47 protein-coding genes, 3 pseudogenes and 2 riboswitches (2 of these 52 cut by a window edge) are annotated in these 57,671 nt (G+C 34.3%); of the genes and pseudogenes, 9 read left to right on the top strand and 41 right to left on the bottom strand.

Annotated elements, in window-relative coordinates; translation table 11 throughout:
• Window positions 1-38 carry the 5' end (the start) of an iron-containing alcohol dehydrogenase gene (locus tag OTJ99_RS02390; RefSeq protein WP_045165385.1) on the bottom strand. The gene continues 1,150 nt to the left of window position 1, outside the view, so 38 of the gene's 1,188 nt are visible here — the first part of the coding sequence; it begins with the start codon at window positions 36-38; the stop codon falls past the left edge of the window.
• Window positions 39-182: 144 nt separating this feature from the next.
• Here OTJ99_RS02390 and OTJ99_RS02385 point away from each other — a divergent pair, with 144 nt between their 5' ends.
• On the top strand, window positions 183-575 hold the full coding sequence (locus OTJ99_RS02385) for a winged helix-turn-helix transcriptional regulator (RefSeq protein ID WP_045165386.1): 393 nt from the start codon (window positions 183-185) through the stop codon (window positions 573-575).
• Between the two features lie 57 nt (window positions 576-632).
• Window positions 633-989, top strand: a complete 357-nt coding sequence (locus OTJ99_RS02380; RefSeq protein ID WP_045165387.1) for a gamma-glutamylcyclotransferase family protein — start codon at window positions 633-635, stop codon at window positions 987-989.
• 36 nt (window positions 990-1,025) lie between these two features.
• Here OTJ99_RS02380 and OTJ99_RS12980 read toward each other — a convergent pair.
• From OTJ99_RS12980 to OTJ99_RS02305, 15 genes and pseudogenes are all read right to left on the bottom strand, one after another.
• Window positions 1,026-1,397, bottom strand: a pseudogene (locus tag OTJ99_RS12980) (PIN domain-containing protein).
• A gap of 1,090 nt (window positions 1,398-2,487) precedes the next feature.
• Window positions 2,488-3,201 (bottom strand): hypothetical protein, encoded by a 714-nt coding sequence (locus tag OTJ99_RS02370; protein ID WP_045165388.1) that lies wholly within the window; start codon window positions 3,199-3,201, stop codon window positions 2,488-2,490.
• Entirely contained in the window at window positions 3,198-4,688 is a 1,491-nt protein-coding gene (locus OTJ99_RS02365) for a TcaA 3rd/4th domain-containing protein (RefSeq protein WP_052671483.1), read from the bottom strand. Before OTJ99_RS02365 ends, OTJ99_RS02370 begins: the two co-directional genes overlap by 4 nt.
• Before the next feature lie 321 nt (window positions 4,689-5,009).
• The gene (locus OTJ99_RS02360) at window positions 5,010-5,771 is read right to left on the bottom strand and encodes a prolipoprotein diacylglyceryl transferase (protein WP_045165390.1); all 762 of its coding nucleotides are present in this window, start codon (window positions 5,769-5,771) and stop codon (window positions 5,010-5,012) included.
• A 164-nt stretch (window positions 5,772-5,935) separates the two neighbouring features.
• Window positions 5,936-6,298: a hypothetical protein gene (locus OTJ99_RS02355; RefSeq protein ID WP_045165391.1), complete on the bottom strand. Its 363-nt coding sequence runs from the start codon at window positions 6,296-6,298 to the stop codon at window positions 5,936-5,938.
• A gap of 278 nt (window positions 6,299-6,576) precedes the next feature.
• Window positions 6,577-6,807, bottom strand: coding sequence for a hypothetical protein (locus OTJ99_RS02350; protein ID WP_045165392.1), 231 nt, complete (start codon window positions 6,805-6,807; stop codon window positions 6,577-6,579).
• Window positions 6,808-8,447: 1,640 nt separating this feature from the next.
• On the bottom strand, window positions 8,448-9,845 hold the full coding sequence (cysS, locus tag OTJ99_RS02345) for a cysteine--tRNA ligase (protein WP_045165393.1): 1,398 nt from the start codon (window positions 9,843-9,845) through the stop codon (window positions 8,448-8,450).
• Complete coding sequence (gene cysE, locus OTJ99_RS02340; protein WP_045165394.1) at window positions 9,802-10,506, bottom strand: serine O-acetyltransferase; 705 nt, start codon at window positions 10,504-10,506, stop codon at window positions 9,802-9,804. Before cysE ends, cysS begins: the two co-directional genes overlap by 44 nt.
• Before the next feature lie 42 nt (window positions 10,507-10,548).
• Entirely contained in the window at window positions 10,549-12,006 is a 1,458-nt protein-coding gene (gene gltX, locus OTJ99_RS02335) for a glutamate--tRNA ligase (protein WP_045165395.1), read from the bottom strand.
• 190 nt (window positions 12,007-12,196) lie between these two features.
• Entirely contained in the window at window positions 12,197-12,817 is a 621-nt protein-coding gene (locus OTJ99_RS02330; protein WP_235374728.1) for a DUF6062 family protein, read from the bottom strand.
• Window positions 12,818-12,898: 81 nt separating this feature from the next.
• Window positions 12,899-12,978, bottom strand: a riboswitch (Fluoride riboswitch).
• A gap of 59 nt (window positions 12,979-13,037) precedes the next feature.
• The gene (locus tag OTJ99_RS02325; protein WP_083943527.1) at window positions 13,038-15,098 is read right to left on the bottom strand and encodes an endo-1,4-beta-xylanase; all 2,061 of its coding nucleotides are present in this window, start codon (window positions 15,096-15,098) and stop codon (window positions 13,038-13,040) included.
• A gap of 26 nt (window positions 15,099-15,124) precedes the next feature.
• Complete coding sequence (locus OTJ99_RS02320; RefSeq protein ID WP_045165397.1) at window positions 15,125-16,324, bottom strand: ROK family transcriptional regulator; 1,200 nt, start codon at window positions 16,322-16,324, stop codon at window positions 15,125-15,127.
• Window positions 16,325-16,409: 85 nt separating this feature from the next.
• Window positions 16,410-17,237, bottom strand: a complete 828-nt coding sequence (locus tag OTJ99_RS02315; RefSeq protein WP_045165398.1) for a carbohydrate ABC transporter permease — start codon at window positions 17,235-17,237, stop codon at window positions 16,410-16,412.
• A 47-nt stretch (window positions 17,238-17,284) separates the two neighbouring features.
• Window positions 17,285-18,196, bottom strand: a complete 912-nt coding sequence (locus OTJ99_RS02310) for a carbohydrate ABC transporter permease (RefSeq protein WP_108720936.1) — start codon at window positions 18,194-18,196, stop codon at window positions 17,285-17,287.
• Between the two features lie 94 nt (window positions 18,197-18,290).
• Complete coding sequence (locus tag OTJ99_RS02305; RefSeq protein WP_045165399.1) at window positions 18,291-19,604, bottom strand: extracellular solute-binding protein; 1,314 nt, start codon at window positions 19,602-19,604, stop codon at window positions 18,291-18,293.
• 301 nt (window positions 19,605-19,905) lie between these two features.
• On the opposite strand from OTJ99_RS02305, the gene OTJ99_RS02300 reads away from it, so the two are divergent.
• Window positions 19,906-20,568 (top strand): hypothetical protein, encoded by a 663-nt coding sequence (locus tag OTJ99_RS02300; protein ID WP_045165400.1) that lies wholly within the window; start codon window positions 19,906-19,908, stop codon window positions 20,566-20,568.
• 10 nt (window positions 20,569-20,578) lie between these two features.
• Complete coding sequence (locus OTJ99_RS02295) at window positions 20,579-21,313, top strand: endonuclease III domain-containing protein (RefSeq protein WP_045165401.1); 735 nt, start codon at window positions 20,579-20,581, stop codon at window positions 21,311-21,313.
• A gap of 38 nt (window positions 21,314-21,351) precedes the next feature.
• Here the strand turns inward: OTJ99_RS02295 and OTJ99_RS02290 are convergent, their stop codons facing one another.
• The 9 genes from OTJ99_RS02290 to OTJ99_RS02250 form a co-directional block, all read right to left on the bottom strand.
• The gene (locus OTJ99_RS02290) at window positions 21,352-21,627 is read right to left on the bottom strand and encodes a hypothetical protein (protein ID WP_045165402.1); all 276 of its coding nucleotides are present in this window, start codon (window positions 21,625-21,627) and stop codon (window positions 21,352-21,354) included.
• Window positions 21,609-21,878, bottom strand: coding sequence for a hypothetical protein (locus OTJ99_RS02285; protein WP_157841355.1), 270 nt, complete (start codon window positions 21,876-21,878; stop codon window positions 21,609-21,611). Before OTJ99_RS02285 ends, OTJ99_RS02290 begins: the two co-directional genes overlap by 19 nt.
• 96 nt (window positions 21,879-21,974) lie before the next feature.
• Entirely contained in the window at window positions 21,975-23,252 is a 1,278-nt protein-coding gene (locus tag OTJ99_RS02280) for a methyl-accepting chemotaxis protein (protein ID WP_162182155.1), read from the bottom strand.
• Window position 23,253: 1 nt separating this feature from the next.
• Complete coding sequence (locus tag OTJ99_RS02275) at window positions 23,254-25,239, bottom strand: hypothetical protein (RefSeq protein ID WP_157841357.1); 1,986 nt, start codon at window positions 25,237-25,239, stop codon at window positions 23,254-23,256.
• Window positions 25,240-25,371: 132 nt separating this feature from the next.
• Complete coding sequence (locus OTJ99_RS02270) at window positions 25,372-25,785, bottom strand: CBM20 domain-containing protein (RefSeq protein ID WP_235374661.1); 414 nt, start codon at window positions 25,783-25,785, stop codon at window positions 25,372-25,374.
• Window positions 25,786-25,788: 3 nt separating this feature from the next.
• A complete protein-coding gene (locus OTJ99_RS02265; RefSeq protein WP_235374662.1) occupies window positions 25,789-26,775 on the bottom strand; it encodes an S-layer homology domain-containing protein in 987 nt (328 codons plus the stop codon).
• The gene (locus OTJ99_RS02260; protein ID WP_235374663.1) at window positions 26,759-28,492 is read right to left on the bottom strand and encodes a carbohydrate-binding module family 20 domain-containing protein; all 1,734 of its coding nucleotides are present in this window, start codon (window positions 28,490-28,492) and stop codon (window positions 26,759-26,761) included. Before OTJ99_RS02260 ends, OTJ99_RS02265 begins: the two co-directional genes overlap by 17 nt.
• Window positions 28,493-28,777: 285 nt before the next feature.
• Window positions 28,778-32,188 carry a type I pullulanase gene (pulA, locus tag OTJ99_RS02255; RefSeq protein WP_045165406.1) on the bottom strand — a complete coding sequence of 1,137 codons (3,411 nt, stop codon included), beginning with the start codon at window positions 32,186-32,188 and terminating at the stop codon, window positions 28,778-28,780.
• Window positions 32,189-32,664: 476 nt separating this feature from the next.
• On the bottom strand, window positions 32,665-32,841 hold the full coding sequence (locus OTJ99_RS02250; protein ID WP_045165407.1) for an HTH domain-containing protein: 177 nt from the start codon (window positions 32,839-32,841) through the stop codon (window positions 32,665-32,667).
• A gap of 321 nt (window positions 32,842-33,162) precedes the next feature.
• Here OTJ99_RS02250 and OTJ99_RS02245 point away from each other — a divergent pair, with 321 nt between their 5' ends.
• The 3 genes and pseudogenes from OTJ99_RS02245 to OTJ99_RS12975 all read left to right on the top strand — a co-directional run.
• Complete coding sequence (locus tag OTJ99_RS02245; protein ID WP_235374664.1) at window positions 33,163-33,726, top strand: arginase family protein; 564 nt, start codon at window positions 33,163-33,165, stop codon at window positions 33,724-33,726.
• Window positions 33,727-33,855: 129 nt separating this feature from the next.
• Window positions 33,856-34,281 carry a helix-turn-helix domain-containing protein gene (locus OTJ99_RS02240; protein ID WP_045165409.1) on the top strand — a complete coding sequence of 142 codons (426 nt, stop codon included), beginning with the start codon at window positions 33,856-33,858 and terminating at the stop codon, window positions 34,279-34,281.
• Window positions 34,274-34,558: pseudogene (locus OTJ99_RS12975) on the top strand (MFS transporter); the annotation flags it as partial. The gene OTJ99_RS02240 and the pseudogene OTJ99_RS12975, both read left to right, overlap by 8 nt.
• 80 nt (window positions 34,559-34,638) lie before the next feature.
• On the opposite strand, the gene OTJ99_RS02230 reads toward OTJ99_RS12975, so the two are convergent.
• A complete protein-coding gene (locus OTJ99_RS02230) occupies window positions 34,639-36,342 on the bottom strand; it encodes an IS1634 family transposase (RefSeq protein WP_045164485.1) in 1,704 nt (567 codons plus the stop codon).
• 270 nt (window positions 36,343-36,612) lie between these two features.
• On the opposite strand from OTJ99_RS02230, the gene OTJ99_RS02225 reads away from it, so the two are divergent.
• Complete coding sequence (locus tag OTJ99_RS02225; RefSeq protein WP_045165411.1) at window positions 36,613-37,833, top strand: MFS transporter; 1,221 nt, start codon at window positions 36,613-36,615, stop codon at window positions 37,831-37,833.
• Window positions 37,834-37,898: 65 nt separating this feature from the next.
• On the opposite strand, the gene OTJ99_RS02220 is transcribed toward OTJ99_RS02225, so the two are convergent.
• The 14 genes and pseudogenes from OTJ99_RS02220 to crcB (OTJ99_RS02145) form a co-directional block, all read right to left on the bottom strand.
• The gene (locus OTJ99_RS02220) at window positions 37,899-39,539 is read right to left on the bottom strand and encodes a response regulator transcription factor (RefSeq protein WP_045165412.1); all 1,641 of its coding nucleotides are present in this window, start codon (window positions 39,537-39,539) and stop codon (window positions 37,899-37,901) included.
• 17 nt (window positions 39,540-39,556) lie between these two features.
• Window positions 39,557-41,389, bottom strand: coding sequence for a sensor histidine kinase (locus OTJ99_RS02215; protein WP_045165413.1), 1,833 nt, complete (start codon window positions 41,387-41,389; stop codon window positions 39,557-39,559).
• A 2-nt stretch (window positions 41,390-41,391) separates the two neighbouring features.
• Window positions 41,392-42,723 (bottom strand): ABC transporter substrate-binding protein, encoded by a 1,332-nt coding sequence (locus tag OTJ99_RS02210; RefSeq protein WP_045165414.1) that lies wholly within the window; start codon window positions 42,721-42,723, stop codon window positions 41,392-41,394.
• Between the two features lie 235 nt (window positions 42,724-42,958).
• A pseudogene (locus OTJ99_RS13125) lies at window positions 42,959-44,148 on the bottom strand (ISL3 family transposase).
• Between the two features lie 227 nt (window positions 44,149-44,375).
• Entirely contained in the window at window positions 44,376-45,884 is a 1,509-nt protein-coding gene (locus OTJ99_RS02190; RefSeq protein WP_045165598.1) for an ABC transporter substrate-binding protein, read from the bottom strand.
• Window positions 45,885-45,972: 88 nt separating this feature from the next.
• Entirely contained in the window at window positions 45,973-46,878 is a 906-nt protein-coding gene (locus tag OTJ99_RS02185; protein WP_045165415.1) for a carbohydrate ABC transporter permease, read from the bottom strand.
• A gap of 29 nt (window positions 46,879-46,907) precedes the next feature.
• Window positions 46,908-47,852, bottom strand: coding sequence for an ABC transporter permease (locus OTJ99_RS02180; protein WP_045165416.1), 945 nt, complete (start codon window positions 47,850-47,852; stop codon window positions 46,908-46,910).
• Window positions 47,853-48,120: 268 nt separating this feature from the next.
• Complete coding sequence (locus OTJ99_RS02175; RefSeq protein ID WP_045165417.1) at window positions 48,121-50,391, bottom strand: cellulase family glycosylhydrolase; 2,271 nt, start codon at window positions 50,389-50,391, stop codon at window positions 48,121-48,123.
• A 441-nt stretch (window positions 50,392-50,832) separates the two neighbouring features.
• Window positions 50,833-52,620: an aspartate--tRNA ligase gene (aspS, locus tag OTJ99_RS02170; protein ID WP_045165418.1), complete on the bottom strand. Its 1,788-nt coding sequence runs from the start codon at window positions 52,618-52,620 to the stop codon at window positions 50,833-50,835.
• 27 nt (window positions 52,621-52,647) lie between these two features.
• On the bottom strand, window positions 52,648-53,907 hold the full coding sequence (gene hisS / locus OTJ99_RS02165; RefSeq protein WP_045165419.1) for a histidine--tRNA ligase: 1,260 nt from the start codon (window positions 53,905-53,907) through the stop codon (window positions 52,648-52,650).
• 210 nt (window positions 53,908-54,117) lie between these two features.
• Window positions 54,118-54,348, bottom strand: a complete 231-nt coding sequence (locus OTJ99_RS02160) for a type II toxin-antitoxin system MqsA family antitoxin (RefSeq protein ID WP_045165420.1) — start codon at window positions 54,346-54,348, stop codon at window positions 54,118-54,120.
• A 3-nt stretch (window positions 54,349-54,351) separates the two neighbouring features.
• Entirely contained in the window at window positions 54,352-54,537 is a 186-nt protein-coding gene (locus OTJ99_RS02155; RefSeq protein ID WP_235374669.1) for a DUF4258 domain-containing protein, read from the bottom strand.
• A 205-nt stretch (window positions 54,538-54,742) separates the two neighbouring features.
• The gene (gene crcB, locus OTJ99_RS02150) at window positions 54,743-55,099 is read right to left on the bottom strand and encodes a fluoride efflux transporter CrcB (protein WP_045165421.1); all 357 of its coding nucleotides are present in this window, start codon (window positions 55,097-55,099) and stop codon (window positions 54,743-54,745) included.
• On the bottom strand, window positions 55,096-55,497 hold the full coding sequence (gene crcB, locus OTJ99_RS02145) for a fluoride efflux transporter CrcB (protein WP_045165599.1): 402 nt from the start codon (window positions 55,495-55,497) through the stop codon (window positions 55,096-55,098). The genes crcB (OTJ99_RS02150) and crcB (OTJ99_RS02145) overlap by 4 nt, the downstream gene beginning before the upstream one ends.
• Before the next feature lie 109 nt (window positions 55,498-55,606).
• Window positions 55,607-55,670, bottom strand: a riboswitch (Fluoride riboswitch).
• 136 nt (window positions 55,671-55,806) lie between these two features.
• Here crcB (OTJ99_RS02145) and OTJ99_RS02140 point away from each other — a divergent pair.
• Window positions 55,807-56,937, top strand: coding sequence for a DUF58 domain-containing protein (locus OTJ99_RS02140; protein WP_045165422.1), 1,131 nt, complete (start codon window positions 55,807-55,809; stop codon window positions 56,935-56,937).
• A 24-nt stretch (window positions 56,938-56,961) separates the two neighbouring features.
• Here the strand turns inward: OTJ99_RS02140 and pulA (OTJ99_RS02135) are convergent, their stop codons facing one another.
• Window positions 56,962-57,671, bottom strand: partial view of a type I pullulanase gene (gene pulA / locus OTJ99_RS02135; protein ID WP_045165423.1) — the 3' portion only. Its footprint extends 1,780 nt past the window's final position; only the last 710 of its 2,490 coding nucleotides appear in the window; the start codon falls outside the window, past its right edge; the stop codon is at window positions 56,962-56,964.

The raw sequence follows: 57,671 nt of genomic DNA, 5'->3' as shown, positions 1-57,671 counted from the left end.
TTTGTTGGTATGAAGTAGTTAAAAACTAAATTTTCCATATTTTTAAACCTCCAAAATTCAATCTAAAACTTTAAAAGCAAAATTCCCTTTAAGTTTAGTATAATATTCTTGTCAACGTTTACAAGAGTGCACTTTTTGGATATAAAGTATCATAGATGATACTAAAGGAAGGTGTTTTTGTCATGGCTCAAAAGCAAAAAGTCAAGGAAGCAACATGTGAGATAGAAGTTGCATTTGAGGTAATAGGCGGGAAATGGAAACCACTTATTTTGTGGTATTTAGGTGAATATGGAACACTTAGATTTGCTCAGCTGCAACACTTAATCCCTGATATTACCCACAGAATTTTAACAAAACAGCTTCGTGAGCTTGAGGAGCATGGACTTGTTGAAAGAAAGGTCTACCCAGAAGTACCTATAAAGGTTGAATATACAATAACCGAGAAAGGAAAAGAAGTAGTTCCTATTTTAGATATGATGTGCGACTGGGCTGATAAGTATAACTATTTTGGATATAAACTAAAATACTGTCTTTGCAATGAAGACTCATGTGAGATTGATCAAGATGATTCCTGAACACAGAAAAAAAGTCGCTGGCAAAATTTGAAAATTAAAAAAGGGGGATATTTGCAAGTGTACCTTTTCGTCTATGGCAGCCTTCTTTCTCATAACAGCCACAACTTTCTGCTCAATGGCTGTAAATTTATAGGAAAAGCCATCTTAGAAGGCTTTGGCCTTTACAAGGTAAGCTGGTACCCAGCAATAGTGCCAAAAGAGAACTCAAAGGTTCTGGGTGAGGTTTACCAAATTGACTCAAGCATATTGAATAAAATAGATGAATTTGAGGATGAGGGGGAGCTTTACAAAAGAAAAGAGGTTGAGGTTGTACTTGAGAAAGGTGACATTTTGAAAGCTTGGACTTATGTGTATTTGTTTGATGTTGATGAGGATAACTACGTTCCTTTTGAGAATCAGCCATGGAGGGGGTGAAGCTTTAAAATCGTTATTACTCTCTCACTTTGTACCCTAATCTGTATTCACAATCTCTGCATTAAGCCCTGAAAAATGCTTTTTATCAAAAGTAAATACCCTGTTGTTTCCTGACTTTGCCATGTGATGAGAAAGATATGCATCAATGAAATCAACATTGCTTTCTTTATAACTTTTGAGTGCAAAAAGAACAACATCCACTTCTTCTACTTCAATACCATCTGAGCATATGAATGCATCAGAATATTAGCTATTTCATCCTTTGGCATTATAAAACAACTCTAGAGTCCATACAACCTCTGCGATTGTAATTGGTACAACAAGCAGTTTTAATTTTCCTTGCTCGGCTTTAAGCATAATCTTCTGAACTTTCTGAAAAAACTCCTCATGGTCATGCAAAAGATAGATATTTCAAAATTAAATTCGCTTCACTCTATACTTTTTTCAATATATTGTATCCCCTTTACTCTTTTGCTTACCCAGATTTCTTTTGTAGCCTCAGCTTCATGTCCCAAATCTGTAAATACGATTGATGACTTTAGAAAACCCCCAGACTCTGATAGTTTTATCCTTTTTATAACTTTAATTACAACTTTGCCATCATCTTGCGCAGTGAAAAGGACACTGTCACCCCCCCTCCCTACTAATCCTTCTTATCTCAACTGGCTACTATACTTGTCCCCTCCCAGTAATTTTCGATGTCGCATGTATCATATGAAACACCTGACTACCAATTGTTCCAAATTTATTATAATTCATGAAACCTAAAATTTAAATGAGTTAATTCATTGTTAACCTCGAAAATAGGTGTAGAGATATTTACCACAGCGAAATAATGTGCGAAAATACTAAGGAGAAGGTTATAAAATAAATTGATGCTACCTCCATATTGATATAATAAAGTAAAGGTGTTAAAAATGAAAGCATATGAATTTAGGAATCACAAAAGGTTTAAGAAGTGAACATTGTATAGTTGCACAAACTAAGAAGATGAGGTATGTGAATATTTGAAAAATACCTTTTCTGTAGGGGATAGAAAAGGTTGACAAGTTTTTGTAATCAAATAGTTATAATTGTTATTTTTGTCATTAAACACATACACGATAAAATTGAAAGGTGGGCATTCAGAATGCCCACCCCAACTCTCGACAATGAGCCCTTTATCTTGATTGAACATAATTTCTATTTACTTATCTGTTGCATCCTTGATTTTACTTTTTTACATGTAGACATTACCGCTTATTATTGTCGTCCAACCATCAACAAAAATTAAAATACATAGTTATATAGGCAACAAATAGGCTTTTCTTGATAAAGGATTGGCAGTTTTTCAAACATAAAACTTTGCCGTATTTATATTCCAAAGTTTTTAATCTGTGTTTTTATTGTTGTTTGAAGAAATAACAAAATCAAAATTAACATCAATACATATGAAATTGTTGTCACATACAACGCTTTTGAATCTTTTCCTGAGCAAATAATTCTTGCAGAACAGTAATTAAAGAAATAGATGAACCAATCCTAAAAAGCTCCATACTATAAATAATAGCCAGAATGAAATAAACTGGAGTATTATTCCTCCTAAAGCAGCAAATCCAATAGGTATAAAGTTTACTCCTACTGCTGCTACGATAGCTTTAAAATCAGTTTTTTCTTTAAATAAGTTCAAAATACCAAAATAAATACCACAAAAGATTATATATAAAAATCCAAATCCAAATAACATTTTGCTAAAAACTTCCCAGCCATTTATTTCAATTCTATATGAAAAACTTGGGATACCAAATATTGATTTATTAAACGCACTTACAAGATCATTTAAAAGATCAATTCCTCTGTTTATAGCTATTATGTTTTGAAAGAAAAGCAGAATAAATGTAATTCCTAGGTAAACTAAGCCAGTTTTGATATCTTGATAAGCTATAATTTTTTCGAGAAACATGGTAGGAGATTTCATAAATTCAACTGCAAATTTAATGATACTAACAATATACTTCATAATTAAGTTCAAGCTTTTGTTAAGCTGCTCACTAATTTGTGAAGTCTTCATATTAGTTGGACTTTCTTCTTTCTTTTCTTCATAATTTGTACCTACAAAATTGGAAATATTTCTGTTTTTTTCTTCATTTTTAATATCATTAGTAATTTCAATTTCACAATTGCAAACCTCATTCTCTGCAAACTCTCTGCCGCACTTCGGACACTTGTTCATTGTATAACACTCCCCTCATCTAACTTATATTCCTCAATTCTGCCATCATCAGGCCAATCATAAAACCATTTTGAGCTAATATCTTTTATTTTGAAACATTTTGAATTATTGTCCCACCACATAGTATAAACATGAGTTTCCTCCTCTTCATCTATATTGTCAAGATTTGGCGGCGATTCATCTTTACTATAAACAGCAAATTTCCAATATTCTTTTATAGTAACATTAAATCCAAAATTTTCGCCATCTTTTAGCAAAGTAAGAGTCCCAAAGTTATATATCATTTTTGTAGGCTTACCAATATACTTTTTACCATTTTGCTTCCACTCATTTATTCTGTTCTCCTGGTAATACTGTTTCAACTCATCACTGCAATAAACAATTCTGTTCACGTCTTCTACACTCATTGCTAACGCCCATGATTTATTAAATTCATTTATGGTATTAGCTATTTTTTCAAAAATGGGCTTGTTTACATCATCATTTGCTACCAAAGTGGGAATAGTAACTTTTCCACTCCATGTATCTACTCTCTTACTCTGAGTTTTTACTGTACCTATTGGAAGAGCAACCATAGCAGCAAATTCATTATTTGAAGACACAGGTCCAAAATTTTTTGCCTCTTTAACCTTTATTCCGGTCTTTTTTCCGTCTACAATAAGCTCGGCATCTTCAAAATCAAATTCTACAGCCACATAAATAGGATTTAAATTTAATTCTACTAAAATTTTATTTTTATTTGAAAAATTATGGCAAAGAGTAACTTGATCAGAATCGCTTAAAGTTACATACTTCCCGCTATATTTTGCTTCTACATTATAATACTTTCCCGGAACAAACGGTCCAAAAGAAAGCAAAGAACTTGTGTCTAAAATTGTGCCCTTTTCCCTCCCATCTAAGTAGATCTTAGCCCCTTTTGTGTCACAACTTACCTCAATAAAGTACTGTTTTGGAACAACACGATATTTAGGAAAGAAAAAAAGTACATTGCCGACAGGTTTTATACTGAAATCATTAAAATTAGAGTCAAAATTTGCAACTGCTTCTGCAACCAAGGTATCAAGAAGTGATGCCCCTTTTTCCCGTGGCTTTTCACCTGTGATTATGTAGACGTCATTTTTTAGCTTTTCTAATACTGTGGTTTTATAAGTACTTTCTTCATCCATCAGTTGTAACAATTTTTCTAAATAGTTCTTATCTATTTTATCTCCATTTTCGAAACAGAGCCATTCTGAGAGTAAATTTACATTTTTTTGCTCTATAGCATTTTTGAAGTTTGTATAAGCTTTCTCAGGAGAGTTTAGTGAAGAAAAAATAATTCCGATAGTTATAAACACTATAATAAAACAGCTCATACAAATAATTGGTATAATCTGTTTTTTATTAAGTTTAAGTTTTTTAAAATTTACATTAATATTAAAAGTCATGTTTTTAAACTCAGATGAATCTTCAAAATACTTATCCAAAAATGTCTTTGATGAATTCATTCCCAGTGAAGTGGACTTATTTAATGTGTATTCTGTATAACCGCAGGCAGGACAAAAAAATGTCTTTTCATCTATTTTTTCACCACATTTTGGACAATAAAATATTGTACACCTTCTTTACCAGTTTATAATATGTTTTTTAGAAACCTTCTTCAATATATTCCAATAAAACTCGAGATAAATTTAAATATTTGACTTTTAATATCAAATTTCTGACAACTTAAATATGACACTAATTGTATTTCTTTTTTGAAAACAACCAAAAACCAATTTTTCTAATATCAATATAAATAGTTACAATTGTTTGATTTAAACTTAATTTCAAACATCCAAATCTGCTCTGTAATATTTCACTCTTTTTATTACCTCCCTGTGTAAAAGATAAATAAAAGCAATTAGAAATAATACTATAGAGATCAATTGACTGGGAGAAAAATAACTAGTAATCAAGACACCTCTGTTGTCTCCTCGTCCAAATTCAATAAAAAATCTAAATATTGGATACGACAGAAAATAGAGCAAAACTCTATTAGATTTGACCTTGTACTTCATTATTAAAAAAAGAACAAAAAGAAATATTGCTTCCACTTCTCTAGTTGGGAATCTTTTGATTTCAAAAATATTGAACAGTTTCCAATCTACTATTTTACCGTAACAACAGCCTGCAAACATACACCCAATTCTACCAAATGAATGAAATATTAATAAAGAAGGTATGACACTATTGTAGATCTCTGCGGATTCTTTTACTTTAAACAATTTTAACAATACGTAAGAAATAACAAAAAAACCTATAACACCAAAGTAAAATGTGAAACCCGCTTTCTGAAATCTTTCACTTAATGGAAGTCTCAATATGCCCGGTTTAATAAACCAATTTCCTACGTTGGCAAGTACCAATCCACAAAGTGCAGAAAATATGTAAAGAAATAAAAAAAATGTCTGCATATTAGGACTAATCTTTTTTTCCCTAAGTTCTTTAATAAATAAATAAACTCCTATTGTAAAACCAATTCCGCCTAATATATTATAAAACGGAATATTAGAATCAATATTTATTGATTTATGCAACTCGACTTCCATTTTTTCACCTTCACTTACTGCACAATTGAAGTTCAATTTCAGTTATTATTGCTCAACATGTTAATTTATTTTTCAATTGGGAACTACCTGGAATATTCCAAGTAGTTCCCTTTAATCCTATTTACTATTAGCGCAGATGATTTTTGTTTTTAAATTTTAATATCTTATACCTTTTGAACAAAACAAATAATGGCAGCAATCACATATAAGATCAGTACTATCCACACAAAAATATTTGAAAATAGCGTAACAAAGAGACCAATTAGTGCAATAATCGAACTTGCTACAAATATTATTCCTGCAACCTTAGTTTTAGACAAACTTAGAACTCCTCCCACAATTCCCCCTATCAGTTGTATAATTCCCATTACCAGAATAACTCCACCAGCAGCATTGGCACTTTTTTCATTAGAAACTGATAATAAAGCGCTTACGCATGATGTACACAAAAAAGATGGCAGGGAAAAAATAGCTCCACATATACCTAAAATTAAAGGAGCAATAGATTTTTGAGACTTCGTCTCCATCTACCTTACACCCCTTCGCATTAGATTTTTTTATTCTATTTCCTTAAAACGCTCACACGTGAGCGTTTTAAGTCACCCTTTATTTATTAACCTTCTGCCAGTTATTAAATTTGCTTAAGTGCATTCTTTGGGCACATATAGCTTCGCAACCTAATTAGTTATCCACTTTTATTTTACATCTCTAGACTGTTTATTTGAGTTTTTAAAATTAAGTTACTAACTAACAGAAGAATTGAAATAATCAATATATATGCAAAGATTATTATGTAAATTGTTCATCAACCTTTGTTTACCGAAATTATTTTCGCTGAACTAAAATTCACTTCCAGATAAAAAGTACTGTGATGATCTAAGATAGCAACACTCTTCGTTTCCAAAATATACTGAAATTCAATCTTTACTAACACAGCCCAACCAAGTGGAATAAAATTTATTACACTTGCTGCAACAACCACTTTTGAAATTAGCTCTTTTTTAACAACTTTAAAATTCCATAATATATTGCACAAAATCCTACGAAAAGTAAAGAAAATACAACTGCCAGTCCTTCAATGAAGTCCCATGCGCTAATATCCTGATGGAACATGCCTTGTTCGTATAACCTTCATTTAACTCTCTAAACAACTTAACTACTCTTTTTAAAGCAATCAGATTTTGAAGAGAGATTAAAAAGAAGGATAAACCAAAATATACTAAATCCTGCCCTTATACCTTGTACTTTACCACTTCCTCTACAAACCTTGCAGGGTTCTCAAAAAGAAAATCACATATTGTTACATATCAAGTATATACTTTGTCATTTATTTATTAACTCAATTTATTAATTTTTTATTGAATTTTATGCTTACTAACCACTTTATGAATTGTCGCTACCCTTTTCTGTGGCTTGTGTTATTAAGACTCATCAAAACTCTCTCATATTGTTTTCGCAGTTGCTCTTCATATCCCGATTATTTTCAGATTTTCAATTATTCATCTTATTTTTTAGACCCTCTTACTTTTTTAATATTTTTCATTTTTACAAGCACAAGACTCATTTCTCACAGATTCTTAACTACACTTTAACCTGTAAATAACACTTTTTTAAACAAAATTAGTAAAATATTTCGTTCTGTTTCTTAAAAGTTCTAACATATTTCAAACAATATTCAATTAAAAACCTAATATGTTGTTTATATTATACTTTTTATCATACCAATTCAAAGAAAAATTTTCAATAAAAATTTTTAAAAATCGAAAAAATATTCATTATTTTGTCGTTTTTTGCACGATACTTAGCATAATTATCTATTGAGAGTAAGGTATAAAAGAGTAAAATTTTTAGGAAAAAGGTATAGATATTTTAGTCCTTATTCCTATTATTGTATAACTCACTAAAAACTTTTTATAAAGATTACAATAAATTGTAAAAGGAGTTTCAGGGCTATGATAAAAAAGTATCAGAAATTTATTGAACAGTATGAATTGTAGAGTCAGTATACGAGTATAAAAAAAATAATTATACAGGGAGATATAAAAAGTAAAATGTGCATTTATAGAGCATAGATACACAAGATTAGTGCATCTTGACTCTATATTATTATGTCTGGTAAGGTAAATATTACTTTTCTTGGAAATTCAATGAACAAGAAAAACCATTAATTATAAGCTCAGCTGTGAATAATGAAAAAAGTATTTTCTTTGTAAATTTACTTGTAGTAGATGTTATAATCTTTAGATGATATGCCAAAAGTATACAATAATAGTAGTATTATTAAACAAATAAGCTAAATCTCTATTTAGCAGAAACTTTAAAACGATGTTCATGATGGTTATGATAATGATAAAATCTATGATTTAAAATATAAAAAGGCAAAACTGCATTTAGCTATTGACGATGATTCTTTGGATTTTGGTTCCCAAAAGATGTCTAATATCAATATAATGAAAGGTATTTGAAGTAAACATAACCAAGAGGCAAAGAACCAAGAAAGTTTGAACTGGAAACAGTATTTCGTAATGTACCAAAATTAAATATGTTTATGATAGCTGTAAATATGAGGAAATTTGGCTATTTCAACTATATAGTAAATTTAAATCGTATAATAGTATGGAGCAAAAAAGGGCTTGCCCACAATATTACCTAAAAGTGGGAAAAGCCCTTCTTTATTTATCTCACCCTCTCAACCTTTGTGCCTTGGGGTGTGTCCAAAACTATATAGCCTAAGCTCTTTAACTCATCTCGTATCCTGTCCGCTTCAAGAAAGTTTTTAGCTTTTCTTGCCTCATTTCTCTTTTCAACAAGCTCTAAAATCTCAGGTGGAATTTCATCTTTTTTCTCTTCATATTGCTCTAAGATTCCTAAAATGCTGCAAAGCTCTTTTAAAGTGTCTCTTGCCAAAATTAGCACATCTTTTGAGCACGTATTTGCATGTGTATTTATTTCTCTTACCATCTCAAAAAGATATCCTGTTGCCTCGGCAGTGTTGAGGTCATCTTCCATTGCATCTATAAACTTTATCTTTAGCTGCTCAAGTGATGCTTTAAGTGCACAGTCGCTACTATTTGACATTGTTCCATTTTTGATTAGATACTCAAGATTTTCATAACATGTGTAGATTCTCTTCAGCGCACTTTCTGCTTGTTCAATCAAATCAAGAGAAAAGTTTAAAGGCTTTCTATAATGAGCTTGAAGCATAAAGAGCCTTAGTGCCTCAGGATGGTACTTTTCGATAATTTCCCTTACAGTAAAAAAGTTTCCAAGCGACTTTGACATCTTTTCATTGTTTATATTCACATACCCATTGTGAAGCCAAAAACGTGCAAAAGGCTTTCCTGTTGCAGCCTCGCTCTGGGCAATCTCATTTTCATGGTGAGGAAAGATTAAATCCTGCCCACCTGCGTGAATGTCTATAGTCTGCCCAAGGTATTTCATTGCCATCACAGAACACTCTATATGCCAGCCGGGTCTGCCCTCACCCCAAGGCGAACTCCATGCTGGTTCGCCTTCTTTTTTTGCCTTCCATAGGGCAAAATCAAGAGGGTCTTCTTTTTTTTCGCTTGGGTCAACACGCGCACCAGCCATCAGCTCTTCAATGTTCTTGTGAGAAAGTTTCCCATACTCTGCAAATTTTCTTGTTCTAAAATATACATCTCCATCAACAACATATGCATAACCCTTATCAATTAACCTTTGTATCAGGGCTATCATATCTTCAATCTCTTCTGTTGCTCTTGGACTCTTGGTTGCTCGCTTGACATTTAGCCTGTCTGCGTCTTTGTAATACTCTTGTATAAACCTTTCAGCAAGCTCAAAGACAGTTATACCCTCTTTGTTTGCTCTGTTTATCATCTTATCTTCAATATCAGTAAAGTTTTGAATGTACATAACCTCATAGCCTTTATACTCAAAGTACCGCCTCAAAGTGTCAAATACGATCAAAGGCCGGGCGTTACCAATGTGAATAAAATCGTAGACAGTTGGACCGCATACGTACATCTTCACTTTGCCTTCTTCTAATGGTTCAAACTCCTCTTTTGTCATTGTCAGAGTGTTGTAAAGCTTCATACTCTTTTAATCTCCTTTCGTACTCGGCAAGTTTTTTCTCTAAGGCTTCTATCCTTGCTTCAAGCCTGCAAATCTGCATTGCAAGCGGGTCAGGAAATCTAATCTGGTCAAGCTGTTCTTCAACAGTTGGCTTTTCCTTTTTCTCTTTTCTTACAACCCTTCCTGGTACCCCAACTACTGTTGAGTTGTCTTCAACCTCGTGAAGAATAACTGCATTTGCACCAATTTTTGTGTTATCTCCAACTTTAAAAGGACCCAACACCTTTGCCCCAGCACCAATTAAGACATTGTTGCCAATTGTAGGATGGCGCTTACCCTTTTCTTTACCTGTTCCACCTAATGTAACACCTTGATAAATCAGCACATCATCGCCAATCTCAGCTGTCTCACCGATTACAACGCCCATACCATGGTCGATAAATACACGTCTGCCAATCTTTGCCCCAGGGTGTATCTCAATTCCTGTTTTGTGTCGTGCCCTTTCAGAAATCCAGCGGGCAATAAAGTACATCCTCCTTTGATAAAACCAGTGAGCAATCCTGTGATATATTATTGCCCAAAAACTTGGATAAAGAAGGGTCTCAAGCCTGCTTTTGCAAGCAGGGTCTTTTTCCATTATAACATCCATCTCTTCTTTTATCATCCTGATAAACTTAAACATACTTCTTCATAACTCCTTCTAAAGCTCAAAAATAAATCTACTCTAATTATACCACGTTTTGAAGAATTCCAATCGTTTTAGTATGTTTTCTTTACCCACAATCTCTATTATCTCCACCAGCTCAGGGCCATGGGTTTTACCAGTCAAAACAACTCTTATTGGCATAAACAGGTTTTTGCCCTTGTAACCTGTCTCTTTTTGAATTTCTTTGAAAAGTAGCCTAATAGCTTCTGGAGTTAATTCAATCATCTGCTTTATCTTATTTTCAAACACATTAATTAAATCCTTCACATGCTCCCACTTTAAGACCTCTTTTGCCTCATCTTCTTCTATTTTGATTTCATTGTTAAAGAAGATATCAACCTTGTCTTTTATTTGAGATAGATAATCCAGCCCTTCATACACAGATTTTACTATTTTCTTAAGCCATTCAAACTTAGACTTTGCTTCATCTTCTTTGATATATCCTGCTTCGACAAAATATGGTATACACATCTGAGTCAGCTCATCCAATGATTTTAGCTTAATGTGCTGAGAGTTTATATAGTTCAGCTTATCAATGTCAAAGATCGCAGGGTTTTTGGAAACTCTGTCTAATGAGAAATTCTCAATTAGATATTCCATATCAAATATTTCTCTATCTTCTGGTGGTGACCACCCAAGTAAAGCTAAGAAGTTTATGAGTCCCTCTTTCAAATACCCTTGATCTTTATACTGCTCAACCCAAGTAGAGCCGTGGCGCTTTGACATCTTCGTTCTGTCTTTTCCTAAAATCAAAGACACATGGGCAAACTGTGGCAGTTCAAAACCAAGTGCATTGTAAATTAGAATCTGTCGCGGAGTGTTTGAAAGATGTTCTTCACCCCTTATAACATGCGAAATCTTCATTAAGTGGTCATCTATGACAACTGCAAAGTTATATGTTGGAATCCCATCAGACTTGACAATTACAAAATCGCCTATGTCATCTGACATAAACTCAACATCTCCGCGCACAAGGTCATGGACAACTATCTTAACACCCTCTGGTACTTTGAATCTGACGGTTGGTTTTCTCCCCTCCTGCTCAAATCTTCTTTTCTGCTCCTCTGTTAAATTCCTGCACTTACCAAGATATCTTGGCATCTGCCCTTTTGATAAAAGCTCTTGTCTTTGAGCTTCAAGCTCCTCTTCTGTGCAATAACAATAGTATGCGTAGCCTTTTTCGAAAAGAACATCTACATACTTTTTGTAAATATCTACTCTCTCTGTTGAGCGATATGGTCCATAAGGACCTCCTACATCAACTCCTTCGTCCCATTCAATCCCAAGCCATCTTAAGCTTTCGATGATAACCTTTTCAGACTCAATAGACGATCTTTCCAAATCCGTGTCTTCTATCCTTAATATAAACTTTCCACTATATCTTTTGGCAAAAAGATAGTTAAAAAGAGCTGTTCTTGCACCACCGATGTGAAGGTGCCCTGTTGGGCTTGGTGCAAATCTTGTTCTTACTTCCACTGTATACTTCAGTCCTTTCTTCTTGGAATTTAAAGAATTTATCTCTATATTAAAAAAGCTATTGAAAGGTTATTTTACCTTGATTTCATGGTCAAAACATCTCTCTTTTTAAAGTATAAACTTTGAAAAATCTGTAGTCAATCAAAAAATAAAAGAGGTGAATATTCAAGAAAGGATTTGAAAACATCCACTACGTACCTGCCACAAACTCAACAGCCATGTGCCATGCCCTGATTTCATCAGGTGTGTAGTTGATGTGAATGTTCCGATAGTCATTTTTTTCTTTTATCTTTTCAAGATGATGCAAGATTTTGTCTATCTTAGACCCCATAACTAACCAAAGTTCCTTTTGAACAGATATAGAAGTTGTCTTCTCCAAAACTTGATTTAAGTGCCTTTGACATATAAAGCCTCTTTCAGCAAATGCAGACTTAAATTGAGACTGGGCAGCAAAAAAGTAGGAAAACGCTCTTGTGTAGTTATCTTCAAAGCCATTTTCCTTTTCACAAAAGACACACATATTTTGTTCTTTAGCTTTCTTTTTTCGAGGCAATATCTCAATATGGTGGTTGTTTTTAAAATTACTTAGCAAGTCTGAATATATAATGGCATGGGCAAGCACATCACCTAACGACTCTAACTTTCTTGCATGCTCTGGACATATCCCCCCTTTTCTGATTCTGTCGCGCAGACTATAGTCATTTACAGATTCGTACAGAAAATCGTCAAAGAATTTGTTCATTGCCTTGTTTTTTAAATAGCAAATTATACACTTATCTTCTTTGAAGTTTTCTATCATTTCAAAATACACAATATCCAAGATCCATCCCCCCAAAGCCTTTAAAAAGGCTTAAAACTCTTTAAGAAAGCAAAAAACTCCTGCCCGCATCTTATACGGACAGGAGTTATCAGCCACAAGGTATTTGAACTTCTTTATGGCAATTTAAGGCGAACTCCATCGCCTCTATATTCACTTTTTCTCTCAATCTTTATTATATGAAGTTTTGAAATTTTAGTCAATAATTAGCTTTTTACTCTTCTGGCACAACTGAGGGGTCAATCAAGCTCCAGAACGCAAACTTCGGCTGATAGTCTTTGTCAAATAAAAGTGGCAAATCGCCTTTTAGCCATGAATAATCATCTTTTAACCCCCAGAAGGTAACACTTGTAACTACATTTTTGTACTTCTTTAAAACATCAAAAATTGCTTTTAATTTTTTGGCCTGTTCAATTAGAAGGTAACGGGTATATGCATCATCATCTTCTGTCATGTGCTTTGCAATACTTATATCAATTTCTGTAAAATGTATCTCAAGCCCCGGAATCTTGCTAAAAAGCTTTATGGTCTCCTCAATTTCACTTACATCCGGCCAGTCAAGTGAAATATGACACTGAAGCCCTACTCCATGAATTGGTACACCTTTTGCTTTTAGATTTTTAATAAGTTTGTATATAAACTCTCTTTTATATGGATCTTCAGTGCTGTAATCATTGTAGAAAAGTTTTGCATTTGGATCTGCTTCATGTGCCCAGATAAATGCCTTTTCAATGTACTCTGGCCCTAAGATATTGTACCAGTCGCTTCTTCTATATCCATCCGGCTGATTCTCATCAATTGCCTCATTTACAACATCCCATGCATACACCTTTCCTTTATACCTTCCAACAACTGTCTGGATATGCTTTTTTAACCTGTCTAAAAGTATCTTTTTGTCTTTTTCACTATTTGTCAGTTTTTCACCTGTTTCAGGATTTGTAAAAAACCAGCTTGGAGTTTGCTGATGCCAAACAAGAGTGTGCCCCCGTAATGAGATATTATTCTTCTTGCAAAAATCTATATATTCGTCTGCAATGTTGAAATCAAAACCACCTTCATAAGGTTGAAGGCTTTCTGGTTTCATCTCATTTTCTGGTGTTATGCTGTTAAAATGTCTTTTTATCACTTCTACATCAACTGGATTTGTCAAAGCCCTATACGGCACAGCAACTCCAATCTTGAAATAGTTTTTGTACTTTTCACAAAGTGAGGGTAGATTATAATCTGGTATAGGCTGCCCCCAATTTTCATCTGCGATGGAGTAAAGGTCTATATAATAAGGTATCGCAACTGCCGGCTTTACAAAAAAGCTAACATCCTTTGCAGAAAACTTGGTATCAAGATCAAGAGTTGCAACTAGCTCTGTCCACTTTTTAGGTGTGACGTTCTGTTTTGTCAAAACAATCTCTTTTGTCGACTTTCCATCGTTTATTTTTATTCCTGCTAAGAAACTAACAGGTTTTGAACTGTCTTGGTAAACAAGCACTGAAAAATCATATGTTCTACTTTTCTGGAGCAATCCTTTTATTGGAAAGAAAACCTTCCCATTCTTGCTCTTTTGAGATGGCTGAACCTTTAGGCTGTAAGTGCTGCTGTAAGCTTTGTCTTTTGTGAGTGCTATCTTGCAGTTTTTATCTTCGGGCAAAAAGCCGCCAGTATTTTTGTTCTCAAAATTCTCCTGTTTGAGAACATAAGCGTTTTCTAAATCCTTTATTGCAAGCAGGTCAATGTAAAAAGAATCGCTTTTGCTTGTTGGCATATTTACAATCAAATTAATTTTCTTAGCCTTCTTGTAATTATAGGCCTGGATTTTTCCACTTACCCTTGTCCATATGTTTGGCAATAACACCTTTTCAGCAACAATAAGTTGGTTTTTACCACTTGAATCTAAAATCTCTAAGATTGCAGAAATTCTTTGAAGCTTTTTTGTAGCTTGCATTGCATAAAAAGAAATTTCATACTCTCTTGAGAAGTCTAAAAGTTTTGTAATATCAACTACAACTCCATCTCTTACATTTTTTCTCCCTGCTACCAGTACTGAATACAATCCTTCTGCATAAGTAGAATTTGTAACCTTTAAGGTTACATTAGATGGATGTTTCACTAATGGAGAGACACTTTTGTTTTCAAAATTGTATTCAATGTATTTCTTTTTTGAACTTGTCTGTTCTGCAGATGAATAAGCTACAAATTTTAACGACATCATACTGTTTATTAAAAACAATAAAGCAAGAACAAAACCCAACTTCCTGCTTTTTAGCCTTTTCATCATCATATAAACACACCTTCTAAAACTTGCTTTTAAACATAATCAGGAAATGCAAGCATATCAGAAATCACCATTGCAACACAACCTAAAACGCAAGCTCTGTCTTTTAGCCTTGAAACTTCAACCCTCACACGATGGTATTGTGTAATAAATGACCTTTTGAAGACAATTCTCCTCAGTTCTTCTAAAAACAAGTCACCCATAAACGAAGCTTTATTACCTATTATAACTATATCTGGGTTAAATATATTGACCAAATTTGCAATACCTATTCCAAGCTTGTTAGCAATATCTTTTATAGCGTGCAATGCAACCTTGCTTCCCAGTTTTGCAGAATCTATTATGTAACTTGCATCCAATTTATCAACATTCTTTTTGTTTATATACTCATCTTCCCAGCCGCTTTCAACAATTTTTTGAATAAGACTCAAAAGTGCCCTTTCTGAAGCAAAATTCTCTAAGCAGCCCACATTGCCACAACTACATACGTCATCATTAAAATCAATAGTTGTGTGCCCAACCTCTCCTGCAAATCCTTTTGCACCTCTGTAAATCTCATCGCCAATGACAATGCCAGCACCAATTCCTATGCCAACACTCACATATACAAGGTGAGAAACATCGCCCCAGTCGCCAAACCACTTTTCACCCAAAGCACCTGCGTTTGCTTCATTATCAATGTAAACTGGTAGATTAAATTTTTCTTCAACCATTGTTTTCAAAGGCACATCTTTCCAACGGAGATTAGGAGCAATAAGGACTGTGCCTGAGGTTTTTTCAACAATACCCGGGACTCCTATGCCTATTCCCAAAATTCCTTTTTGTGTCTGCGGAGCCACTTTTATGGCGTCGCTAATTAATTCAAAAAGAATTTCTAAGATTCTCTCTTGAGTTTCCCCAAGTCTAATATTTGCGCTCTTTTCCCAAACTATCTCGCCAATAAAGTTTGTTAAAACCAAGTGAATATAGTTTACTCCAAGGTCAATCCCAATTATGAGCCCAACATTTTTATTTACCTCAAGTAAAACTGGCCTTCTTCCACCTTTTGAATGACCATAACCTTTTTCTATAACAAACCCTTCTCTTATAAGTTCGTCTGTCAAATTTGAAACAGTGGCTTTATTTAAATCTACAAGTCTCGAAATCTTTGCTCTTGAGATTGTCTTGTTATCCAGTATAGTTTTTAAAACTAACAGTTTATTAATCTGTTTCAGTAATGTATGATTGCCCATCTCTTCATGTCCTTTTTTAAAATGTGTTTGGAAATTATTATAACTCAAAACTTTTTGTTCATGAAATATTCTTCATTAAAACATTTTAACCTTTTACAGCACCTGCCATCATGCCTTTTATAATCTTGTCTTGGCCTAAGATATAAGCTATTAGCATCGGCAGTAGTGACAAAGTTAAAAACGCCATTATAGCGGGAATGTCTGAACCATATTGACCTTGGAAATCCCAAATCCCCAAAGGTAAAGTTCTCTTTGAAGGACTGCTTGTTAGCACAAGAGCAAATATAAATTCATTCCACAAGTAAGTACCATTGTAGATTGCAACAGTAATGAGTGCAGGCTTTGAAAGTGGAAGGATTATATCAGAGTAAATTCTAAAAAAGCTGCATCCATCAATTTTAGCTGCTTTTTCAAGCTCAACAGGAATCTCTCTCATAAACTCTGTTAAGATAAACACTGACATAGGAAGACTTAAAGCTACATACGGCCCAATCAAACCGAATATGTTATCATAAACTCCTATTCTCTTTGTCAAAAGATAAATAGGAATCAAAGTTACATGGATAGGAATTGCCATTCCTGCTATAATAAGAGAATACAATGCACTGTTTAGCTTAAATTTAGCCCTTGCAAACACGTATGCAGACATTGATGAAATGAGCAAAATAAGAACCACAGATAGCGAAACAGCGATGATACTATTTTTGAAATATGAAATAAAGTTGCCTTTGAAGACTGTCAAGTAGTTACTAAACGTTGGTTGCTTAGGTAATTCCCAAACCGCTCCTGTTAGCAAATCCATTTGAGTTTTGAAAGATGTAAAAGCCATAAATAAAAATGGCAAGTCAGCAATCAGAACCCATACAATTAAGAAAGCTATAAACCACTTTTTAACTTCCTTTCTCATTCCCATTTCTCTTTTCACCTCAACTTTTTTGAGCAGTTAAGGGTCTTTTATAGTCAAGCTTCTTTTTGTCTTGTTGCAAAGTATGCAATAATTCCTGCAGTCGTTATAATGATGAACATTGCCGAAGCTATTGTACTGCCATAGCCCATTTTAAATGAGGCAAAGGCGCTTTTGTACATGTATGTTGCCATAAGCTCAGTTGCTCCAGCTGGTCCACCTTCTGTCATAACGTATATCAAATCAAAATACTTCAAAGACCCAATTAATGAGAGTATACATGCTGTTTTTATAGAGGGCAGCAGGAGAGGTATTTCAATTTTCCAAAAATATTGAGTTTGCGTTGCACCATCTATTTTAGCTGCTTCATAAAGCTCTTGAGGAATATTTGATATAGCAGCTATAAAGAATATCATGTAAAATGGAATGTACTGCCAGCATATAACAGCAATTACAGAGTATAGCGCTATTGAAGGGTCTCCAAGCCAATCTTTGGCTAAATTCTCTAAGTGAAGTAAATTTAAAATTGCAGAAATTAAACCAAATTGAGGGTCATAAACATATTTAAAAAGGACACCTATTGCGACTGAGGACATCAGCATAGGTAAGTAAAAGAGAGATTTGAAGATATCAAATCTTTTGCCCCCTCTGTCTATTATAACCGCGATTAAAATAGCAAGTGGAATCTGAATCAAAAGTGAAAGTATTATTATTTTTATATTGTTAGTCAATGAATGCCAAAAGACACTGTCATTAAGCAGATCCACCCAGTTTTTAAACTTTACAAACTGCTTGGTTGGTGAAATTCCATCCCATTCATATAAACTTAGCCAAAAAGACATTATAATAGGGTAGATTATATACACGCCAATGAGAATTATTGTGGGAAGCAAAAATAGAACAATGCCAAACCTTTCTGAAACACCGGAGTCTTTTGTTTTGTTTATCCGCAGAAACCTCCTCAACATTTCTGCCCTTTACTTTCTGAACAAGAGTTTTTATTAAACAACATTGGTTCCCTGCCCACCACAGGGAACCAATGTTACACACTCTATTTATTTCTTATTTTCCAAATACTGCTTTTGCTGTTTTTTCCATTTTTTGAACTGCAGCCTTCGGTGTCATTGTAAGTCCAAAGAGTGCCTGACATGTATCCTTATGGACTTCTGCTAATTGTGGTGGCAGATATTGGTCATACCATAGTTGTACGTGTTTTGCCTTGCTTATTATGCTGCTTAATTTTTGAAGTTTCGAATCATTTAACTTAACACCTTTTACAGGAGGAATTCTTCCAAGTTGAATTCTTTCCTTTACAGCTTGGTCATCAATCAAGTATTGAATCATCTTGAATGCTTCTTTTGGATATTTACACCTACTTGAAATAGCATAGAAGTTATCACCCAATGTACCAACAACATTGTTTGGATCACCTTTACCACCTTTTATTGCCGGGAATGGGAAGAAATCTAAATTGTTATCATAAAACTTCTTATTTTCACTCTTTATAACAGAAATCTCCCATGAGCCCATGAGTTCCATAGCAGCCTTGCCTGCATATAAAAGCATTCTTGATTGTCCTGTGTCGTAGTCAAGTCCGTTATATCCCTTTGCAAATGCTCCCAACCTCACAAGCTCTTGTAACATTTCTCCTGCTTTAATAAATACAGGATCTTCAAAGCTTCCACCTTTTCTGTTAGCTGCTCTTTCAAAAACTGAAGGACCACCTAACCTGTCGACAAGATACATGTAAAACATCGAACCTGGCCATTTTGTCTTATTTGCTAATGCAAACGGTGCTATTCCTTTTGCTTTCAATGTCTTAACAATGTTTAAGAGTTCATCATAAGTGGAAGGAACTTTGAGATTATACTTTTTGAATATCTCTTTGTTGTAAAGAATTATAGCTATCGCTACATTCTCAACTGGAACAGCCCAAATCTTATTATCAAATGTTACCATACTAATAGCACCATCTAAGAACCTGTTTTTGTAGTTCTTCTCATTCATGTAAGCAGTTATATCTTTTACTTTTCCACTTTTGATATATTCATAGAACTGTCCACCGCCCCATGTTGGGAAAACATCCGGAGCTTGGTTTGCACCCATCGCAATTTTGAGTTTTGTTTTGAAAGCATCATTTTGGAGTGGAACAACTTCTACTTTTACTCCACGATTTGCTGCCATAAATCGGTCAACCGACCTTTGAATAACCTTCTTTGCATCTTCATTTGTCTGGATGTGCCAGAACACAATCTTCTTTGTACCACTTGATGTAGCACTACTATATGCCTTTTGCGCGTTAAGCGATGCAAGACAAACACTCAAAGCAAAAGCAAATACTAAAAACAAAGCAACCCACTTTTTAAAACTCTTCACACCAATCACTTCTTTTTAGTTTGTTTATTAAATAAACTAATTATAATATTTCGCCAAAATTTTTTATTTTCCTTCTTGACTTTTTATTGAATTGTCACATTTTTAACATAAAATCATAAAATTCAGCAACTGTATTTGTAAAAATATTGTTGTGTACATTGCTGATTTTAAAACAGGATATTTGTAAATTTCGTAGAATAGACCTTTGAAAACAGTTATTCTTTATTTTTAGCTGCTGATTTTTTAGAAAAAATACTCTATAATTTAATTACACAAAAAATGATTTGAGGTCTGAGATAGAATGAATAAAACAATAGTCAAACTCTTTACAATACTGGCCTTTTTACTTGTTCCCATGTATATCATTTGGGCTATTGTTGACAATACTCAGCAATCAAAAAAAACAAATTCTTTTAATAATCAAAGGCAGTACTATATCACATCAGCAGGCAAAGAAAATACAAAAAAGGGCAACCAAGTTAATAGTGTATACTCATCCGTATACTCTACTACTTACTTAGAAAAGGTTTCAGATGCTATTTATATTGTAAGCAGTAAAAACTCGGATGTGCTCTCATCGCAGAAAGTCTATTACAAAAATAAGGTCTTACCGTCAGAGATGAAGTACTATAATCCAGTGATAAAATTTATAAAGCAACAGATTTTGGAATCAAATTTATTTGAAGCAGGAGTTTATAATATCTACATTGAGAAGATTGACCTTTCGTCAAAATACATAAATGCTGCGGTTATGTTCTACCCGCTTAGAGAAATTGCAAAAGCTAAAAATTCTTCTATGATTGAAGGAGAAATGATTGTTCTAACGCTCTATGTCGACAGAAGCAAAAGTCCAGAGGACTATTCTTTGCTTTCTATTATAAAAGGTGACCACTCAAATGATTTTTTCAATGTCTTTTTAAAATCTGTGTACAAATTTACTGTCATAAAGAAAGGAGAAGTGTAAAGACAGACGCATGAACACCAACAGCAGTTCTTTTCAACCGAAAGATGTAGATCTTTCTCGGAAGTTATGTGAAATATTTCAAAAATTGCACGAATTTTGGGGTCCTCAAAACTGGTGGCCAGCTGAAACAAAGTTTGAGATGGTTGTTGGTGCAATCTTGACTCAAAATACATCGTGGAGTTCAGTTGAAAAAGCCATTTCAAATCTCAAAAAAGCGAATATTCTGTCAATTGAAGGAATTCTGCAAACTCCTGACCAAATCTTAGCTCAGCTAATTCGTCCAACAGGCTATTACAATCAAAAGGCTAAAAGATTAAAAGATTTTTGTAGTTTTTTGAAAAACGAATTTAATTCTGACTTGCAAAAGCTTTTTAGCCTTGAAATTCCAGAACTGAGAGAGAAATTGCTCTCACAAAAAGGTATAGGATATGAAACTGCTGACAGTATAATACTCTATGGAGCTGAAAAGCCTATTTTTGTTGTTGACGCCTATACAAAAAGACTCTTTTTCAGACTCGGATTAATCCAGAGTGAAACAATTTCATATAATGATTTGCAAATGTTAATTATGACAAATATCAAGCATGATACCTATCTTTTTAATGAATTTCATGCTTTAATTGTTAAACATTGCAAGCAGTTGTGTGTTAAGAAAAACACAAAATGTAATATGTGTTGCTTAAAACACTTATGTGCCTACTATGTACAAAATACTTTCACTGACAACAAAAATGGGACAGAGTAATCATTTTACTCTGCCCCTTTTGCATCTCTTTGATTTTCTTATATTTTATACACTGAAATGTAGGCTTTTGCTTCTTCAATAAGTCTGCTCATTGTATTGGTTTCTTTAATGACAGCTTCTACTTGATATTTTAGATCGAAACATTTATTCAATACATCTTCTACAGTACCAATTGCTTTTGTCAAATCTTTTCTCTTCTCTTCTATCTCTTGTACCAATTTGTCAGTTCTTTGTTTTAAATTTTCGGCTTCCTCAATAACAGTTTGCAGAAGCAAAAATAAATTTTCAATATTTGTCAAATTCTTTCGTTGCATATTGTTTGCATTCTCAATAAATTGTGGATTTTTTCTATTACTTTGCTTATCTTACTAATTTCCTCAATTATTTTCTGGTTCATATTTTCATTCTCAAGAAGGATAGATCTAAAATTGTCAACTAAATTCTGAATACTGACTGTTAAATTTTCAACGTTAGCTATATTATAGTACTGTATATTTCCTTCATTTCTTACTTCAATCTTTGCCGAAAGCTCGACAAGCTTTAACGCCTTTACTCTCGAATCCATATCATTTATCAATTTCTTCAACTCATTAAATGTGGAATTTATTTCAATTATCGTTTCACTAAACAGTTTGGTAATATTTTTTACCTCTGAAATATTTTATTCTGATTTATTGAATTCTAATTTTATTTTGCTGTTAATTTCTTTTAACCTATCCAATTTTAACATTTGCGACCTTATGCTATCCTTAAAATGATCCAGACTTGTGCAATACGTTTTTGCTTCGTCCAAAATTTTATTCAAAAGCTTATCTTGATATTGGAAGTTTTCCACTAACATATTCGAAGTCCTAAAAATGCTGTCGTATACTTCATTACTTTTTGAAGCAATTTTTGTATAATATTCCTTATCAAAGTATCCACTTCCGGTTATATCTTTCAAAATTTTAAGAGACTTTCTTAAAGAATCAACAATCTTTTTAAAACTATCAAAAACGTACTCAATTTCGTCTTTGAAATTTGATTCTAAAATACTAAAAGTAAAATCTTTTTCCCTAACACTTAAAAATAAACCATTTAAATGCGATAACGGATTCATTATAATACGAGCAATAAAAAAGGCTAAGAATACAATTAAAGTTATAGAAACAATTGACACACTAACAAACAGCAGTTGAATAATCTTCAAATCCTTATACATGTTACTTTTACTTATTTGTAAATACAATATAAAATTTCCATCTAAAGTATCAACACTCTTGCTGACGTAAGCAGTATTCTTATTAAATTTACCAACAATCTCTGAATTGTTTGCTAATAATACTACATTGTATTTCTTTTTAAACTGATCTAATTGTTTTTCCAAATTGGATTTTGGAATACAAAGATTTATTTCACCAACTTTTTTGGACGAAAGCAAATTGACTATATTAATCCTAAAATTCAACTTTTCGCTATCAGCATAAATTTCCACTGGGATATCTGATTCAATAACAGCCAATTTTCTAAAATTTGATTCCTCTTTAAGCTTCCTGGTCAAAACCTTCCCTTGTTTATCAACATATAGAGAATAGCCTGACACGGTGATGAGTAAATCTCCCTGCAATCTCTTCGCAGCATCCTTAAGGACTGATAAAACAAGATTATAAGAAGCTACGTTCTCAATCTTATTTCTATCACTCTCAGGCATAGACAAAACATTAGATAAATCTCTATTCAAAGCCAAAAACATCAACATCTCTGTTATATATCCAAAATAATTATCAACAGCTTCAGCAGTTGCTACAGTATCACTTGAAAATCCAGTCTCTATTGATTCTTTTAAACTTTTTTGTGGTATGGTATAGTTCACCAAAACCGAAACAACTAACAAAAGTAAAAACAATGTCAGTAAACTAACCGAAACTCTATTTCGAATCAGTCTGTATGACTTTGTCATTTCAATCACTCCAATATTTTTGAATATTAGCAATCATGTCCTTGATATTTGTAAAGTGGTCTTTTAAGGTTTCTATTAACCCTCTTAATATCTTGATGTGATTGTATACACTGTAAAAATAATCAGAAATTTCGCTAATTTTATCAAATGCAAGATTGTAATTGTTAAATATCCTATCTGTAATGTCTTTTTGGCTATTAATCTTTTCTTGTAACAACCTCATAGATTCCACTATTTCTTGGGCTATGACATCAATTTCATCAAAATACTTCTTGGTGCTTATCTGCATTTCGGTCAAATCCAACTCTCCGTTGCTGCTTGCTTTCGTGTACACTTCTAAGAGAGCTTGGGTTCTTTCATCTATTCTCAATAAATTGTTTTTCAAATGCCGTGTTTGAGATATTAATTGTTGACTTATTGCATTCAAAACTTTATTTGTCTCATCTTTTGCTGTTTTTATCATTACATTGAGCGAAATAATGTCAAGTTCCTCTACGTATTTCAAGCTTTCATCTTTAAATTTAATAAGTTCTTTTAACTTTTCCATTTGTTCTGTTATTCTACTTAGTTTTTCAAACACCATCTTTCTGTTTGTCTCAACATTTTCCATTCCTTTTGAATACAAATCTAAACTCTCTTTTAAAATTTGAATTTCTGTACGGCTTTTGCCTATGCTTTCATTAAATTTGTTCTCAAATTTCTCATTGCTTATCTTCATTTTATTGATGTTTTCAAATATGCTTAAGAACAACTCCTTAAACCTTGACCAAATACCTTCTATTCCTTTTAATTCTGTTTCTATTTCTCGAACTCGGCAAAGCATTGAATCTATATTTTTCAGTGATGTTTCTACAAAACTATTGAATTTTTCAGTAATTTCTCTGTGTTTTCTAATCATCTCTTGCTTTGATGCAATAAGTTCTTGTGCAGACTCAAAAAACTCTTGCAAAATTAACCCTTTGTTGTTTGCTGGCAATTCTTCTTTAACCAAAAAGTCACCTATTAATTTCAGTTCTCTTTTAACATTACTAATCAGTGTTGAAAGAACAAGCCATGAAAGGAATAAAACAGCTATGAGTATCATGAAAGGTATAAATACTTTACTTTTAAAACTTACATCTCTTTCAACAACGATTTCTAAAGGGAGGTAAGAAAATTTCTCTTTATAAAGCAACTTATTACCTACCATTTTATAAATGTTACCACTGATTTTTTCTAAGTCTGCTGGCTTTAATTTTCCGCTTTCATAAATTGAATCACCTTTTGTATTTCTTATTACAAACCTTTCTTTGGAATTTTGATAATGTTCACTCAGTATCTCGCTCAATATCTCATGTGTTACGCCAAATATTATAACACCGCTCTTTTTTCTATTGTCAGTAATAAACTTAGTATACGAAATTGAATCACCCGTATCTTCTTCAGAAGCTCCTAATTTTAATTCAATATCTTTAGGAATATAACCCCATCCCTCTTTTTTAAGCAAGTTAACAACATCCCTTGAAGAAGCCAATCCATTTGTTGTATATGGACTTTGTCCGCGAAGTTGTGGTGTAATATTTGGATTAGTTGGAATACAAACAATAAAAGATATTATTCTGCTTGTATCTGATATTGAATTCAAATACTGCTGAATTGCATTATCAATAGAATACTTTTCGAAATCGTCAAGTAAATTATACTGTGAATACAGTTTTATTATTTGCTTATTATTCGCAAACGAATTAGCTTGTACTTCAACAAGCATAAGTTTATATCTCAAATACTCCTCAATTGACTGCTTTAAATTTTTTGCTGCTTTTACCTCAGCTGAAATTGCTATCTCACGCGCTAATGCATAACTGCCAAATACAATTATCATCCCTATAGTAGCTATTAGAATAAAGCTTATGTACTTAGTAGTATCCAATCTGTCAGCAAATAGTTGTTTCAAAAAAGCTTTTATTTTCTCCATTTTTAAACTTTCTATCGCTCTGTTTTTGCGCATATATCTTACACCCTCGTCTTTAAAGTTTATCAACCCTTTTTTTCTAATAAACAAACAGGATAGGATTGGAGCCACTCACTCCAATCCTATCCTATACTTAAATTCACAGCTTAGCAAAACTTTCTTTTAAAATTATCTATCAGCCCATTTTGCTACCTCATCTTCAACAAGCATTTTGTTATTCGCACCTTTTGTTATTGTTACCCTCCTGTTTGAAAGTTCTTCGCCATTTGGCCCTTTTTCTACTTTACTCCACTCGCCTCTGACATATTTGTATTCAATGGTTGTTCCTTCAGGAATATACATCGTGATTGAATATGTTCCATCTGGATTTTTTGTGAGTTTCAAGTTATTATCCCCTGGATTCCAATCGCTGTAACCAGCTATAGCAAAAGTTCCGGCTATATGAATGTTATCATCAGGTGTATTTTGTGGAACTTTTACTTTAAATGTTACTTCAACGCCAGCTGGTTTTATGTCGCTAACAATGTAGCTGTTAAGATTTCGGTTGATGAAGGAAAGTAAATTATATATTGTCTCAAACACTTCCTATCTTGTTGCAAAGTCTTGTGGCCTGAAAAATTTATCTTCATTAACACTCATCAACCCCGCTGCTACTGCCTTTAGAACAAAGTCCTTTGCCCATCCTGAAACTTTGTTTAAATCAGAAATACTTACATTATCTGTTGTATCTAATTTTGCAAATCTCTGTACAACATTTACAACAATCTTTGCCAATTGTTCACGTGTGACATTGGCAGTCGGATAAAGTTTATTAGAATAACCTTCAATAATTCCCAATTTTCTCAATGCCTCAGCATATCCTGCATACCATGCATTTCGTGGAACATCAACAAATCCACCAACATAAACATGAGGGTCTATATCTAATGCTTTTGCTAAAACACTAAAGGTTTCAGCTCTTGTCACCGGTTTATCTAACTTCAGATTGCCTTCAGAATCGCCTGTCACTATGCCTAAGCTAATAAGCTCAGCTATCTTGGAATTATCTACTTCAGTATCTCCGAATTTCTTATCAATCTTAACAAATGCAATTGTTCCACTTTTGTTTGTTTTTATAATAGCGTAGTCATCTTTTATCACATAGTTTTTTATCGGAATCCATTTGTTATCAACTAATAGATAAGGAACCGTTCCTTCTTCTAACGGACTATCAAGTTTTATTGAGTAATAGTAAGTAACAGAAGTATCAGAATCATTGTTTGCAAGAACCTTAACATTCTGAGCCTTTACAATTTTTAGTATAGTATAGTCATCAATGTTTTTAATAATATTTGATTCAATTACTTTAATGCTCGGCTTTTCGACATCAGCTACAGTAACATTTATGTTATCAATCTTTTGACTGTAGACATCTATATTGATAGAAACATTCGGATATTTAACCCCAATATTCTTTATTCCCTTTCCTTTTAAGTTTGCAAGTGCACTGCTATCTATTTCAACCCTTGGATAAGTACGTGCTCCAGCTTTTACTAAGACAACGTATTTATCACTGCTAATAACCGCATTCAATGCATTTGTTCCAGCTAGTTTTATACTTATTGTCTTTATCCGGTACTGCTTTGATACCACCTTCAGCTTTTATCAATTTACCACTTTCACCTATGTTTACAACAGATGGTGTTGGTGGTATATATATGTCAGGCTGTTTTTGAGCAGTTGGTCCAAGGTCAGCAAATGCTTCAACAGTATCGTTCACTTCCATAGACGGTGCTTTTACAATCAAAATTCTATTTGCTATTTCCTCTCCATATTTATTTTTCTCAACCTTGCTCCAGCTTCCACGTGTGTATTTATATTCAATGGTTGCACCATTTGGTAGATACATGGTAACAGTAAACTTCTTGTCTCCGACCTTTGTAAGTTTTATTCCCGCAGGGTTCCATAAAGGAAGTCTATCTGTTTTAAAATCTCCTGCTATATACAAGCTGTCACTAGCAGGTGTATAATCAGGTACAGTTACGTTAAATGTAACTAGAACACCACCGTCAATTCCCAATAAAAACTTCTTAACTGTCAGCACAAAAGATTTTTCATAATCTGAAGTGACATTTCCAAATTTAGCTTTTGCTTTTAAGGTAACTTGTATATCACCGGCTGACGGTCTATTAACTGTTACATTTGAACCATTTATTATTAGAATATTGGAGTTATCAGTAGACCAATCGATATTGAATGTTAATGGATACTCATTGTTATTATATACTACATTATACACGTATGAGTTTACAACTGAAAAGTTGTTTGTAACACTATCTAAACTATCTCCTTGAGATAATTTTATAAAAGATTGGTTTATAGAATTTTGAGTTATATAATCTACCGCAGACTTTATTACATCTTGAGGTAAATCCACAATATTTATAACAAACTCTACAGCTGGTCCTGTTATCTCTCCTATCTTAGCATTTGCAATAATTTTAACTGTCTTTCCTATCCACTCTCTTGGAATATCTATTCTATTGCTTGTACTGTAATCAGTCATGCTAACCAATTCACTATTACTGTTCACATCAACTATCTTATAGTAAAGCTTAGCTGAAAGTGGATTCGCATTTGGTGTATATGGCGCCCATGCAAGATGAATTGAACTTCCACCAATTACAGACCCGTTATTTGCGAAATCAAGCGGTTGAATATTTGTCAGGTCTTTTTCTGTAAAGAGCCAACCATTTAAGATATCAAGATAAAACTTTGTTTTGAGTAAATTGCCATTTGATTCTTTTAACTGAGCTAAATCAATATTTCCTCCACCCTCTTGAAATTTAACTACTGAGCCATCACTCGCGCCATTCCATGCCCAGGAATTATCCCCAAAACCTCCTACTACAATCTTGAATCCATTATGAGGTAAAGAGTAATCGTTTAAAGTATTGTCATATACATAGCTATAAGTAGCATCTGTAACCTTTGTAAACCATCCAATACTATCATTTGGATCCCATTGACCATTTAAACCTACTAATTTAAATGAATGAGTTCCAATTAAATCTGCTGGCCCATTTGGAAAATGAGTGCTGTCAATAACAAGCTGAGAATTTTTGAAGAACCAAAATTTCACTGTCTGCCCATCAGAAACATTAAGTGGTATGTTTGTATTGTCACCTCCCACTTTTGGTGCGCCCGTACACCATATGTTACCATTTACACGAGCTTTGAATTCATAGGTACCACCAGTTGCGAATGTATACTCACCATAATAAAGCCCCGGAGTTGAAGTCTCACTCAAAACAATTTTGGAGCTGTCAAAACTCCAATTGCCTGCATCCGGCCAGTTACCTACAATTTTGATAGTATCTTGGGCCCTTGCTTGCTGAGGCGAAATGTTTAAAACCAGTGAAAATACTAAAGCAATACTTACCAGAAAAGCAAGAGACTTTTTTTAAGATTCTTCTCATCCTTCTTTAGCCTCCTCTTTCCATTTTGGTTTTAGAGGATTAACACCCACCTTGCACACCTATCCATCTTTTAGAGCTTGGATGGTGCGCAAGGTGGGTAAGAATAACTCTTTGCCTTATTTATCAGCCCAGTTCAAAACCGTGTCGTTGACTGTCATCTTTCCGCCGCCTTCATCTGTAACTGTTAGTTTTCTGTTCTCTATCTCTTCTTTATTTGCACCTTTTTCAACTGTAGACCAGCTGCCTCTTGTGTATTTATATTCGAATGTTTCACCTGCGTTAAGTTTTACGGTCACAGTATATGTTCCGTCTTGCAATCTTACAAGTTCTATTGCTCCATCCTTATCACCTGGATTCCAGTCAGAAAGTCCAGCCTTACCAAACGAACCTGCCAAGTAGATAACATCATCATCTGTTCCAGCCGGTACTTTAACATTGAAAGTAACGGCAACATTACCTGTTCCGTAAACCTTTGGTGTTAATACAGCCTGACTTGTCTCAATAGATACAGGGTCTTTGCCGGTGACCATTGTATATCCTTGCGGGAATGTGCTGCTCTTATAAGCCACAAACATTGAAATCGGTGCAACAACAGCTTTTCCTGATACATAGTTTGTGTAGTTCTTAATCGGTGCTGTTCCAACCTCATCACCGTTTGCAACAACAACCCAGTTTCCTTCTGGTAATGTTATCTCTTGAGCCTTCTTTGTGGAGTTATATACAACTATAATGTCACTCCATGTATCTTTCGGATATGTTAGTCTGTATCCTAATGTTCCTTTAGGTGTTGGGATAAATGTCAAGTACTTTTTGATATCCTCAGCTGTTGGCATCCTGAAAGCTGGATGAGCTTTTCTTAATGCAATTAGCCCCTGATAGTACTTGAAAGTATTGTACCACTTTACTTTCAAATTCCAGTCATATTTGTTAATTTTATCGCCTGCATTGTATGAGTTATGATTCATATATTTTGTTCTGTTGAATTCAACACCGCCGTGTAAGAACGGAACACCCTGTGCTGTCAAAACGATTGCATTTGCAAGTCTGCCCATTTTATCCTTGATGTAATCTGGTTCGTTCGGAACACTCTTTTGAAGTTTATCCCACAAAGTCAAGTTATCATGTGCAGATACATAGTTGATACATTCATCCGGGTCTGTTGCAAAATCTCCAAGTCCACCTTGAATACCTCTCTTTAAATCTTCAAGTCTAAATGAGTAGTTCCCTTGCATAAATCCTCTAGACTCATTGTCAAGATTGCCTCTGATTGCCTCTCTAATCCTGTCATTAAATAGTCCAATGTGAAGCCCTGCTTGGTTGAATGAACCTATTTCCATTCTCAGTGACGGGTCAAGTGGCGATGATCCTGCCATCCAGCCTTCGCCGTAGATTACTGCTGATGGATTTATCTTCCTTATTTCTTCCTGTGCTTTTGCCATAGTAACTCTGTCTATTGCAGCCATTAAGTCAAATCTGAAACCATCTATATGATATTCTTTCGTGAGGTACACCAACGTATCAATTATAAACTTTCTGACCATTGGTTTTTCGGTTGCAATTTCATTGCCACAACCTGATGCATTTGAGTAGTTACCATCTTTGTCTTTTCTGTAGAAGTATCCTGGTACTATCTTGTCGAATATTGAAAACTTAGCGTCTCCTATCTGGAATGTGTGGTTAAATACAACGTCTTGAATAACACCTATCCCTGCCTTGTGTAGAGCCATAACCATCTGTTTGTACTCTTTAATCCTTGCAATTGTATTTGGATTTGTAGCATATGAACCTTCAACATTCTGATATAAAACAGGATCATATCCCCAGTTATAGCTTTTGTCAGGATTCGTCTCATCTACCGAACCAAAGTCATATGTTGGAAGCAAATGAACATGTGTTATGCCAAGTTCTTTCAAATGGTCAATACCTGTTTTTACGCCATTCGGCCCTTTTGTCCCTGTTTGAGTAAATCCTAAGTACTTACCTCTGTACTCAGGCCTTACACCACTTGAAGCATCTATTGTAAAGTCTCTGACATGCGTCTCATAAATTATTGCATCTTCTTGGTTTTCAAGCTTTATAAATGTATCCTTTTCCCAACCAACTGGATTTGTATCTTTTGGATCAAAGATTAAAGTTCTTTCAGAGTTTGCCGAAGTTGCCCTTGAATATGGGTCTGGCACAACATATTTTCTGATCGTATCGTCGGTTATAGAGTTAGAAGCATGCCAAACTTCATATTGGTAGTATTTCCCTTTCAAATCTCCATTTATCTTAAGATACCATGTTCCGTTGACAGACTGCTCCATTTCATACTCTTTATACTTGGTAGTTTTATAATCATCATAGAGCCTTAGTATAACTCCAATTGCTGTCGGTGCCCACAGTCTGAATGTTGAATAAGCCTTAGTATATGTGCATCCCAAATCGTTACCTTTATAGTAATACTTTGGATTGTCTAATATGTTTCTTGCCTGAGCAATTGTAGATTTAAAACCGTCTTTAGAAACAACATATGGTACCTGCGGCTCAAGTTCTTCTTCAGTTGTAATCTTAAAAGTATCAACTTTTGTTATCTTCTCATTACCTGTGTAAAGCTCCTCAATTACCTTGTCATTCCCCATTCCATCTGGATACCACTTTGCAGATGTACCATCCCATGATGTGAACTTGAACTTAGCACCAATGTTTACACCGTCTTTGCCAAGCTCTTTTACAAGCTCATAGTATCCTTTCTGCGGATTCCATGTCATTTTCCATTCAGGAAGTGGTTTATATTTTCCTTCGGAAGAAGCTGTCCCGCCCCAGTCGTTCATCGTTCCAGAAACGTATACATCAAGTTTACCGGTTGTATCTGTAAACTTAAAATCACCTGCACCTGGTTTTAAGATAAATCTTACCTTTGTTCCGCCATCAATTAGCTCATAACCAGCTTCTTCTGGTTTGAAATTCTTATTTACCTTTGGCAAGACAGGCTCAACTTTTTTGATAGGAATTTCTTCATAAAATGCCGTAACTTTGAACCCTTGAGTTTTGTTATTTGGAAGAATATCTGCTTTCTTCGCAAGCTTTACAACGATTGTATTAAGTCCATCAATGAAAGCTGTCATCTTAGGAGTTTTTTGAGGCTGGGATGTGTAGATTTGCTCTTCTCCTTCAATTAGCCAAACCTCTTTTGTTCCGTTGATGTTAGAGATGAATCTGTCAAATGCAACATCTTTTGCTTCCCAATTGCCCTTTCTTACGATAATACCCACTTTAGTTATTTTGCCAGGAAGCTCTACAACTGCTTTCATACCAAAGTCATCTTTAGAAGTAAACTCATACGCTTTCCCTTCTGCCCCAACTGGCTCAACAGGCCAAATCCACAGGTTCCAGCCTTGATAATCTTCGTTGTAGCGGTAGTAGTGAATGATAAGAGTTGTTTTTTCATCTGCAGCAAAAATTGAAAGTGGCAAAATGATTGAAACTAAAAAGCTCAAAACAATTAAAACTGACATCAAACGTTTGCTTAAATTAGCTTTAATCATTAACATAAACCTCCTTTAAATTGGATTAAAAACAATGAAAGCTAAGATTAAATTAGGCTTTACACATAAGTTAAAATTGACAATGAAAAAATTTTTAAGAGGCTAAAAGTTTATGCAAATGTTTGCTTGGCTTTGTTTTGATTATATAATTTTTGATGAAAATTGTCAATATGCTGCAGATTGTATATTTTAGTCGCTCAAATTTGTGAATAATATACAAAAATAAATAGAGTTATTCAAAAATAATAATTTTGAATAATAACCAATATCAAACATTTGTGTGTATTGAAAGGTGATATTAAATTATGCATTAAAAAAAAAGAAGGCCGCTTGACATTTCGCCCAACCCTCTATACATCAATACCTTCTATATTACAAGTACCCTAATTTAAGGGAGTTTCTTCATTTTGTTGTAATTTTCTTTGCACCTTCACTCAAAGGTTTTCCCGCCTTTTTTTAAAGTTTTTCGAATACTCTCATTTTGCCTGATAATAACAGCGCTTTGGCGACTCTATCAAACCTTCATTTTTAAGATCTTTTATTGCCTTTTCAATTTCTTTTCTATCAAGCCCTGTTTTTTCAACAATGTCTTGGATTTTCAAAGGTTGGTCAGAGCTTTTTAGCGCCTGTAACACAATTTCTTTTGAATCCATCTTGCTTTCTCCCCTTTCACACTTTTAAAATGTTAATTCTTTTTTTTCACTGTTTCAGTAAATATATTACCACTATTTCTTGGATTTCTAACAGTAAGGAAAAAAGATTAGCAAAGAATGATATAATCTTAAGTTGAAAGCAGCAATACACAAAACTAAGAAGGAGATGATGAGCAATTGAAATGCTTATTGTCTTCTTCTTATATGTTAATGTTTGACAATTATTATTCCTTTCAGCCAAGACTCAAAAGCTTATGTAAAACAGTTGATCTTAGCAATATAAGATCAACAAGATATATGTGTTCAAAAAGTACTCTAATAATGATTTCTGAGAGAATTAAAAATATAAAAAATTCGTTGTGTTTTCTTGGTTCAGGTGACTTTCATCATTTTTCATTGGTGCTTCTCAAAAACATTTCTCAAAAAATCTCTTTAATCGTCTTTGATAAGCACATTGACTACTCAAACTTTTTTGAAGGATTTGTCAGCTGTGGATCGTGGTTAAAAGACGCATGTGAATTAGAAAATGTTGCTGAAGTCTTTGTACTTTCAGAGGAAAAAAAGAATGTTGAAAATCAAAAGCTAAAAACAATTTCACCCTTAGAATACAGAAAAATTCAGCCTCAATTTGATATTTACATAAGCATTGACAAAGATATTTTGAATTCTTCCTCTTTAAAAACAACATGGGACCAAGGAAGCTGCGATGTTGCCACCCTCTTTGATATTCTTTCTTACCTTGGCTCTAAATATACAATAATCGGCGCTGATGTTTGCGGAGAACCACCTGTCAATTTCTTTTCGCCTGAGCACAAGAAAAGTGAAGATATTAACTTGAGATTACTAAATTTTTTCACATCAAGTTCACAACTTTTAGCTGGATGAGAAACATCTCCTCTATTTTTTTTGCACCTTTTCTTGGTGAAGATTATTTTGCATTGCAATTTAGATTCATTTAAACTATAATATAGCTATAAATTAACTGTAACTTAACTATAATTTGAGGTGATTTTGATGGAAAAAGAGGTTTTGAACTTTGAAGAGGCGGCTAAGTTTTTGGAGATATCAAGCAAGACATTTAATCAGCTTTTAAAGGATGAAGATATCCCCGCACGAAAGATCGGAAGAGAGTGGCGGTTTTCAAAAAAAGCCTTGCTTGAGTGGCTTGGGAAAGGCTCCTCAAGGGATTATTTCAAAAATCAAACTATTACACGGTTCGAAGAAGTAAAAAGTGGAAAAACTGAAAACTTAATCTCTCACGCAAAAGAGATACTCGACACAATTGCACAAGAAAAATCAATTACCATTGAAGACAAAAGATTTGAATTTCCTGATAACGTAGAGATGGAGGTAAAAATTAAAAAAAGAGTTGACACCATCAAGTTTGAGCTTGAATTTGAATGGCAGAACGAAGAAAAAGGAGATGAAGAGGATGAATAACAAGAATTCAAAAATTCAGGAAAAGAAAGTCTTTGGTATACCGTGGAATGCGTTCATATTTGGCTTTGTGAGCTTTTTAAACGACTTTTCAAGTGAGCTGACAATAAGAGCACTTCCTCTTTTTTTGAAAAATGTCCTGAACACAAAAACATCTATTATAGGGCTTATAGAAGGAGTGGCAGATTCAACTGCAACAATTTTAAAAATCTTCTCAGGGTATCTTTCTGACAAGTTAAATCAGCGAAAATGGCTTGTCACTTTGGGCTATGGCCTTTCTCTTGACTTTGTCAGTTTGAAGCTCAAAAAGCTTGGGAGGACTGGGATTGACAAAATATGGACCTCAATTTTGTCACTACATCATTTGCTAATACCAATAAATTCTAAGCCTTCCTCATATGTCATGAAGTTTTTTGGACCCTTTATCTTCATTACATTCAGTATATCTCCAGCTTCTCCCTCAATTTTTTGCTTTATCAAATATTTCTTCCCTTTTATCTCTATTTCAAAAAAGTTCATTGAATATATTGCTTCCATTATCCTTTCACTACTTATTCCTTTACCTTTTCTCCTCAAAATATATTCCAATGTCCTTTGCAGTAAAAATGCCAAAAAACATATCACAAAATGTCCTTTTATTCTGCTTTCTGTAAAGTGATATATCGGTCGCACTTCTAAACAGCTTTTCATTACTCTGAATGACTGTTCTATCTTCCATAAATCGTGATATGCTCCTAAAACCTCTTCTACATCCATATCCTTTTTGCTCGTTTGAATTGCATAATAACCGTCAAATTTCTCATCTCGTTTTATCGCTTCCTCATCCAATACATATTCTTCTGATTTTGATTTCTTCTTCAAATATTTCCTTGCACCTTTCTTTTCTAAGGCTGTTATGCTTCCTTTGTTCTCTAAAAGCTCTTTGGCTTTTCTTACCAATCTCTCTCTGTCTTCTTTGTCTTTCTTGGCTCTCTTGCTTGAATACGTTATTATCAAATTCTCTTCTATTTTGAACTCTTTACCCTCTTCATCCTTGACAATATTTGTTCTTTCCAATACCTTATATTTGAATTCATCACCATAAATTTCTTCAGCATTCAAACATCTTTTGCCATCAAGTCTTTTATATCCTTCTTCATTAAAAACTTCATCTAAAATTTCTTTACTTGCATTCTTTAATCTGCTTGCTACTATATAGTCGTACCCAGCTTCTTTTATCATCTTTAAATTTATTCTGCTGTTAAGCCCTTTGTCTGCTACTATTATTATCTTATCTATACTAAATTTTTCCTTCAGCTTCCTCAGTATCTTTACCATCGTCTTGCTATCTATCGTATTACCAGGAAAAAGTTCATACCCTATCGGTCTGCCTTCTTTGTCCACCAAAAGCCCTAATACAACTTGCACTTCATTTACCTTGTTGTCTTTGCTAAACCCAAAATTTTTAAGTTCATCCGCTCTACAACTCTCAAAGTATATTGTCGTCACATCATAAAACACTACATCAACTACCATCTTAAATAAGTCTTTATTTCTCTGATACAGGTATGTCTCTAAATCTTCTTTTACACTGTCAAGAAAATCTAAACACCTGTACAATTGATTCAAATCTATATCCTCTTCAAATCCAAAATATTTGCTTCTCTGATGATAAGTTCTTAGTTTGCTCATTGGCTCTATCAATCTCTGTATGGTCATTAAAAAACTTACTTTGTCTACATCAAATTTTATCTTTCTCTCTTTTGCTGCTTTCCCTTTTAAAAACTTATCAATTTCAAGCTCCTGCCATAACTTTCTGTATACAATGTATCCCCAGTTTTTTACAACTGCATCCGAAATATCTTCTTCAGATTCAATAGTAACAGCTTTTGCATTCTCAGTAGTTGTTTCAGCGACAATATCAGATAGTTTTTTTACAATGTTTTTAAAAGCGGGGTCATCTTTGAGAATATCAAGTCTACCAAAGTTAAATAGTACTCTTTGCTTTACTTTACCATTTTCACGGTAATTTTCGACTAACCTAACATACTGATAACCGCCAGCATTAGTAATTTTGACAAACATATGGCAACTCCTTGAAGATAGTTTGTTATATTGTACCACAAAATATTTAAAAAGTCAAGCAAATTCAGTATATATTAAGCTAAAATTTGTCCCTACATTTTTTAAAATTTTTTATTTTTCTCTTCTTGAAACCCGCATAAATTAAGACTTTGTTATTTTTTGTTAGCTCAAAAACACCTCTTAACTGACAAAGTCAAGAAAAAAGAGTTGACACCATCAAGTTTGAGCTTGAATTTGAATGGCAGAACGAAGAAAAAGGAGATGAAGAGGATGAATAACAAGAATTCAAAAATTCAGGAAAAGAAAGTCTTTGGTATACCGTGGAATGCGTTCATATTTGGCTTTGTGAGCTTTTTAAACGACTTTTCAAGTGAGCTGACAATAAGAGCACTTCCTCTTTTTTTGAAAAATGTCCTGAACACAAAAACATCTATTATAGGGCTTATAGAAGGAGTGGCAGATTCAACTGCAACAATTTTAAAAATCTTCTCAGGGTATCTTTCTGACAAGTTAAATCAGCGAAAATGGCTTGTCACTTTGGGCTATGGCCTTTCTGCAATTTCAAAACCGCTTTTGTACTTCGCAAACAACTGGGTATTTGTATTGATAATAAGGTTTCTCGACAGAGTGGGCAAGGGTATTAGAACATCTCCAAGAGATGCACTAATTGCAAACACCACAAAAAAAGAAGAGCTTGGAAAGGCGTTTGGTTTTAATAGAGCAATGGACCCGGCAGGTGCAATACTGGCACTTTTGGTAGGTTCTGTAGTTATCTATTTTTCTTCAAAAAATGCCATCAGACTCACAGATCATCTATTTAAGATTTTAGTTTTAATTTCAATCTTCCCAGTATTTATTGCCCTTTTTCTCATAGTTGCATTTGCTGTAGATGTTAAAAATGGAAGCAGCAGTGCAAACAAAGTGAACCTTTCTTTAAAAGGTTTTGACAAAAGATTTAAGCTGTATCTTCTCACAATTGCAATCTTCACACTTGGTAACTCTTCAGATGCGTTTTTGATACTTCAAGCTCAAAACAGAGGTTTGAGTATCTTAGAGATATTTTTGATGTTAGCGGCATTTAACTTTATCACCACAATCAGTGCATATCCTGCAGGACTTCTTTCAGATAGAATAAAACGTCAACATTTAATTGTCGCTGGCTGGATTGTGTATGCCTTGATTTACTTGGGCTTCGGCCTTGCAACAAAGACATATCAAATAGTTATATTGTACATTCTATACGGTCTATATTATGGTCTTACAGAAGGTGTTGAAAAGGCACTTGTTGCTGATTTAGTTGAGCCTGAAAAAAGAGGAACCGCTTATGGACTTTACAATGGTGCAGTTGGAATATTTGCATTTCCTGCAAGCTTGATAGCTGGATTTTTGTGGCAGTATATCTCACCTTCCGCACCGTTTATATTTGGTGCAGTCCTTGCAATTATTGCTTCTATATCTCTTTTGAAAGTGCTTAGCTTAAAAAGAGATTAAAAATGGTTAATCGAAAATTGATGACCTGGGGCCAGCTCAATATCAAAAGCTGTTGCCCCATTTTTCTATCCATTCAACCTTACATTCTTAAACTTTACTACTTCTTTGTACTCAGAGGGGCTATAACCTGTATATCGCTTAAATATCCTCGAAAAATAGTGAGGGTCCGGGATGCCCACTTTATCTGCCACCTCATATGTTTTCAAATCAGTTGTTGCAAGAAGCTCTTTAGCCTTCTCAATTCTGTATTCATTTATAAAATCAGAAAGGTTTTTTCCTGTTTCCTTTTTGAATAGTCTACTTAAGTATGAAGGACTTACAAAGAACTTTTCCGAAATCTCAGAAAGTGATATTTCATTGTAAGAGTAATTTGCCTTAATGTATTCAATCACCTTTTTAATTAAGCTGCCCATCTTGCTCTGGTTGTGCTTTTGTACCTCTTCGATTGTCTTTTGGATTGACATTTTAAGTACACCATTTAGCTCAGAAATACTTTTACATTTTAAAATCTCACTCAAAAACTCAATGTCTTGCAGCTTGTCTTCTTGTTCATATTGGCTTGAGCTTGACAAAACCTGAGCTTTTATCATGTTGATTTCAATTAACATAAGATAATATAGATTGAATATATATTGTTTGTCAACTTTTGATTTTTTTAATGTCTCTTCAAGTTCTGATAATAGTATATCTATATTTGAAATATTGCCATATCTTACATTTGAAATAATTTCATTTTTCAAATATTTTAATTTTTTATCATCAACATACACAAAAAGATGTGAAAGGTCTTTGTAATATATTATGTCTTCATTGTCAAAGTAAAACTTGTAGTTAATAGCATCAATGCACTCTTTGAATTTGTTTGGAAGCTCCACAATACCGTAACCCCATGTACTGACAACTAATGTTAGATCTATGTTAAAACATTCAATAGCTGCTTTTTTGAGTTGTTTTAAAAGTTCAAAAAACTCTAACTCCTCTTTTTTGGAAGGTTCACATTCAAAACTTACAACATAGACTGCTTGAGAATTGTTTAAGTATATTGTATATATGGAACAATCTTTATCAATAAAATCATTCAGTATATTAGAAACACCCAAAAGATACAAATGACTATTTGGTTTTTCGTTTTCTTCTTTTATTCCACATTCTGCCAAAATCATGACAAAGTTCTTTATATCAATTTTATATACTTCTGCCATTTGGACAATTTCATCTTCATTTGTAATCATCTCAAATATGACATTGAACAAAAAGTTTTCTCTCAAAATTGGCAATTTCTCTTGTAAAAGTCTATTTATCTTCTCAAGTTCTTCTATCATTGTTTTTTCCTTATTTATCTCGGCAATAGCTTTTTGAACAACATTTATTATATCTTCCACCTTTGTTGGCTTTAGCAAAAAATCAAATGCACCAAATTTTATGGCTCTTTGAGCATATTCAAATTCTCTGTAAGCCGTGAGAATAATAATCTTGCACTGAGGCAAAATGGCCTTTATTCTCTCAATTAGCTCAATTCCATCCATGTTAGGCATTCTGATGTCTGTAATGACTATGTCAGGCGTAAACTTTTTAATAAGCTCTAAGGCCTCTTCGCCAGTTGAAGCTTCGGCACAGATCTCACAGTCAAAATCTTTCCATCTAATTACATTTCTAATTCCCTTTCTTATAAGCATATCATCATCAACGATTAAAATCTTGTACATCTTTAAATCACACCTCTTTACAAGTATTCTAAGTTATCTTCATAGACTTTTTCTATTGCCTCAACCAAAATTTCTATCTTTATTGTGGTGCCCTTATTAGGCACACTCTCGATTGAAAAGTGAGCATTACTACCATATATCAATTTTAATCTCTTTACAACATTCAGAAGTCCAATTCTTGTGTATGATTTTTCTTCTTGGTCAAACTCAAGCTCATCTGCAAGACCATCACGAATTTTATTTAATTTTTCTGGATTCATCCCTATCCCGTCGTCTTTCACAATTATGTTGAGCTTTTCATCAAACACATAACATCCAATAAAAATCTTGCCTCTCCCTTTTGGTCTTATCCCATGAAAAACAGAGTTTTCTACAAGCGGTTGAATCAAGAGTTTTGGAATTCTAAACTTTAAAGCCTTTTTGTCTGCGTCAATCTCAAGTTTCAGATTTTCCTCTCCAAAGTTTATCTTTAAAATAGAAATGTACGAAGTTATGTATTTTAGCTCCTCTTCAAGAGGCAAGAATTTTTCTTCTTTCAAATTCACCTCTAAAAGTCTTGAGAGGGCTATCACAACATCACTAATTTGAGATACCCCGTTTAGCTGCGCAAGCCAGTTAATTGATTCTAATATGTTAAATAAAAAATGAGGATTGAGCTGACTTTGCAGCGCTTTTATTTCAGCTTCTTTTCTCGTTATTTGCTCTTTGTAGATAGAATTTATAAGATGATTTATCTTCTGCACCATGCTATTGAAGTTCTCAATTAAAAGCCCAAGCTCATCTTTTCTCTCAAGGTCATTTATTGTGGTATACTCCCCACTTCTTACTTTTTTTGTTGCCTCAACAATAGCCGAGATTGGTTTTAAAAAATCCATAGAGAGTAAAAGAGCTGTAGCAGACGTTATCATGAAAGATAAAAAGCAAAGGATAATTAACCATATGCGAAGTTTATCTATGTCTCTAAAAAGAACTTTTACAGGTATTGATGTTACAATATACCAATTTACTTCTTTTATTGGCAAGATATTTACAATAGACTCTTTCGAGGTATATGTAACAACGCCATTTTCGTTTTTTATACTATCGGTAAGCTTCATAACCTCTTGTTTGTTGAGCTGTCCTTTTGTACAAACGAAGGTGTTTTGACCAATGAGCGAAATTGCTTGACTTTTTTCTGCAACAAGCTCTGAAAATGTCTTTGTAAACAGTTCGGTATTTACCATAATTGCTAAAATTCCTTGAAATTTTAACGTCCTAGGATTATTAATGAGCCTTACAATAAGAACAACTGGGTTATTTTCGTTTTCACCATCGATATTTGCAACATACCATACAGGTTTTCCATCGCCGTTTGATGCTATGTGGTAGAGTCTCTCAAATGTAATGGCCAGTGGTACAATCTCATCAAGTCCCTTTTTCTGAGATGTGTTGTCAACTATACACAGTTTCTTGTCTTTTGTAAAAATTCCAATAGATTGTATATCGCGATGTCCTAAGATTATCTTTCTAAGTTTATTCGTAAATGAGGCAACATCGTCGTAATAGTCAATTTTTCTTTGGGCTTTTTCAAGTATATTATATAACTCACTTTGATACAATACATCTTGGGTAATCAGATTTAATTCATTTATTTTATCAACAATTCTCAATCTTGCAGTTTTTATAACATCAGAGGTGTAACCAATATACTTTTCGAAAATCAGGTCGGAAGAAATTCTAAAGCTTACAACACCTATCAGTATTATTGGAATAAAGATTTGAATATATGCAACTGCCAAAAATTTCTTGTCTATTGAAATGCTTCTGTAATATTTTAAAAATCTATCCAAAATTCCTTTACTTTTTCCCATATTTATTCACCCAATTTTTTCATATTCTCTTCCCATGCCAAAATAGCTTTTGCCCAAAACTGCTCAGGCGTAATTTTGTCATTTAGAACATAAGGAATGTTTTTAGTAACAACCTCGTCCCAAATAGTCCTATCAATAAAATGGTCAGGCGGTGAAACAAGCACATCTGCATTTTTAATAAGCCCTTCGGCTTTTGCTCTGAGTGGATTTGTAATTTTTGGTGGATTTGTTATTTTCACATTTGGGATAAGTCCCGTCCTTTCGACAAAGATTCTTGCTGTTTTTTCTGAGGTGAGATACTTTAAAAGTCTTATTGCTGCATCCCTCTTTTTGGCGTCTTTCCAGCAAGATGCGCTCATATAAAATGTTCCTCCACCAAGCCCATAAATTAGCTGTCTTTTGCCACCTGATATTACCTGAGGGAAAAAATATATATCAACTGTTTTTGGATCACATTTTGAAATAAACCAAGACCCTTGAACAATCATAGCTGCCTTTTTGGATAAAAATAAATCATTTCGCTGTTTGCTAGTAAGAGTATAGTAATTATCAGGAAACGCTCCTATTTTGTAGAGCTCTTTTAAGTAATCCAGCGCTTTTATGTAAGATGGTGATATCTTATGACCTTTTAAAGGGTTTTCCACTTCTTGCTTTGTCCCAATTGCAACTACTAAGTTTTGATATATGTACGTACCTTCTGGCTGAGCATTGAAAGCAATGGGAATGATCCCTTTGGCCCTGAGTTTTTTACACACGTCCTTGAGTTGAGTAAAATTTTGAGGTACTTTCAAATGATATTTTTCAAATATGTCCTTGTTTACAAAAAGACACTCAACAATTGTCTCAAAGGGGAGGCCATAAATTTTCCCATTCCACATAACATATTTCCACATATCAGGATAAAAACCTTCATACCACTTTCTATCACTTTTTAGCACATCTGTTAATTCAGCAATTTTATCGTTTTTAATCAATATATCCCTAACAGATCCTGGGAAAAGACCAAAAACATCAGGAGAGTTTCCTGAAGCAAAATCAGTTTGGAGTTTTAACAAAAAGTCATCACCAAATAAAGACTCATTAACAACCATAATATCCTTATTCTCTTCTTGGAACTTATTCAAAACAAATGAAAGTGTGTCAGCATAAGGGTCAACACCCCCCCATGAACTAATAAATCTCAGCTCAGTTTTAATATTTGTTTCATCATTGACAATCATTATGCTTTCTTGAATGTTTTTTTGTGTGTTCAAAATCAGCATCAATATTATTGTAATGGTAGTTACCAGGGGTATAAAAAAGCTAAAGTAAGCTATCTTCTTTCTACTAAACATTAAAAATCCCAACCTTACACTCTTGCTTGAATAACTACATTTTAATTATATTTTACCTTATTTTTCAGGCTCTTTGTCAAGAGTTGGGGTGGGTATTCTGAATGCCCACCTTTTTCAGTTTTATCAACCAAGCATTAATTGTAATATATGCCTATTACAGGTAAGCAATTTTAAAAACTCAATCCTACCTTTACCCGCTACTTTTGTGAGTTTTAATTATTCTCTTTACTTTATCCTAACTACCACAACTATATAATGTCCTCTTTCTAAATCTCTCAAAATTTCTATACCCATATGCATTTCTCTTTAAAACTTTTATCTTATTGTTAAAACCTTCTGTTACACTATTTGTATATGGAACATCAAAAAAATTTACTATCTCTGAAAACCAGTTCCTAAAAACCTTTATGCATCTGCAAAATTCACAAAGACCACTTCTCTCTGCCGCCTCTATCCACTTTTTTAATTCAACTTTTGCTTCTGCTGAATTACTGCTTTCTAAAACTTTCTTGAATTCTTCCTTCAGTCTATGCGCTTTCCTTAAATCTCTACTGTACCAAAACATCACTTCTAACTCTTCTCTTTGCTCTGCTGTAAGTTCTTCATAAGACTTTAACAATAATTTCCTGCTCCCCTTGAAATATTTCCTCAAATTATCTTCTATTTCTTTCTGCACTCTTTTCCTTACTCCTTCTGTCGCCCAATAAACATACCTTATAAAATGAAATTTGTCTATTACTATCTTCGCATTTTTAAAATATATCTTTGCTATCTCCACAAATTGTTTCCACATATCACAATATGAAATACTTTACTTTATCCCTTCCTTGTAACCCTTTAAAATATTCAATCAAAACATCTTGTCTTCTGTCTCTTAAAATTTCTACTATCTGTTTTTTCACAGGGTCTACAATTATACACTGATATTTAGCTCCACCTGCATTTCCTTTGAATTTATCTATGCATATCGCCTCAGAAGAAAAATCCTCTATCTTCCTGGTAGGATTTACATTGTCAAATAACCTCATAACTGTTGTTACTGATACATTTGTCTGTCTTGCTATTTCTTTCATATTGCTCAAGCTACTTAAGCTGACTTATAATGTATGCTGCCAATCTATTTGTCATTCTTTGACGCTTGCCCAAAAAATTTATGTGTTCAAAAAATTTCTTTCCACATTCTTTGCAAACATATCTTCGCTTCCTTAAAACTAAATATGTTCTCTTACCCATTATTGGTATGTCCTTTACTCTTTGGACACGATAATCATGTATCTTGCTTGTGATACTGCCACATTTAGGACACTTGTGAGGTTTTTGCGCCTGACTTATATGGAGTTCTACTTCATTTTCGCTTTCTACTACTTGGTGGAGAATGATATCTTTTGATTTCAAAAGTTCTGTGATATAATTATGATTGAGCACTTATTCTGGATGCTTCCTTTCTTTTGTGTTTTTTTTATACCTAAAAACAATTTTAATTATAGCAGGCATTCAGAATAAGTGCTATATTTTTTCTTTTCTTACCACCCCAATATTTATTATAGAGCCATTTTTCATGCTCCAATCAATTTAATTAATTGACTAATATTAGTAACAAACGGGATACCAATATAAAACTGACTATTGGTATCCCGTTTGTCTATATTTTTTTATTTCTTTCTTCCAGTCTTCTTTAAGAACTCATCATATTGTTTCTGAGCTTCTTTTATTATAATGTCAACTCCAGCTTGTTTAAACTTCTTGATTGCCTGTGGTATATACTTATCTGGGTCAACAGAACCTGTCTCAAGAAGTGGAATGTACTGTTTCCATACACTCTTGCATGCAGCAACTTGAGTCTTAACCTTTGAGTCATCAAAGTTAAACCCAAGGCTCAAAAGTGGCAGTGCTTTCTTGTTATACTCTTCAAAGTTCTTCCACTTGTTCGGGTCTTCATTCTCATAGATGTAGTTTATAAACTGGTTACCAAACATCCAACCAAGACCTGGGCTGTAGTCTTTTGCTTTTGGACCAGGAGCAATAATACCTTTCTTTTTATCTTTGAATACGTAGTGCTGGCCTTCGATACCAAAGTTTACTAAGTTGTTTAGATACTTGTCTGTGTTGAAGAGCTCTAAGAACATGAGTGCTCTTTCAGGATTCTTAGATTTTGCATTTATTGCCTGCATTGAACCAATACACTCTCTTGTAGACATAACAGGTGGTGTAATGTCAATCTGCTTCCACTCATATCCTGTTGAGATTGACATTTCAGCATCTTTACCAGGTTTTAAAGACTGTGGCATTACGAATACTTTTCCTGCCTTCAAATCTGACATCCAGTCTGTAACCTGAGCTGCGTCTTTTCTGATGTAACCTGCCAAGTAATACTTTCTTACTGTCTTAAAGAGAGCTTTTGTATTTGGCTGTTCAAGTTCATTTACTATCTTTGTACTCTTGTTATTTGGATAGAGTGAAACTGGAACATCATCATCTACAACCTTATCCCAGTCAAGCAAGAATCTTGGAGACTCACCTGCATATGCTCCTAATGGATATACTCCCGGCTCTTTTTGCTTAATGACCTTCAGATATGGCTCTAAATCTTCTAACTTCTTAACTTTTTTGAACATGTCCTGAAGCTTATACTTCTTTACCAAGTCCATTCTTACAATAAATCCCCAGTTATGAGCCTTTTCTTTGTTTGCAGGAATTGCATATAAAATGCCATTAATTGAAGCACCCTTTATAAAATCATCACCTAAAAGCTTCTTTGTCTTTGGTGCATACTTTGAAAGAAGATCATTTCCTGGTTTGTTGAGTGGTAAAAACGCACCTTTTGCAACGTTAGTTCTGTAGTTGTTTGTCCAAATAGCTGTAAAACAGATGTCAAATGGCTCACCAGCTGCAATCTTTGTCTGCATTCTGTCGTTGTACTCGCCCCAGTCAAACATTGTCATTTTGATTTCAGCGTTGAGTTTTGGTTTAATGTACTCATTTACCTTTTGGTTAATCAAATCCCAGTCTTTCTGTGGTGTACCGATGACATACCATGTGAGTTTAACATAAGGAAGTTTAGACTTAGACGAAGATGCTGCAAAGCCACTTACGATGCCAATCACGCTTGTCAACGCAAACGCCAAGATGAGCATCACTACAAAAAACTTTTTGAGTTTCACAAAAACCAACCTCCCCAACTTTTTGTTTTTTATTATAAGCCCCAAAGCCTGTTAAAACCAGACTTTTGAGGCCTATATCCACCACGCATTATCCTTTGATAGCACCTATTGTAAGACCTTTAACAAAATATCGCTGGAAGAATGGATAAGCTAAAACTATTGGACCCATTCCCATAACTGCCATTGCCATTCTTGCAGATTCTGCAGGTATCTCAGGCGGAATAGATGGATTCATCGCTAATTTTGAAGCAATCTCTGCTAAGTATTGTATTTTTTGCTGAACCCTGTACATTAAATATTGCAAGTTATATAGTTCTTCCTTTTCAATCAACATAAACGGAAGCCACCAGTCATTCCAATACATTATTGCTGCAAAGAGTGCTATTGTTGCAAGTCCCGGCTTTACTAATGGAATAACTATTTTGAAAAATATAGTAAATTCCCCGGCACCATCAATCTTGGCTGATTCAATTATAGAGTCAGGCAAGGACATTGAAAGGTATGTTCTAAAAATCAAGACGTACCACATATTCATTACATATGGAAAGATGAGAGCAAAAATTGTGTTTTTTAAATGCAGTACATTTACACAAACTATATACCACGGCACAAGTCCAGCGTTAATCAACATTGTGAAAAATCCAAAGAAAGTGAAGAATTTTCTATACTTAAAATCTTTTCTGAACAGTACATATGCGTACATTGAAACTACCGCAACACAAAGAAGTGTACCTACCGCAGTTACAAATATTGTAATACCATACGCACGTGCAATTGCAATCCCTTGCTCAAGTACAAAATCATATGACTTTGTACTAAATTTGACTGGAATTAGCCTATACCCTACTTGTCTCATTGCCTCATCATCACTTAGAGATATAGCAACAACTGCCCAAAGAGGAACTAAGCATAATAAAGTTATTAATAAAAACACTATGTGTAATATCACTTCTGCCGATGTTGATATTTGCATAAATTTGCTTTTTGAATGCATGAATCCCCACGCCTTTCCTATTTTGATTGTTAAAAGAGAGCTTTTTCTGGATCAAGTCGTCGAACAATGAGATTAGAAGTCAACACTAATATAAAACCCATTATCGACTGGTAAAAGCTTGCTGCCGAAGCCATTCCTATGTCATTCATCCCCATTAATGTCCTGTATACATATGTGTCAATGACGTTTGTAACATCATAGAGTGCACCGCTGTTCATAGGGAGCTGATAGAAGAGACCAAAGTCTGCATAAAATATTCTTCCTATACCAAGTAGGACAAGTACCACTACCAGTGGAGACAAAAGGGGCAACGTGATATGTTTTATCTGTTGCCACTTGCTCGCTCCATCAATAAGCGCTGCTTCATAGTACTCAGGGTCGATTCCTGTAATTGCAGCCAAGTATATAACCGCATTGTATCCTGTGTATTTCCACAGATTTGCTAAAATAAGTATCACCGGCCATGGTTTTGGCTCAACATACCATGCAATTGGTTCTATTCCAAGTTTAGGCAAAATCAACGTATTTAATATTCCAAGGTCAACACTCAAGAATGCAAACGCCATGTAAGCAACAACAACCCATGATAGAAAATAAGGCAAAAACATTACTGACTGGTAAAACTTCGCCATAAATCTTGCTCTCATCTCACTTAAGGCAATTGCAGTTGCAACAGCAGCTAAATTACCAAGAACAATGAATGCTAAGTTATATAAGAGTGTATTTCTTGTGATTATAAATGCATCAGGCGTTTTGAATAGAAATTCAAAGTTTTTAAAACCAACCCATGGACTTTTTAAAATTCCCACATCATAACGTACATCTTTAAAAGCGATAATAAGGCCAAACAGTGGAAGATAAGAAAATGCAATCAGGAGAATTACCCCAGGTAGTGCCATTATAAATAATGGAAAATTTTTGTTAAGTTCTTTTACAAAACCAGAGCGTGAATATGTGCGCTGACCACTTCTCATCTTGCATGTTCCCCTTTCTATGTTAAATCTTTGGAAATTTCCCTTGTGCTGAGTTTGATTTTCAACTATAGTTTACAATCTTACTTATAAAAAATGAATTGATAAAATTGCATTCTTTTTGTTAATTATTGATATGTAAATTTGCATTATTTTGATTTAAAAGCAGTCAAAAAAGTATAAATTAAAAAATGTAGAAGGCAGAAAAAAAGGAACTATCCTATTTGATAGTCCCTTTATGTGGTACAAGCTTATTATAAAATCTATCCTTTTACATCTTTCCTGTAAGTTCTAAAATTTTGTAGATTATTTGTGTAGCCTCTGCACGTGTAACCTTTGCTTTTGGCCCAAAACTTCCATCTGTAAATACATCCATGAGTCCAAGCGAAATAGCAGCATTTACATCTTGTCTTGCCCAGCTACTGATTGAGTTTTTGTCTGATATTGCAATCTCTTCAGTAGCTTCAGCTTTTTCATCTGTCAAAATCCTGTAAATTCTCATTGCAAATACTGCCATTTCTTCCCGTGTCACTGCCTTCTCTGGTTTTATATATTTGCCATCTCCCAAAATTATGCCTGCCTTATATGCCGTAGATACTTCATTTGCATACCAGCTATTTTTGCTTACATCTGCAAACTCTCCGTTGTAGCTTTCCTCTTGCAAATCTAAGAGTCTGACTGCCATAGCAGCAACCTCAGCTCTTGTGACTGCCTTTTCAGGACCAAATAAATTTGTAGAAATTCCATTGACTATTTTCTTAGAATAAAGCTTTGAAATAGCCTCATACCCAGTTGTCTGAGGGGTAACATCTTCAAAAAGCATATTTGTAAATCTTACATTGTCTAAGTACATTCTACCTTTAAAATCACTGTTTACATCTGCAACAACTATGATTATGTCTCGCAGATGGGTATCAGGTCCAATAATCTTCCCCTCTTTTATCTTATCTAAATCAAAAGAAATTTTGAAAGAATAAAGGTCATCTGGTGTTTTCTTCAGTGTAGATAAATTGCTCAAATCTATATTAAAGCTATCCTCTGCCTGTGCCCAATAGTTAAGAGAAGGTGGTGCAAACGCCAGGAAGATTGCAAGCTCACCTTTTGTTGCCTGTTTTGGTTTTAGGTAAAAGTCAAAGCAGAGATACTTACAATCACCTCTTGTTGTATTTATATTCCTCAAAATTAGCCTTGGAGCAGAAGCCCAACCATCTTGAGGCTTTTTTTCAGGGTACTCAACCTCCCATGAAAGTGCATTTGAACCATTTGCCTCTTCTATTGTTAAAGCACCTTTAACACCAGATGGTCCATCCCAGTCCCAACCTTGCCGTGTACCATCTTCAAAATCAGATGGCAAAATAGGTTGACCAATTGGGGCACACGCGACTTGATCTTGAGAAATTTTCAATGTTCTCTCAATAGGCTGATATGGAATACCCTTTATTCTTGATCGTACATATTCACCAGAGATGCTAAGTTCTGAAATATCCCATTTCTGGTCGCTGCCAGGGTCCAAATCTGTTGCTTGAGACACACCGCTAATGTAGGGAACAAAAGCACCAGAAGTCTCATTTTTATTTGTCAAGGACCAGTTTACCCAGCTTATATTGTTTGCGTTGAGGTACTCAAGCCATTTGTCAGCCTCATCAAGATATGGTCCACCATCACCGCTTGCCTCACTTGTCCCCCATTCTGTTACAAATACTGGAACACCTGCTTCAATTGCCATCTTCATATTTTCAAACACATATCCATCTACCTTGTGTGTACCTGTATAGAAATGAACAGAATACATGACCTTGTCATCTGCAATTGGGTCTTTTATCGCAAAATCTGGTCTTTGGCTCCAGTTAGGCGAACCTACAATTATAATGTTTTCATTTCCCATCTGACGCAGCATCTTTATAATTGGTTCAGCATACGCTTTTACCTTCTTCCACCCTGCTTCATCATTTGTTACACCTGGGTCTGTTGGGTTTGGCTCATTACACAACTCATAAATTATATGAAAATTGTTTGGAAATTTTTGGGCTATCTCCTTGAAAAAGTCTTTTGCCCCTTTATAAATTTCTGCATTGGGGTCGCCGGGATTGAGAACATGCCAATCAACAATTACATACATGTCGTTTTGAATTGCCAATTTAATACCTTCAATGACCTTGTCTTTTACTTGAGGATTTGTAGCATATCCACCTTCTCCTACATACATTGCCAAGCGAATTACATTGCAACCCCAGTCATTTGCAAGTGCAGCAAACGCATTGTTGTTAATTATCTGTGGAAACCATTGCAGACCGTGTGTGCTCATACCACGAAGCTGAATAGGCTCTCCATTTTGGTCAGCTAAAATCCTTCTTCCATTTTGCTTGATAATTTGCAGTCTTCCAGCCACAGAAGGTTTTTTTACCAAGCTGTTGCCAATCAGGTGTGGATACTTATCCTTTTCATACGCAGTATTTTGAGCAAATGTAACAAAGGGAAAAAGAGATAGTAAAAAAGTAAAAACCATAAAGACTGCAAAAACTCTAAGACATTCTTTCTTCATAAAACTCACCCTCCTAAAATAACGTTTGTAATCATTAAAAAATTCCCTAAATACTGCATGAAAATTTACCTTGCACACCTTTTGTCTCCTCTTCTCTTGTAAAATCTTCTCCTTTTTCGTCAAAGAAAAAAAAATCCCTCTCAGATACGCAACTTTGAAAGGTCTAAATAATTTTAAAACAACTAAATCTAACTACCAGTACATGTAATCGTTATCATCTCTTTAGAAATTACTATAGTTCATCTTCTGACTAAATTGAATTAAGAATATTGAATTTTTGTTTTGAAACCTTGCCATGGTATTTGTACTATATTGAAATGAAATGAAGTAAAAATTTTATAACAACAAAACAAGGCTCATACCCTTTTTCAAGTTTAGGTACTTTCTCAAGGATATGAGCCCTTTAAATCTTTTTATATCAACTTTTTCTCCAGCGATTCTCTATACCTTCACAACATCTACCTTAATATGAAGCTCACGAAGCTGTTTTGGCTCAACCTCTGATGGTGCATCTGTGAGCGGGCATGAAGAATCCTTTACTTTCGGGAATGCAATTGTATCTCTTATCGAATCAAGCCCTAAAAGAAGCATACAGAGTCTGTCAAACCCATATGCAATTCCGCCATGCGGTGGTGTTCCGTATTTGAACGCCTCAAGCAAAAATCCAAATCTGTCTTGCGCTCGCTCTTCAGTAAAGCCAAGTGCCTTGAACATTCTCTTTTGTAGGTCTGTTGAGTGAATTCTTATTGACCCACCACCAATCTCTGTTCCATTTAGAACAATGTCATATGCTTTTGACCTGACTCTTGCTGGATCTGTCTCCAAAAACTCTATGTCCTCGTCCATAGGCGATGTAAATGGATGGTGCTTTGCCACATACCTTCCTTCTTCTTCTGAGTACTCAAATAGAGGAAATTCTGTTACCCACAAAAGATTGAATTTAGACTTGTCAAGAAGGTTCAATTTCCTTGCAATCTCAAGTCTAACATTCCCAAGGACGTCAAATACAACCTCATCTTTGTCTGCTGAGAACAAAAGAAGGTCACCAACCTGCGCATCAAGTCTTTTTAGAATCTCATTTATCTCTTCTTCCTTTAAAAACTTGACAATTGGTGATTTTAATCCATCACTTTCAACTGCTATCCATGCAAGTCCTTTTGCACCAAAATTCTTAGCGTACTCAACCAAGGCATCTATCTCTCGTCTTGAAAATTTCACAGCACACCCTTTTGCGTTTATTGCTCTAACTGATCCACCTTTGTTCGCTGCATCTGCAAAGACCTTGAACTCACAGTTTTTCACAATGTCAGTGAGGTTTACAAGCTCCATTCCAAAACGTGTGTCAGGCTTGTCTGTTCCAAACCTTTCCATTGCTTCTTTGTATGTCAGCCTTGGAAGAGGAAGTTTTAGATCTATTCCAAGCATTTCTCTGAAAATTGTCTGAAGAAGCCTTTCGTTTATCTCAATCACATCATCTACATCAACAAATGACATCTCAATATCAATCTGCGTAAACTCAGGTTGCCTGTCTGCACGCAAGTCCTCGTCCCTGAAGCACTTTACAATCTGAAAATACCTGTCAAACCCAGCAACCATTAGAAGTTGTTTGAAAAGCTGAGGAGATTGTGGCAGTGCAAAGAACTTGCCAGGGAAGATTCTGCTTGGAACAAGATAATCCCTTGCACCCTCTGGTGTTGATTTTGTAAGCATTGGTGTTTCTATTTCAATAAAGCCGTTTTGGGACAAGAAATTCCTAACCACTTGGTAAAGTTTGTGTCTAAACATTAAGTTTCTTTGCATATCAGGTCTTCTGAGGTCAAGGTATCTATACTTTAGCCTTACAGCTTCATTTACATTTATCCCTTCTTCAATTGGGAATGGCGGTGTTTCGGACTTGCTAAATATCCTAAGCTCCTTTGCCCTTACCTCAACCTCACCAGTTTTGATCTTAGGGTTTACTGTGTCAGGTGGTCTTTTTTCTACAATGCCTCTGATGCCAATACAATATTCGCTTCTCAAACTGTCTGCTTTCTCCATAAGTTCTTCGCCCATCTTCTCATCAAACACAACCTGAACAATTCCAGTTCTGTCTCGCAAATCAACAAATATTATTCCACCAAGGTCACGTCTTGTGTCAACCCAACCTGTCAAAATCACTTCTTTGCCAACATCTTCAAGTGACACTTCTCCACAGTACTTTGTTCTTTTGAAGCCTTTGATGCTTTCCAATAATATCACCCTCTTTGTAAATTTTGTTTATATCTTACTTTTGATGTACTGAGCTAAACCTTCTATTCTTACAACCTCTTCTGATGACGTCTTCATCTCTCTTACCTTGCAAACTCCTTTTTCAAGCTCATCATCGCCGATTATGACTGAAAAATCACAACCCAGCTTATCTGCATACTTTAGCTGAGATTTAAGACTTCTCGAAAGCTCTTCAATTACAGTGGAAATCCCTGCAAATCTCAAAGCACTTGCAATCTCAAACGCTTTTTTGGTTGCCAAATCTCCTAAGGTTGCAATAAAAACTTGAGGAACCTGTGGCTTTTGTGGAATCAGACCTTTTTGTGAAAGAAGCATTATAAGCCTCTCAACACCAATTGCAAACCCAATGCCAGGGGTACTGCTTCCACCTATCTGCTCTATTAAGTTATCATACCTTCCCCCACCACAGATTGCAAGTTCTTTGTCCAAAACCACATCAACAATCTCAAAAACTGTCTTTGTATAGTAATCCAATCCTCTTACAATGTAAGGGTCAACTTTGTAACAAACACCTGCTGCATCCAAATACCCTTTTAGAGCTTCAAAATGAGTTTTGCACTCATCGCAAAGATACTCTATTGGCTTTGGAGCATCTTTGGCAATCAGCTTGCAATTATTTTCTTTGCAATCCAAAATCCTCATCGGATTTTTATCAAGCCTTTGTTTGCAGGTTGGACAGAGCTTATCATAGTAGCCTAAAAAGTATTCTTTGAGATTTTTCACATAGTCCTTTCTGCAAACAGGACAACCAATACTGTTTATATTCACAACAATATTGTCAAGCCCAAGAGAAACAAAGAAATTGTAAGATAGTGAAATAATCTCTGCATCTGTCACAGGTGACTTTGAACCAAAGTTTTCAATACCAAATTGATGAAACTCTCTGTATCTTCCGCCTTGGGTATTTTCATATCTGAATGCTGATATAATGTAGTAAAGCCTTTGTGGCATGGGTCTTGATGCAAACCCATGCTCAATGAACAGCCTTGCAACAGAAGCTGTCCCTTCTGGACGCAATGTTATACTTCTTCCACCTTTGTCTAAAAAAGTGTACATCTCTTTTTGAACAATGTCTGTTGTCTCACCAACGCCTCGCTGGAAAAGCTCTGTATATTCAAATGTTGGAAATCTTACTTCTTGATAGCCATAAAGTTTGCAAATCTGCCTGAATTTGTCCTCAACATATTGCCATATATAGCTTTCTTCTGGCAAGACATCCTTTGTTCCTTTTGGTGCTTGGATTTTCATAATAGTTGTCTCTCCTTAAAGGTAATTTATTTTTGATTTTTACAATATTTAAATTATATACTACCTGTGAAGAAAGTTTCAATCTCTAAAATAAAACAAAAAGCTACAGGATGGTTAAAAATCTATATATCTCCTGTAGCTGGCTTCGTGTAATTATCGCATCTAATCTTATAAGGGATAATTAAATCCAACATAAAATTGTTCAATTGTTTATGCTGCAATATCTGAATAGTTTGCTATAATTATCTCTGTTTTAGTTTTAAGAAGTTCTTCCACTATCTTTTCAAGCTTAAGTGCTGTTTCATCATCAAGATAAGCTTCTCCACATTGTCCACATACAAGGGCTGGAACATTTTTTATAATCACGGTTTGGTTACCAACATCAACAATATGTTTAATCTTTCCTTCTTTCATTTCTGTTCTACACAATGGACACTTCATTTTTTATTTCCTCCTCGTTTTAAAATCAATCATCCATTCGTCCTCAGAAGGAAAATATGCAGTTATAAGCCATAAAAAACCATCTCCAACTGCACAGACTACATGAAGTGGTGAACCATTTTTGGGTACCCAAGAGATTAAACAACTCGGATAAGGATAATCATTTTCATACTGTTCTATAATTTTCACCTTTAAGGATATATTCTATTACATTTTCCCTGGTTATATTTCTTTCTCTCATCCTCTGCAACATATGAGCACGCCATTTAATTTTTCTCTCATTTACGAATTTTCTTATCTCTTCTATAGACAAAGCCATTACTGTTACTTCACACCTTGTTGGTTTTGTTGTATCTATTTATATCTTTTATATCTACTATCTTAGCAAAAAAAGCTAATTAGCATTCGCCAACCAAATCCCTGCACCTGCTGCCATTATGCCAAACACAATAGAGAGGAACACATACAGAAAAGCCTTTTTATGCTTTGATTTTTTTACATACATTGATGTCTCAAGCATAAAGGTAGAGTATGTAGTAAATCCACCCAAAAGACCTGTTGTTAAAAACAGTTTGTATCCTTGTGGTAAATGCTTTGATGACAAAAAACCTATGAAAAAACACCCAACTACGTTTATAAACATGGTTGAAATTGGGTGATCTTTTTCCATAATTTCTTTGAATATCTTAGAAATTAGATATCTCAAAACTGCACCCACAACACCGCCAAGTCCAACAATAAAAAGATTCATACCTCTTGAGCCACCTCTTCTTTTTGCCTTCTTGCTGCAACAAACTCTGCTGCCTCATAACCCAGTAGTGCTGCAAAAAGCCCAAGCAAAATTGAAAGCACAGGATACACAAAAGCCTTTGCCGCCTCACCTTTTGAGATAAGTTTTATTATCTCAATTATAAATGTTGAAAAGGTTGTAAAACTGCTTATAAACCCAGTTGTAATCATGTGACGAACAGCTGGTTTTATTTTTATATGATCAATAGTAATCTGCGCAACAAAGCACAAAGCAAAGCTTCCAAGCACATTTATAAAAAGTGTGGCTGTAGGAAAATCAGCTACATAAAGCTGTGAAATTAAGTACCTGCTTATCGCACCAAAAAATGCACCTACTGAGATTGCAGCTATGTTTTTCATCTTTTTTGTCTCTCCTTCCTTCTGGGTAAGTTGCTCATAATTAGAAGGACAATTTTGACTATATAAACAAAAAACTCCTACAAATATTACGCCTTTTTGCAAAGACGCAATATTTGTAGGAGTCATCAGCCATCATTGGCATTTGTTCGGCGGACTCCATCGCCGTTGTAGCGGTATTATAACATGTGAAATTGAATATGTTCAATAGCATTTTTAAACAAAAATTTTAGCCAAATTCTTAGTTTGAATATTCAATATTATGGGCTATAATAAGAATAAACAGAATTAAAAAGAGGTAATAAATCCAAGATGGAAACATTTTGGTTGTTTTTGATATGTTCTACTCTGTTTGCTCTCAACTTCTTTGTCACAAAAAGGTATGGGCTTAAAAATGTAGAATATGAAATTTATTTTGAAGAAGAAAAAAGTAGTGAAGGGCAAGAGATACATATAGTTGAGAGAATCTACAACGGCAAGATTTTGCCTCTTCCATGGGTAAAATCCGAGTTTGAAATCTCTTCATCTTTTTTTATGGAAAATTCTAAAAACTATGTTGTCGGAGACAAGCTAAGATATATTTCTATCTTTTTCTTGCTGCCCTATCAGCAGATTGTAAGACGTCATAAGTTTGTCGCAACAAAACGTGGCTTTTATAAGCTTGACAAAATCTATCTTGTAACAGGAGATTTGTTTGGCCTGGCAACTGCTGATAGATGTTACTATGTAAATGATACTTTGACTGTGTACCCTGCATTTTTGGACCTGCAAAAACATCTTATGCCGCGCTCAAGCTTGTCTGGGGAGACAATTGTTAAGAGACATTACTATGAAGACATCTTCCACTTTGCCGGAATAAGAGAGTATCAGAGCTGTGATGCCTTTAACAGAATAAACTGGAACGCAACTGCAAAGTACAATACTTTGATGGTAAATAAATATGAATATACCTCATCGGGTGATGCAATTATTCTTTTAAATGTCCAAAGTTCAGAGTATGAAAGAAAAGAGGTTTTTAATAAAAACATAATAGAATTTGGAATAAAAATAGCAGCCTCACTTGCGAATGAATGTTTAAAATCGTCCACACCTGTGGGCTTTATTTCAAACTGTTTTGATGAAGAAACTGGTTTGCCTCTTGAAATTCTGCTCCCTTCTCAAGATGCAAACCAGCTTGTTAAGGTGTGTGAGGCCTTGGCACATATCAAAATTCAAGTAAATCAGTACTTTGAGGTTTTACTGTATGATGTTTTAAGATCATACAACTTCAGAGAGCTTTTTATTATCACATGCTTTGTCAACAAAGAGATGGAGGAATGTATAAGACTTTATTCATCTCTTGGAATAAAATTTACACTGATTATGCTCGAATATGACACAAGGTCATTTGACTTAGAATCAGAAAATGTAAGAGTATTTTTGGCAAAAGAGATTGCAAAATAAACTTTTTTAAAGTTTGTCTGGTGATTAATTTTTTGCATATTTTTGGTATGCAATAAAAAGACTCACTGGTGCAATCTCAAAGCTGCCTATTGCCTCTTTTTCAGAAGAGTCGGGAAACACAATGCCATCATTTGCTTTTATATACCAGCTGCCTTCTGGAAGCTGCAAAATCTTCTTTTCCTTAAAAGGATTGTAGGCAACAATAATCTTTTTCCACTCATCATATGGGTATGTTATTATAAAAGCAACAACCCCATCTGGTGCAGGAATAAATCTTAAGTATTTCTTTATCTCTCCGCTTGACCTCATCCTAAAAGCAATATGCTTTCTTCTCAGGTTTATCAAATCACAGTAAAACTTAAACGTATCAAAAAACTTCTCTTTTAAACTCCAATCAATTTTGTTTATGTTATCTCCTGCGTTATAGGTATTAGGATGACCGCCTTTGCTTCTGTTAAACTCAACTCCACCATGTAAAAAAGCAACCCCTTGCGATGTCAGCACAATGGCATTTGCAAGCCTTGATGCCCTGTCAATCCAAAAGATGTCCTCACCAACCATTGTCTTTTGCAGCTTGTCAAAAAGTGTCAAGTTGTCATGACAGGAAACATAGTTTACACATTCATCAGGTTCTTTTGCAAAATCATCAATTGCCGCTTTGATACCTTGTTTTAGTCTCTCAACATCTGATAGATTTCCATGCACATATCCTGTTTTGTAGCCGTCAAGGTCAC

This window comes from Caldicellulosiruptor naganoensis, from assembly GCF_026914285.1.
GTDB lineage: Bacteria > Bacillota > Thermoanaerobacteria > Caldicellulosiruptorales > Caldicellulosiruptoraceae > Caldicellulosiruptor > Caldicellulosiruptor naganoensis.
This window is presented reverse-complemented; position numbering and strand designations above follow the sequence as displayed.

Coding starts and splice junctions, on each gene's coding strand:
- OTJ99_RS02210 (WP_045165414.1), bottom strand. CDS start 42,723: ATGTTTAGTAGAAAGAAGATAGCTTACTTTAGCTTTTTTATACCCCTG.
- OTJ99_RS02295 (WP_045165401.1), top strand. CDS start 20,579: ATGAACACCAACAGCAGTTCTTTTCAACCGAAAGATGTAGATCTTTCT.
- OTJ99_RS02360 (WP_045165390.1), bottom strand. CDS start 5,771: ATGGAAGTCGAGTTGCATAAATCAATAAATATTGATTCTAATATTCCG.
- OTJ99_RS02220 (WP_045165412.1), bottom strand. CDS start 39,539: ATGTACAAGATTTTAATCGTTGATGATGATATGCTTATAAGAAAGGGA.
- OTJ99_RS02285 (WP_157841355.1), bottom strand. CDS start 21,878: ATGGATTCGAGAGTAAAGGCGTTAAAGCTTGTCGAGCTTTCGGCAAAG.
- OTJ99_RS02310 (WP_108720936.1), bottom strand. CDS start 18,196: ATGTTGAGGAGGTTTCTGCGGATAAACAAAACAAAAGACTCCGGTGTT.
- OTJ99_RS02300 (WP_045165400.1), top strand. CDS start 19,906: ATGAATAAAACAATAGTCAAACTCTTTACAATACTGGCCTTTTTACTT.
- cysE (WP_045165394.1), bottom strand. CDS start 10,506: ATGTTTAAGTTTATCAGGATGATAAAAGAAGAGATGGATGTTATAATG.
- OTJ99_RS02185 (WP_045165415.1), bottom strand. CDS start 46,878: ATGCATTCAAAAAGCAAATTTATGCAAATATCAACATCGGCAGAAGTG.
- hisS (WP_045165419.1), bottom strand. CDS start 53,907: ATGAAAATCCAAGCACCAAAAGGAACAAAGGATGTCTTGCCAGAAGAA.
- OTJ99_RS02240 (WP_045165409.1), top strand. CDS start 33,856: ATGGAAAAAGAGGTTTTGAACTTTGAAGAGGCGGCTAAGTTTTTGGAG.
- OTJ99_RS02245 (WP_235374664.1), top strand. CDS start 33,163: ATGATTTCTGAGAGAATTAAAAATATAAAAAATTCGTTGTGTTTTCTT.
- OTJ99_RS02180 (WP_045165416.1), bottom strand. CDS start 47,852: ATGAGAAGTGGTCAGCGCACATATTCACGCTCTGGTTTTGTAAAAGAA.
- OTJ99_RS02365 (WP_052671483.1), bottom strand. CDS start 4,688: ATGAATTCATCAAAGACATTTTTGGATAAGTATTTTGAAGATTCATCT.
- OTJ99_RS02230 (WP_045164485.1), bottom strand. CDS start 36,342: ATGTTTGTCAAAATTACTAATGCTGGCGGTTATCAGTATGTTAGGTTA.
- OTJ99_RS02370 (WP_045165388.1), bottom strand. CDS start 3,201: ATGAACAAGTGTCCGAAGTGCGGCAGAGAGTTTGCAGAGAATGAGGTT.
- OTJ99_RS02325 (WP_083943527.1), bottom strand. CDS start 15,098: ATGATGATGAAAAGGCTAAAAAGCAGGAAGTTGGGTTTTGTTCTTGCT.
- OTJ99_RS02175 (WP_045165417.1), bottom strand. CDS start 50,391: ATGAAGAAAGAATGTCTTAGAGTTTTTGCAGTCTTTATGGTTTTTACT.
- OTJ99_RS02315 (WP_045165398.1), bottom strand. CDS start 17,237: ATGGGAATGAGAAAGGAAGTTAAAAAGTGGTTTATAGCTTTCTTAATT.
- OTJ99_RS02320 (WP_045165397.1), bottom strand. CDS start 16,324: ATGGGCAATCATACATTACTGAAACAGATTAATAAACTGTTAGTTTTA.
- OTJ99_RS02275 (WP_157841357.1), bottom strand. CDS start 25,239: ATGCGCAAAAACAGAGCGATAGAAAGTTTAAAAATGGAGAAAATAAAA.
- OTJ99_RS02225 (WP_045165411.1), top strand. CDS start 36,613: ATGAATAACAAGAATTCAAAAATTCAGGAAAAGAAAGTCTTTGGTATA.
- OTJ99_RS02160 (WP_045165420.1), bottom strand. CDS start 54,348: ATGAAGTGTCCATTGTGTAGAACAGAAATGAAAGAAGGAAAGATTAAA.
- OTJ99_RS02385 (WP_045165386.1), top strand. CDS start 183: ATGGCTCAAAAGCAAAAAGTCAAGGAAGCAACATGTGAGATAGAAGTT.
- OTJ99_RS02215 (WP_045165413.1), bottom strand. CDS start 41,389: ATGGGAAAAAGTAAAGGAATTTTGGATAGATTTTTAAAATATTACAGA.
- OTJ99_RS02140 (WP_045165422.1), top strand. CDS start 55,807: ATGGAAACATTTTGGTTGTTTTTGATATGTTCTACTCTGTTTGCTCTC.
- OTJ99_RS02280 (WP_162182155.1), bottom strand. CDS start 23,252: ATGACAAAGTCATACAGACTGATTCGAAATAGAGTTTCGGTTAGTTTA.
- crcB (WP_045165599.1), bottom strand. CDS start 55,497: ATGAAAAACATAGCTGCAATCTCAGTAGGTGCATTTTTTGGTGCGATA.
- OTJ99_RS02290 (WP_045165402.1), bottom strand. CDS start 21,627: ATGCAACGAAAGAATTTGACAAATATTGAAAATTTATTTTTGCTTCTG.
- crcB (WP_045165421.1), bottom strand. CDS start 55,099: ATGAATCTTTTTATTGTTGGACTTGGCGGTGTTGTGGGTGCAGTTTTG.
- OTJ99_RS02355 (WP_045165391.1), bottom strand. CDS start 6,298: ATGGAGACGAAGTCTCAAAAATCTATTGCTCCTTTAATTTTAGGTATA.
- cysS (WP_045165393.1), bottom strand. CDS start 9,845: ATGAAGCTTTACAACACTCTGACAATGACAAAAGAGGAGTTTGAACCA.
- pulA (WP_045165406.1), bottom strand. CDS start 32,188: ATGATTAAAGCTAATTTAAGCAAACGTTTGATGTCAGTTTTAATTGTT.
- OTJ99_RS02250 (WP_045165407.1), bottom strand. CDS start 32,841: ATGGATTCAAAAGAAATTGTGTTACAGGCGCTAAAAAGCTCTGACCAA.